This window comes from Paenibacillus phyllosphaerae, from assembly GCF_014192105.1.
GTDB lineage: Bacteria > Bacillota > Bacilli > Paenibacillales > Paenibacillaceae > Paenibacillus_Z > Paenibacillus_Z phyllosphaerae.
Genome location: NZ_JACHXK010000033.1, coordinates 1 through 41,372 on the forward strand (window position 1 = coordinate 1; position 41,372 = coordinate 41,372).

At 53.8% G+C, this 41,372-nt stretch carries 26 protein-coding genes; 5 read left to right on the forward strand and 21 right to left on the reverse strand.

The genetic code is table 11. From position 1 onward, the window contains the following. Positions 1-301: 301 nt before the first annotated feature. Positions 302-1,627, reverse strand: coding sequence for an ABC transporter substrate-binding protein (locus tag FHS18_RS32250; RefSeq protein WP_183604520.1), 1,326 nt, complete (start codon positions 1,625-1,627; stop codon positions 302-304). A gap of 293 nt (positions 1,628-1,920) precedes the next feature. Here FHS18_RS32250 and FHS18_RS32255 point away from each other — a divergent pair, with 293 nt between their 5' ends. The 3 genes from FHS18_RS32255 to FHS18_RS34730 all read left to right on the forward strand — a co-directional run bounded on the left by FHS18_RS32255 (position 1,921) and on the right by FHS18_RS34730 (position 4,506). Then, complete coding sequence (locus FHS18_RS32255; protein ID WP_183604521.1) at positions 1,921-2,400, forward strand: DUF6530 family protein; 480 nt, start codon at positions 1,921-1,923, stop codon at positions 2,398-2,400. A 31-nt stretch (positions 2,401-2,431) separates the two neighbouring features. After that, positions 2,432-3,412 (forward strand): AAA family ATPase, encoded by a 981-nt coding sequence (locus FHS18_RS34725; protein WP_183604522.1) that lies wholly within the window; start codon positions 2,432-2,434, stop codon positions 3,410-3,412. Positions 3,413-3,576: 164 nt separating this feature from the next. Further along, positions 3,577-4,506, forward strand: coding sequence for a vWA domain-containing protein (locus FHS18_RS34730; RefSeq protein WP_246428041.1), 930 nt, complete (start codon positions 3,577-3,579; stop codon positions 4,504-4,506). A 99-nt stretch (positions 4,507-4,605) separates the two neighbouring features. Here the strand turns inward: FHS18_RS34730 and FHS18_RS32270 are convergent, their stop codons facing one another. Beyond that, complete coding sequence (locus tag FHS18_RS32270) at positions 4,606-5,475, reverse strand: helix-turn-helix transcriptional regulator (RefSeq protein ID WP_183604523.1); 870 nt, start codon at positions 5,473-5,475, stop codon at positions 4,606-4,608. A gap of 145 nt (positions 5,476-5,620) precedes the next feature. On the opposite strand from FHS18_RS32270, the gene FHS18_RS32275 reads away from it, so the two are divergent. Beyond that, a complete protein-coding gene (locus FHS18_RS32275; RefSeq protein ID WP_183604524.1) occupies positions 5,621-7,339 on the forward strand; it encodes a glycoside hydrolase family 2 protein in 1,719 nt (572 codons plus the stop codon). A 104-nt stretch (positions 7,340-7,443) separates the two neighbouring features. On the opposite strand, the gene FHS18_RS32280 is transcribed toward FHS18_RS32275, so the two are convergent. The 9 genes from FHS18_RS32280 to FHS18_RS32320 form a co-directional block, all read right to left on the reverse strand. Continuing rightward, positions 7,444-8,277, reverse strand: coding sequence for a sugar phosphate isomerase/epimerase family protein (locus FHS18_RS32280; RefSeq protein WP_183604525.1), 834 nt, complete (start codon positions 8,275-8,277; stop codon positions 7,444-7,446). Between the two features lie 118 nt (positions 8,278-8,395). Next, positions 8,396-9,454: an oxidoreductase gene (locus tag FHS18_RS32285; RefSeq protein WP_183604526.1), complete on the reverse strand. Its 1,059-nt coding sequence runs from the start codon at positions 9,452-9,454 to the stop codon at positions 8,396-8,398. Further along, positions 9,447-10,205 carry a sugar phosphate isomerase/epimerase family protein gene (locus FHS18_RS32290; protein ID WP_183604527.1) on the reverse strand — a complete coding sequence of 253 codons (759 nt, stop codon included), beginning with the start codon at positions 10,203-10,205 and terminating at the stop codon, positions 9,447-9,449. Before FHS18_RS32290 ends, FHS18_RS32285 begins: the two co-directional genes overlap by 8 nt. A 22-nt stretch (positions 10,206-10,227) precedes the next feature. Continuing rightward, positions 10,228-11,337: a Gfo/Idh/MocA family protein gene (locus tag FHS18_RS32295; RefSeq protein WP_183604528.1), complete on the reverse strand. Its 1,110-nt coding sequence runs from the start codon at positions 11,335-11,337 to the stop codon at positions 10,228-10,230. 28 nt (positions 11,338-11,365) lie between these two features. After that, positions 11,366-12,250, reverse strand: coding sequence for a carbohydrate ABC transporter permease (locus tag FHS18_RS32300; RefSeq protein WP_343060776.1), 885 nt, complete (start codon positions 12,248-12,250; stop codon positions 11,366-11,368). A gap of 18 nt (positions 12,251-12,268) precedes the next feature. After that, a complete protein-coding gene (locus FHS18_RS32305; protein ID WP_183604544.1) occupies positions 12,269-13,192 on the reverse strand; it encodes an ABC transporter permease in 924 nt (307 codons plus the stop codon). Positions 13,193-13,301: 109 nt separating this feature from the next. Continuing rightward, entirely contained in the window at positions 13,302-15,029 is a 1,728-nt protein-coding gene (locus tag FHS18_RS32310; RefSeq protein WP_183604529.1) for an extracellular solute-binding protein, read from the reverse strand. 311 nt (positions 15,030-15,340) lie between these two features. After that, a complete protein-coding gene (locus FHS18_RS32315; RefSeq protein WP_183604530.1) occupies positions 15,341-16,972 on the reverse strand; it encodes a response regulator transcription factor in 1,632 nt (543 codons plus the stop codon). Then, entirely contained in the window at positions 16,969-18,714 is a 1,746-nt protein-coding gene (locus FHS18_RS32320) for a sensor histidine kinase (RefSeq protein ID WP_183604531.1), read from the reverse strand. The genes FHS18_RS32315 and FHS18_RS32320 overlap by 4 nt, the downstream gene beginning before the upstream one ends. 187 nt (positions 18,715-18,901) lie before the next feature. On the opposite strand from FHS18_RS32320, the gene FHS18_RS32325 reads away from it, so the two are divergent. Next, a complete protein-coding gene (locus FHS18_RS32325) occupies positions 18,902-22,129 on the forward strand; it encodes a discoidin domain-containing protein (RefSeq protein WP_183604532.1) in 3,228 nt (1,075 codons plus the stop codon). Between the two features lie 74 nt (positions 22,130-22,203). Here the strand turns inward: FHS18_RS32325 and FHS18_RS32330 are convergent, their stop codons facing one another. The 10 genes from FHS18_RS32330 to FHS18_RS32375 all read right to left on the reverse strand — a co-directional run bounded on the left by FHS18_RS32330 (position 22,204) and on the right by FHS18_RS32375 (position 41,230). Continuing rightward, positions 22,204-24,309, reverse strand: a complete 2,106-nt coding sequence (locus tag FHS18_RS32330; RefSeq protein WP_183604533.1) for a glycoside hydrolase family 36 protein — start codon at positions 24,307-24,309, stop codon at positions 22,204-22,206. 11 nt (positions 24,310-24,320) lie between these two features. Beyond that, complete coding sequence (locus FHS18_RS32335; protein WP_183604534.1) at positions 24,321-25,166, reverse strand: carbohydrate ABC transporter permease; 846 nt, start codon at positions 25,164-25,166, stop codon at positions 24,321-24,323. Between the two features lie 4 nt (positions 25,167-25,170). Continuing rightward, positions 25,171-26,061, reverse strand: coding sequence for a carbohydrate ABC transporter permease (locus FHS18_RS32340; protein WP_183604535.1), 891 nt, complete (start codon positions 26,059-26,061; stop codon positions 25,171-25,173). Between the two features lie 319 nt (positions 26,062-26,380). Further along, positions 26,381-27,715: an ABC transporter substrate-binding protein gene (locus tag FHS18_RS32345; protein WP_246428042.1), complete on the reverse strand. Its 1,335-nt coding sequence runs from the start codon at positions 27,713-27,715 to the stop codon at positions 26,381-26,383. Between the two features lie 105 nt (positions 27,716-27,820). Further along, positions 27,821-29,443, reverse strand: a complete 1,623-nt coding sequence (locus FHS18_RS32350; RefSeq protein WP_183604536.1) for a response regulator transcription factor — start codon at positions 29,441-29,443, stop codon at positions 27,821-27,823. Positions 29,444-29,448: 5 nt separating this feature from the next. Beyond that, positions 29,449-31,155: a sensor histidine kinase gene (locus tag FHS18_RS32355; protein WP_183604537.1), complete on the reverse strand. Its 1,707-nt coding sequence runs from the start codon at positions 31,153-31,155 to the stop codon at positions 29,449-29,451. 202 nt (positions 31,156-31,357) lie between these two features. Then, positions 31,358-36,628, reverse strand: a complete 5,271-nt coding sequence (locus tag FHS18_RS32360; protein WP_183604538.1) for a LamG-like jellyroll fold domain-containing protein — start codon at positions 36,626-36,628, stop codon at positions 31,358-31,360. Between the two features lie 212 nt (positions 36,629-36,840). After that, a complete protein-coding gene (locus tag FHS18_RS32365) occupies positions 36,841-37,671 on the reverse strand; it encodes a hypothetical protein (protein ID WP_183604539.1) in 831 nt (276 codons plus the stop codon). 71 nt (positions 37,672-37,742) lie between these two features. After that, on the reverse strand, positions 37,743-39,623 hold the full coding sequence (locus FHS18_RS32370) for a UvrD-helicase domain-containing protein (RefSeq protein WP_183604540.1): 1,881 nt from the start codon (positions 39,621-39,623) through the stop codon (positions 37,743-37,745). Next, positions 39,605-41,230, reverse strand: coding sequence for an ATP-dependent nuclease (locus FHS18_RS32375; RefSeq protein ID WP_183604541.1), 1,626 nt, complete (start codon positions 41,228-41,230; stop codon positions 39,605-39,607). Before FHS18_RS32375 ends, FHS18_RS32370 begins: the two co-directional genes overlap by 19 nt. Positions 41,231-41,372 lie beyond the last annotated feature (142 nt).

Here is a 41,372-nt window from a genome sequence, read left to right on the forward strand (position 1 = left end):
CTTGTACGCCTTTTTCACCAACATGCCTAAACCTCCTTGCTAAGGATGGATAGGAATATTATAGCACATACGTTCGTATTATGAACAAAAAAGAACGCGATTCATCCCCCGCTTAGCAAGTGCTTGAATTGGGGGTATTCTCGCTAGGGCTAGATAAATTCTTGCATTTCAAACAAAATTCCCTCTTCCTGCACAAGGATCGATCTCGAGCAGAATAGGGAATGGTGTGTGTACAATATACCAGATGGTTTGGAAGCGTGAACAGCGCCATATTTTTCAGGTCAATACCGCATTTTTCTGGTTATGGAACGGCGATATGGTTCGCATCGATCAACGCCTGCAGCTCTCGCATGTATTCCTCCGGCTTATATTGCTTGTTCGTCACTAATAACAAAGCGTTATCCCAGGCCGCCAGCTGCTCCTCGGTTGAGAATCTGGCTTCGAACCATAAGGCGCCTTTCTGTAACGTCGCGATCTGCTGCTGAACGAGCTGAGTTAAAGCAGGAACATGATCAGGCATATGCTCGACCTTGAATCCGGTGATCATTCCCCGGCTGGCCATAGCATGATCGCCATATCGCGCGAACACGAACTTCATCCATTCGCCTACGTCCGCATTGTAGCTTTCCTTGGCGAACGAAGCCGTAAGCCCCGCATTCACCGGGTACTCTTCCAGCGTTCCGGCTCCGCCTTCGACCAGCGGAACGGAGAAGAATCCGATCTGATCCGATGGGAGCTCCCCGTCCCTCGGATTATTGAATTGACGGAGCGACCAGCTGCCGGAATAGAACATCGCCGCTCTCCCTTGCATGAAAGCCTGCATCGAACCTCGGAAGTCGACTTTGCTGACATTCACGCCGTAATAGCCCTGAAGCGCCATATCCTGAACGACCTTCGCCGCTTCGATGAACCCCGGATCGGTCAACCTCCGCTCTCCCCGGTCGACCTGCAGCATGGCATCGGCGCCATAGGCGCGTATGATGTAGGCGTTGATCATCCTCGTGATCGGCCATTTCTCTTTACCGGCGAGCGCAAAAGGCTGAACCCCTTCACGCTGGAGCGCTGCCGCAGCATCGAGCATCTCGTCCCATGTGCGAGGCACGTCCAATCCGAATCTTGCGAAGATGGCTTTGTTATACCAGAATCCCTCGATATTCAGCTCGAGCGGCAGCGCGTAAAGTCCTTTGCCGTCCACATGGCTCTTCAGCAGCTCCACTGCCGTCGGCAGCAGCGAGTCGTAGATGCCCAACTGACGGAATGTCTCCTCCATATCGAGCACGGCGTGGCTATCGATCAGATCGAGCAGCGGCTTCCCCGACGGATAGCTGAACACGGCGGGCAGATCGTTGCTCGCTGCCAGCAGCTGAATTTTGCGGGACAAATCCGCCCCGCCGAGCGACTCATACTTGAAGCTCATCGTCGGGTTCGTCTCCTCATACAAGGCCGTCAGCTCATCGATGATGGCCGTGCTCTGGGAATTCCCGTCGGCTGTCATATACAGAATCGGCGAGGGTTCATCTCCGGATTGGGCTTGGGGAGCTTCAGGAGAACTGCAAGAAGTTAGACTGAACGAGAGGGCCAGTAACGCCGCCAATAAGCTGAACTGCCGAGAATGAATCGCCTTCATAGTTATCCTCTTCTCCGATCGGGGCATAGGTTCACGAATCGAAAGTCCTTGTCGCAAAGGTATCACCACCGGGACTTAATTACAATCCGGATTGGAACTTTTTCTGAAGAGGTGTCGAAGTACGGACCGTAGGATGAGCAACAAGACTCGCGGACGTCACAAACAAACGTTACGGAGGATAAAATAGACAAAATTATATTTTGTTTGAAAATTACCAGACATTTATCTATACTATCTAAGAAATCGGCTTTTATCTCGCTAACTATAACCTTGAATATTACGGAGGAAAAACAATGAAAATACCCGACGCCTTTAACCATAAGCCCGTGATCGTCGCCGATCATTATGACCAGATCGATGGCCGTTACGCAGGGCGATCTGATGCCAAATGCCTATCTTTGGGAATTACGCCGGGAAGCGATAACCGCAGATCGGAACTATCCGCCCAAGTATGGCGTTCTACCGGCGACACGTTGTCCGCGCAATCCGAAGAGCTGCCGCTCCATCGCGCGCTTGATCTGGCGATTCTGATCTGCCGCTCCTTGGAGCATTTTAACGAAGCTTATATCTATGAACATCTCTATGATCCCGAGCAGCCTGTCCTGGATCGGATCGGCCTGCAAGGAAGCGCGATGAACGTGGCTATCTGCACGGACAATGCGAACATTAGGGAAGACATTCAGACGTTCAACCAAGCAATTAGCGACAATGGCGAGATGATCGGCGAGCGCTTGCGTACGCTGTCCCGAGTCTTGAAAGAACTGGGCTATTAATGAAATTTGAGGTGTGAAGGCGGTGAACGCGATGAATGAAGAACAACCTTATCTCCTATCCCCGGACCGGCAATTGACGGAGATCGAGCGAGCGCTGATCTGGCAAAAACCCGCTTCGCATAAAGTAAGCGCGGCCGAGCGGCGAATCTGCGACGAGGTGAAGCGGAACTGGAACCGGGGCGAGATGAAGATCTCGACCATTTTGCTCGAAGGCGATGCGGGCTCGGGCAAGACCCAATTAGCCAAGGCGTTATCCGCGGCGTTCGGGTTGCCTTATACGAAGGTCACTTGTTTTGCGGATATGGATAAATCGGATATTATCGGGGCGATCCTTCCCGTCATGGCTCCGCCAGAGAACCAGCGGTCCGATGAGGCGGCGACTCCGCCGGTCGAGTACCGGTTCTATCCGTCCGAGATCGTCAGAGCTTACCAGAACGGATACCTGCTGGAGATTCAGGAGCCGAACGTGATCCGTGACGCATCGGTACTCATGGCGCTCAATTCTGCGTTAGAGCCTTATGGCAGCATCAACCTGCCGACGGAGATTATCAGACGCCATCCCGATTTCATGGTCGTCATTACGACGAACCGGAGCTACGCCGGAACCAAGCCGCTGAACGAAGCGCTGCGGGACCGCGTACAGCATTCGGAACGGATGGATATGCCGACGAAGGAAGTGATGATCGAGCGCGCCGTGGCGATGGTAGGTTTCGAGGATCAAGAGGTGCTGGGAATATTGGCGGAAGCCATCATGGCTTTGGATCAAGCGGCCAAAGCCAATGCGATCAAAGGCGTGGCCGGAATGCGGTCATACTTCTATTGGACCGATGCCGTCTCGGCCGGGATTCCCGTCGCCGAAGCGATGTATCATAAGGTGATCTACAAAATGACGACCGACCCGGATGAAATCAAGCTGTTGGAAGAAGCCCTCCGATCCCGCGGGCTGATGGCACAGTTGGAACAACTGGAGATCGCGGTAAAAAAAAACGAATTCTCGGGAAGCTTGAATTAACCGCTGCAGGCGAATTCGATCATCTAGATGTCTCTTCCGCCGCCGATGCCGATGAGACTGGACTTGCGCTGATCAAGTCGGCCGAGAGCGACGATAGCTCCGTCCATCAGCCGATCGCGTTCGAGAAGTCCGACGAAGGGACGCGCAGCGAACTGGGCGATAATTTGTCCTATGCGATTGCGGTAGAACCACCCGAGCAAGACGAAGAGCAGAAGCAGCTAGAAAAGGCCTTCCGCAAGAAACTGAATCAGGAAGCGCGGGCCATCGTCTCCGATTCGATGCATAAGAGCGTCAAGCTGATCGTGCACCGGCCGGAGTATACGCGGGAGGATCGGGAAGCCTATGCGCGTACAGTCAAGGATCTGCTGCCTGTCGTGCAGGAGATCGCCCGTCGCGCGATGCCGATCCTTACGCACGATATCTCGGTGGATTACGCCGGACGCCACTATTACGGGAGCAGGTTCCGGGCAGATCGTCTGGCTTACGTGGACTTTCGGCATTTTGCCAAGAAACGCCCGCCTACGGAAGCGCCTTCCCTGGTTGTGGGCTTACGGATCGATGAGTCCAAATCGATGAATGCCGCAGGAAGGTTGGAAGCGGCGCGGCTGGCCGCAATCGCGATCTATGAATTCTGCCTGCTATGCGACATTCCCGTGCTGATCGCCGGAGATACCGCGGATGTTTCCCGGTTGGAACAGATGTCGATCTACTCGTACGCCGATTACGCGAAGCCCGATCCGAATGATCGTTACCGGTTATTGAGCATCCGTGCCAGAGGCAACAATCGGGACGGTATGGCGCTGCGGATTATGGCCGACAAGTTGGCCGAAGCTCCCGGGCAGAGCAAGCTGCTCATCAGCATTAGCGACGGCCAGCCCAAAGCGATGGAAGCCTATACCGGCGAGGCCGCGCTTCAGGACATCCAGCAGACGATCTCGGAATACGAACGACGCGGCGTCCGTTTCCTGGCGGCGGCCATCGGCGACGATAAGGACGTCATTAACCGGATCTACGGCGATGGGCGCTATCTGGATATGTCGGATCTGTCGCGATTCCCTGCGGAGATGGTCCGTTGCATTGCTCGTTATTTGTGATTACAATTCAACATTCTCACGTAGTCAAACAACCCGCAAGAGCGTTCTCGAACGCCACTTGCGGGTTGTTGCTGTCGCAGCGCTGCCCCGTGCTGGAAGTTATTCTTGACCGGTTCGACCGTCCGCGCCATCCCCGCCCCGCTGGCTGCTTCTATACGCGCTCGGCGAGACGCCGTTCAGCTGCTTGAACATTTTGCTGAAATGATATTCTTCGTCATACCCGCATAACCGGCCCACTTCCCGGATCGGATAATCCGTATAGGCGAGATAGCCGCACGCCTGCTGGTTGCGCAGATGCAGGTGATATTCCTTCGGCCCCATCCCCGTATACTTCAGGAACAGCTTCCGCAGGTAAGAGGCCGAGATGCGGTGTTCCTCCGCCAGCTGCTCGATTCGCAGATTCTCCTTATAGCCTTCCTCCAACTGTTTCTTAATCCGCTCGAAGGCGGCATGCGCGCCGGATTCCGTTAAGCTCCAATCGGATCGCTCCATCCGGTGCAGCTTGTGCAGCAGAATCTGCAATTGCGCTTGGGACATGGCAGCGCCCGCGCCAAGTCCAGGCAGCCACGCCTGATGGATCTCCCGGAACAGCTCGCCCAATTCCTGAGCTTGCTTCACGCTATACCGGCTTAAGAAGGGCAGCTCCAGCCTCTCGATCGGAATGATGTCCTTCCACACCGCATCGTAGACGAGCTCCGCGCAATCGAAGAGCACCATCGTCATGCGGAGCGGCGCGTGCGGCTCGGAGCGCATGGACAGCTTCAGACCCGGCTTCAGGTAAGCGAGCGTGCCGGCTTGAACCTTGTGCTCGGCATTCGTCAGGAAAGTCCCCTCTCCCGCATGAATCCAATATAGGCTATGCACATTCACCAGATTGCGAATATCCGACCATCCCGGATAGGTCGCTTTATCGATCACAAAATGGATATGTACCGCAAGATGATTGAGATCATAACGTCGTTCTTCCAAGCGCGTCTCTCCCCTATCCCTGCTGACGAGGCTCGTTTTTTACAACCGGAACTTCGTTTTTTCCATTCCGAACCTAATCCCGTTCCTGTAACATCCATAGTATCAGAGCGTAAGCAATTCCACTATGACATGAGGAGGAACAGCCTTGTTAAGGACATTCCAAGAGCATCGGATTCGCGCGACGCAGCTGCTCGACGGCCCATGGGACTTGGCGTTGGATCCGGACGATACAGGGGTTCGGGAGCAATGGTTTGAGCGATTTCCACATGCCGAGCGCTCCATCTACGTCCCATCCTGCTGGAACAATGAACTGAACGTATTCGACTATGAAGGCGTTGCCTGGTATCGGAGGAAGATTCATATTCAAGACGCGCAGCATGTCCGGCTCATCTTCCATGCCGTGCTGGGCCATGCCGACGTGTATCTGGACGGGCAGCATCTCGGTTACCACTACGGCGGTTATACGCCCTTCGAGTTCGTCGTCCCCTCCCTCACCGCGGGCGAGCATGAGCTTATCGTTCGCACGGACAGCACGCTGGACCGGCTGACGATCCCGACGGAGCACGTCGACTGGTTCCATTACGGCGGCATCATCCGTAGCGTCGAGCTGCAGCGTCTGCCGGATCTTTATATCGGGCAGCTGAAAATCGACTACGATCTGCATGATCGAGAGGCCGAAGTAGGGTTCTACGTGCAGATCCATTCCCTGTCGAAGACGGCCCAGACAGCGGTACTGACATTGGTTGAAGGCGGACAGGAACTTCATACGGAATCGGTGCAGGTAGCCGCAGGTCAGAAGGTGTTCTCTACAGTAAAGCTACGCATGGAAGACATTCGGTTATGGAATGTCGGCCAGCCCGAACTGTATACGTTCCAAGCCCTCATCGAGATGGACGACAAGATCGATCGCATCGGCTTCCGCCGGATTGAGGTACGCGATCATCGCATTACCATCAACGGCGCTCCTGTCTATCTCAAAGGTGTGAACCGACACGAGGAGCATCCCGAGTGGGGCTTTGCCTTCCCGCCGAAACTGATGCAGAAGGATCTGGCGATCATTCAGGAGCTCGGCTGCAATACGGTGCGCGGTTCGCATTATCCGCAAAGCCCTTATTGGCTGGACCTGTTGGACGAGCACGGTCTCGTATTCTGGAGCGAGATTCCGATGTGGGGCGCCTTCCTGCCGAACGCAACGGTCAGCGAGCCGCTGTTCCAGGAGCGGGCGCTTACGATGGTGGGCGAGATGGTTGACTTACATTATCATCACCCCTCCGTTATCTTCTGGTCGGTGCACAACGAGATTGACTCCCGTACGCCGGAAGCCTATCAGATGACGGAGCGATTGGTTGCCTGCGTCAGGAATCGGGACACCTCCAGGCTGGTAACCTACGCCACCATGCATCCATTAGAGGATATTCTCCTTCCTTTGTTCGACGTCATCGGCATCAACAAATATTATGGATGGTATGAAGGCGATGTAGATGGCTTCAAGGAGATGCTGAGACAGTTCCACGAACGGGCAGAGCATATGGGGGCCGGCGATAAACCGGTGCTCATGACCGAATTCGGCGGCGCCGGGCTGTTCGGGGACGTAGGCTGGGAGCCAAGGCTGTTCAGCGAGGATTATCAGGCGGAGCTTGTTACGAAGGCGCTGACGATCTTCCGGAACGATCCCAAGATCGGCGGTACCTACATCTGGCAGTTCTCGGATATTCGAGGCGATCTGAAGAGCAGCGGCCAGCATTTCCGCGACCGGGCGCGCAGCTTTAACAATAAGGGCTTGGTGAACGAATACCGCAAACCCAAACAATCCTTCCGCGAGGTTCGGCGAATCTATCGGTCGTGGGACGAGGGTGCGTTTTAAGACTGACGGTTTCATTGCGATACGATTCCATGGAAGAAGGCCAGCCCGGTCACCGGATTGGCCTTCTTCGCGTTTCCCTATCCAACCGCGTTCTTCAATTGTCGCTATTCTTCCTCAATCGCGTACGTTTCCTTCATCGCTGCAAGCCCTTTGCGAGCAACCTCCAACGCGCTTAACCCTTCATAATGCTCAAGGAATAATTCCAGCGACAGATAACCCTCGTAGCCGATGCGATGCAGCGTGCTTGCGATCTCGCGGGACGGGGCAATGCCTTTTCCAGGGAAGACGCGATGATTGTCGGCAATGACCGTGACATCCGGCTCTGACGGGTAGTCATTGACATGGAAGATGCCGATTCGATCCCCATTCAGACGCTCAATCTCCGGAATCGCGCTGCCGCCCGTGTACATGTGAAAAGGGTCAAGTAACAGCTTAATCCCGGTCTCCCCGCACAGGGACGAGATTTCGACGGCCTCGGACAACGTGGATAGCTTAGGTGCCCGCCCCCAGAACTCGAGGTAAGGCTCGATGCCGATCCGCCTTCCGAGCTGGACTAACCGGTCCAGGCTGGCTGCGAATTCTTCCGGCGAACAAGCGGCCACATCGCCGTACGGAGGTGCCGCGATCGCAAGGCAACCGAGCTCCTGCAGCAGCTTCATCTCCTGCTCCGCCTGCAAGAAGGCCGCCTCCCGTACTGCCGGATCCTTATCCGCCCAACGGAAGAAGGCGATCGCATTGGCGAACGTAAGGCCGGCTTCGTCCAAGCAGGCTCGCAAAGCCTCTGCCGTACCTCCATCTGCCAGATAACGCTCAATATCCGATACCCATAGTTCAACGCCATCGTAACCGGCATCGGCGGCCACCCGAATGAATTCGGGGACCGTCAGTCGGAACGGGAACAAGGTTGAAGCATTAAGGGCTGCCTTAAACGGAAACATGCCATTGCCTCCTTCACCAAAGTGTATTGCTCTGCTCCCAAAGCGTGGTGCTAGGCTCCTTGTAGCCTAAGCCTAGCATCTCGCAGCGACTAAACAGCAGCGAGTGATCACGCGATTGTCATTCGTCTACCCGAATGATACGCCCTTCTTCGTTACTCCGGAAGGCAAGCTCGATCAAACGGATCGAGGCTCGAGCCTCATCCGCGGTCACCGCAAGCTCCGCCTCCCCCATAATATGCTTGTATACATTCCGATAGTAGGCCCGGTAATCGCCGGGCAGCGTCTCGACGAATCCTTCGACGTGCAGGCTTCCTACGGAGGTGTTTAACTTCCCCCAGCTCTCGGGCTTCTCTTGGCCCCAACCAGGCTGCGTTGCCGGCGTCTCTCCCCGGATCAACGCGGATTCCTGCGGATCGGTGCCGTATTTGATGAACGAGCCTTGCGTACCGTACAACCGGTAGCGAGGCCCGGGTTCACGCACGTAGCGCGAAGATTTCAGGCTTACCTTAAGGCCGCCCGGATAGCCCAACACGACATCGAAGTAATCGTGCGCGAGCGCGTTCTCCCGTTGTACGCGAATATCGGCGGCAATCGTCTCGGGCATACCGAATAGACTGAGCGCCTGATCGAGAAAATGGACGCCCAGGTCGTAGAATACGCCTGTCCCCGGACCTCCATGCTCCCGCCAATTGCCGGACGCCATGACGGGATCGTAGCCGTCCCAGTGAAACTCGGCCTCCATGACCGTGCCCAGCAGATTCTGCTGCAGCAGCTGCTTCATGGTCAGGAAGTCGCCGTCCCAGCGCCTGTTATGGAACACGCTGAGCACTTTGCCTGACTCGCGCGCAAGCGTGGTCAGCTCATCCGCTTCGGCCGACGTGACGGTGAACGGCTTCTCGACGACGACATGCTTGCCTGCGGACAAGGCGTCGCGCACGAAGGTATAGTGATCGGTGCTGGGCGTTGTCACGACAATCAGGTCGATCTCGTCATCTTCGTATAGCGCATTCACGTTGTCGACGATCTTAACCCAAGGGTATCTGTCCTTAGCCGCCGAACTGCTCCGCTCCACCACCTTCGTCAGCTTAAGCTCCGGCACGGCGGTGATAATCGGCGCATGAAAGGTGCGTCCCGCATACCCATACCCAATAAGTCCGACCCGCAGCGGCTCACTCATCGCCGATAACCCCCAGCTTCTTCAGATTGCGATAGCTGATCGCGATACTGTCGAATGGCGAGCGCCGGCATTCGTCCTGCTCCACGATTAACCATTCGGTTCCGACCTCGGATGCCATCTTCACAATCTCCCCCATCGGCAGAATTCCCTCGCCCACTTCCGCGAAGAACTGTTCTTCGCCCGGTTCCATGTCCTTCATATGCAGCAGCGGACAGCGATTGCGGAGCTTACCGAGGTAGGCGACGGGATCTTCCCCGCCCTTCTGGACCCAATACACGTCCAGCTCCATCTGCACGAGCTCCGGGTCCGTCGCTTCGAGCAGCAGATCCAGGGCATAACGGCCCTCGAACCGGGTGAATTCCCAATCGTGGTTATGGTACAGCAGTTGGACGCCTGCCTCTTTGCACTTACGGCCGACATCGTTTAACGCTGACGCGACCTCGAGCACCTCTTCATGCGAAGAGAAACGATAATAAGAGAGAACCACATACTTGGCTCTGATCTCCTTCACATATTCGAGCAAGCCCGCTAAGTTCGTCGTCAGTTGCCCGAAGTCCGTATGGCAGCTCAATGCTTGCAGTCCGATGCGATCAAAATGGTCCTTGACCTCCTTCGGCGTGATCCCCTCCGGCGGCAGTCCCACCTCTGCCGCTTGGTAGCCGATCGTGGCTGCCCGCGAAAAGGCGCCCAAATAATCTTGCTCAAGCTCGCGTCTAATCGTCCAAGGCTGTAACCCGATGCCAAATGCCATGCGCTTCATCCTCCCGATCGTTCTAGTTATCAAGCAGATTATATTGCAAACCTAGCGGCAGCGCTGCCGGCCTGTCTACGGCGGCGCTTACATCCACATGCACCCCGGCATTCGACGACTCCATGATTCCGATCGTAATGTCGATGACATGGCGAGCCAATTGTCCGCTTGCGCGGTGCGGCCGACCGCTGCGAATGGCTTGCGCCAAATCCGCCACGCCGATGCCCCGGCTGTTGGCCGTGAAGCCATGCGTATACGGGATTGTGGCAAGCTCTCCGCTGCGCTGCAGAATCCGGATCTCGCCGTCGAAGTTATTCGGGTCCGGGACGAAGAGGGTACCTTCCGTACCATAGATAACTAGCTGCGGCGCATAGCCGAAGCTTTCTTTGGCCGCTTGCATCGTCGCGATGACGCCGCTCTCGAACTGAAGGACGGCAGCCGTGTTCATCGGCGCTTCGACCGGTATGGTATCTCCGTAACGCGGGGCCCGCGGATTCGTAATCGCAAGCTCGCTCCTTACGCTGCCCGTATAACCGGCGACGCGTCTGACCGGTCCGAGCAGGTTCACCATGGCGGTGAAGTAATAAGGAGCCATGTCGAACAGGGGATCCCAGCCGAGCTTCATGAGCGCCGCAATGTTCGGGTGGCTGCCATCCCACGCATGTCCCATGATGATGGAGCCGCTCGCCGCGTATGGCGTTCCGATCCAGCCGTCGTCAATCAGCTTGCGGCAGGTTTGCAAGCTCCCGCCGAGGAACGTATCCGGCGCGCTGCCGACTCGCAGACCTTTGGCCTCCGCCAGCGCTAATACATCATCCGCATCCTCCCGCGTAAGGGCAAACGGCTTCTCCGTATAGACATGCTTGCCCGCCTCGAGAATTTGCTTATTCACCGCTGCGTGAACATGCGGCGCGGTCAAATTCACGATGATCTCGATCTCCGGGTCAGACAGCATCTCTTCCGCCGTATAGACGTAAGGGACGTTGAATTCCGCCGCCCGCTTGGCGGCAAGCTCCGGAACCAGATCCGCAACTGCCTTCACCTCGAGATTGTCGAATACGGCCGTACAATTGTGAAGATAGATGCCGCTAATCATCCCGCAGCCCATTATTCCGATTTTCACTGGTTGCATCCGAATCACCTTTCTTATCCGAGTGTCGTTATTCTTTCACGCTGCCGAGGACGATCCCGCTGACGAAGAAACGCTGCAGGAACGGATAGACGATCAGGATCGGCAGGGCGCCGAGGAAGATCTGCGCCGCCTTGGCCGTCCGGTCGCTAATCTGTGTAAGCGAATCCAAATCCGCCGACGCCATGGCCGAGAAATCCTGCCGGATGATGATCGTCTGCAGATAGCTCTGCAGCGGGTAATGATCCGGCGTGTTCATGAAGATGAGGCCGTCGAACCAGGCGTTCCAGTGGCCGACGATCGCGAACAGCGTCACCGTGGCCAGCGAAGGCATCGAGAGCGGAATATAGACGCGCCATAGGGTCGTCCATTGCCCGGCGCCGTCGATGAACGCCGCTTCCTCCAGCTCCTTCGGCAGATTGCGGAAGAAGTTCAGCATCAGGATGACATTGAACACCGGCACGGCCGTGGGCAAGACGAGCGCCCAGATCGTATCCATGATTCCGGTATATTTTACGATCATATAGGTAGGAATTAGTCCACCATTGAACAAAATCGTGATGACGAATATCCAGGCATAGAAGGTTCGCGGACGGAACACGCTGGTTTCTTTGGATAACGGATAGGCAATAAGCACCGTGATCAGCATATTAATGGTCACGCCTAAGGCAACCCGCTGCACGGTCACCAGCATCGACTTCAGAAATGCTGCCTGGCCTGCGACATACTCGTAGCTGCTGAGCGTCCAATCGACCGGCCACAGCTTGACATACCCGGCCGCCGCCGCTTCGCTGGAGCTGAAGGAGATGGCGAGCACATGAACAAGCGGGATGATGCACATAAGCGATACAATCGTAAGGAACGTATAGTTAAAGGCGATGAACGCCTTTCTGCTCCAAGTCAGCCTCTCTACCACCTAGGATCGCTCCTTTCTCTAGAATATCCGGTAGTTGGCAAGGCGGTAAGCCAAGTAATACGACACAGAGATAAAGGTTAAGGACACGATGGACTTGAACAATCCGACGGCCGTCGCCACGCCGTATTGCGCATCTTCGAGGCCGATCCGATAGACGAAGGTATCGATAATATCGCCCGTCTCATAGACCTGCGGGCTGTACAAGTTGAACACTTGATCGAATCCCGCGTTGAGCACATTGCCCAGACTCAATACCGAGAGCAGAATAATAATCGAGGCCATGCCCGGCAGCGTCACGTGCAGCGTCTGCTTCCAGCGTCCCGCCCCATCCACGATAGCGGCCTCGTACAAGGTCGGGTTAATGCCGGTTAACGCCGCCAAGTAGACGATCGTATTAAAGCCGAACTCCTTCCATGTGTCGGACGCGACGAGCACAAATCGGAACCAATGATTGTCGCCGAGGAAATAAATCGGTTCGATCCCCAGCCAGCTAAGCCCGGCGTTGAGGATCCCCTCCGATGGGGATAGGATATCGACCAATATCCCCCCGAGTATGATCCAGGACAGGAAGTGCGGCAGATAGATCATCGTCTGCATGCTTCGCTTGAACCATTGCTTGCGCACTTCATTCAGCAGCAGCGCCACGATAATGGGCACGACCAACTGCGCGATCATCTTCATGAACGCGATGACGATGGTATTCCGCAAGATCTGCATCGTATCCGGCAAGGCCATCACGTAGCGGAAGTTCTCGAGTCCGACCCAGGCGGAATCCCAGATTCCCCTCGCCGGGACGAACTTCTGGAAGGCGATGACGAGTCCTAGCATAGGGCCATAATTGTAGATGAGGACGAGCAGCAAGCCGGGCAAGATCATCAGGTGCAGCGGAATCTGAGGGATGCGGCTGCGCCTCTGGTTCTTCCCGCTGCTCAGGCTCGCCATCCGCGCATCTGCTTCGGCCGGGGCAGCTTGATGGCTCATAGGTTGTTCCCTCCTTCTTGCCTGAAATAAGCGGGAGGGCCGGGTGATCCCTTGCCCTCCCGTTGACGTTCTATTTCGTCGCATTCCACGAATTGACTTCGTCCGTGATTTGGTCGCCGCCGAGCTTCTTCCAGTCGCTGACGAATTTGTCGAACTCGTCGACCGAAGCGCCCATAATAATCTTCGTGAACGTCTCCAGCTCCATCTTCAGCAAGGTGGCGTTCTTATCGGTCATCGTGGCGGTCGGGGCGGCATAATATTCGCTCGATTTGATCAGCTTCTCCGTCACGTACTTGTCGATGACGCTGAAGGAGCCTGCCTTACCGAACACTTTGTCGTAAGACCAATTGGTCGCATCGCCCGTACCCTCTTGCATCGCAAGCGAGTTATTGTAGGCGTCCAACTCCTCCGGATTGAGGGCCGAAGCATCTTTGTTCTCAAGCGCGGCGACGACATTATGATGGATGGTGAGGTTCTTATCCGGGCGGCCGACCGCGAACGGGAAGTACTGCCACACTTCGATGCCATCCACTTTGGAGTGCTGCTGCCAGACCTCCTTCGGCGTCTTCGGATCGAATTGCAGCTCGCCGAAGAGATTGAGCATTTTGAACAGCGCTTCCGGATGTTCGGCGTCCTTGCGGACAACGTAATAATTCGAGATCGAGCTCGCCGGCGTCTGCGGGCTCGCCGAAGTGCTATCGACGGAGACGATCGGATATGCCTGCCAATCTGCCGCCGGGTCGTTCTTCCGGCTGTCGGTCAGCGGGAACAGCGTGTTCCACATCTGACCGTAGCCCATGCCGAGTCTGCCTGCGGATGCAAGCTCCGCTTCCTTCACTTCGTCCTTGACCCCGAATTCCTTATCGATGAGGCCGTTCTTGTACATCTCCTGCAATTTGGCGAGCGCCGTCTTCATCTCCGGTTGTATGCTGCCGTAGACGAGATTGCCGCCGGGATCTTTAATCCAGCTTTGCGGATAGGCGTGATAACCGTTCATGAAGCCTTCGAGGATGCCGAAGCTTCCGCCGCCGTTGGTCCAGAATAGCGTCTTGTTCAGCGCCAGACCGTAGCTGTCCTTCTTGCCGTTGCCATCCGGGTCCTGATTGGTAAAGGCGTCCGCGATCCGGATCACGTCGTCCATCGTCTTCGGTTCCGGCAGACTTAGCTTGGTCAACCAATCCTTGCGGATCCATAGAATCGGGGCGTTATCGATCGTCGCATTGCCCGCGGGGAACGCCATTAGCTTGCCGTCGAAGGTCGAAGCCGCAAGGCCGTTCGTCGTCGCTTCGGCGAATTCCTTGACGAGCGGAGAAGCATACTTCTCGTACAGCTCCGTCAGATCATAGATCTCTCCGGCTTCCGCCAACTGCTTGAGCTGCGTGGCATTGACGCCGAAAATATCCGGAAGGTCGCCCGATGCAAGCGTGACGTTCATCTTCTCTTGGCCTTGATCCTTCTTCACGACCCAGTTGTTCTTCACCTTAATGCCGAGGCGTTCCTCGAGCGTTCGGGTCCACTGGTTGCTGTCGATGGTTTCGCCGCTGGCGAATTTCAGCTCGTCGATGACGCGCACGGTCGTTAGTTCGATGCCGGGCTCGTATTTCCCGAACTGCGGATCCGCTTCGCTCGTGGCATTGCCTGCGCTTGTATTCGCTTCATCGCCTGTCGTCTGGCTATTGGCCGCCTTGTCATTGGACGGATTCGCTTGGTTGCCGTCGCCGTTATTGCTGCAAGCGGATACGACAAGCGATAAACATAATAGCGATGCTGCGGCCACGTTCTTCTTTGGTTTCAACATCTGTTAACCTCCCCTTTTCTCCTATAGACATCGCTCTGGCTGGTTACAGGTTTAGTATAGAATTTCGCAGGGGCTGCCGTATATTTCACTTCTTTTAGAAGCTTTATCTTTCTTTTGTATATTTGGAAGTTCGGTGAACAAGTAGCCGGAGAGTCGGTATGGAGCTTGAACAGCGTCAGCGGTCGCCTTTGTAAACGGATTTCGTCCAATTTGATAATGAAGATAAGAGAAATCCGTTAACAACAGCGAGTGAAAGCCCATACCGACCGTAGGCTAAGTTTAGTTCACCGAACTTCCAAGCTTAACACCTGTCATTCATGCAGCGCGCGGTACTCCTGCGGCGTCATGCCGGTATGCTTCTTGAAGAAGCGGGTGAAGTAACCGGCCGTTCCGTAGCCGACCTGCGCGCCGACCTCATGGATTTTCATCATGGAACCCGCGAGCAGCTCCTTCGCTTTCTGAATGCGAAGGTCCGCCATATATTCCGTTACATTCATGCCGGTGCACAGTTTATAGAGGCTCGATAGATAGGAGGAGTTCAGATAGACGATCGCGGACAGGGCGTCGAGCGACAAATCCTGGTCCAGATTCGCCCGGATATGCTGGTTCAGCTTCTGAATAATCCGGTGCGTCCGTTCGTCGACCGACCGCCGCCTCTGCTCGATAAGCGACCATGCGCAGGCCTTAAGCACGGCCACGGCGGACTCTTTGGAAGGATGGGCATGCAGGTCCATCAGCCGCTTCGCCTGCTCGCCATCCGGCGCCGTTCCTTCTCCGGAAGCGTTCAGTTGTCGTAGCAGCATTAAAGCCACGCAGTAGTACGCTTGCGAATAAATCGCGTAATTGCGGAACCGCGCCGAGCCGAAACGCGCATCGATCAGCGTATTCCACTGCTCCAGATCGCCGGAATCGAGCACCTGCTCAAGCTCGAGAAGCCATCGGTCCGACAGGTCGGAAACCGTCTCCTGCTCCTCAATATCGCAATACGTGATCAGCATTTCGCAGCCATCTCCAAGTCCGAGCACCAGCATCTGCTTCAGCCTTGCATAGGTCGCGCCTAGTTCTTCCCAGCTCACGGGGCTTCCGTTCGTCACGATCGAGACGGGGATGCGAAGCAGCTGCTTGATCGTCGCCTGGATGCTCTCCAGCGTCCCAATGATGAATCGGATGTCCGCCTCCCACTGCTCGCTGCCGACCGGTTCATCCGCCTGCTCCGTAACCCTCGGTTGCAGCAGCCATACGAAATGGGAGCCGTCAAGGATGAGCGGAACGATAGCTGCGCGCTGCTGCAGATACTCTTCGGCAATATTCTGGATCGCGTAGAGCAGCAGCATCTGCGCGGAGCCGCTCTCGTCCTCCTGCCAGCGGTCCGCTCTGCCGGCGACCATCAGGATCGGATTCCCCGTGATGAAGGGAATATGCAGTTCCGCAAGCCTCGCCGGGCTTATGCTCATACGATACGTCCGCGCATCGATTACGCTGTAGAACCAATCTTTGCGCAGGAGCGGGAGCGCTTGCCATAGTTGGTCTTTGGCTCGCTTCAAGAAGGCTTCATTGACTGCCTCTTCCGTAATCTGCTTCATCGCCTGTCTGACGGCGGCTTCGATCGCCTCGTCGCCTTCCGTCTTGAGGATATAATCGACGCCGCCATGTCGGATCGCCTGCTGCACATAATGAAAATCGCCCATACCGCTGAGGAAAATCACCTTGCAGCGAGGCCAATGCGCCTCCACCCAGCGCTGCAGCGCAAGGCCGTCCATGCCCGGCATGCGAATATCGCTCAGCACGATGTCCATCTTAGTCCGCTTCATCCGTTCGATCGCTTCCTCCGAGGAGTAGGCGGTGAACAGCTCAAGCTCCAGATCCTCCAGCTCGACCAGCATTTCCTTCAACCCGTCTACGATGTAGGGTTCGTCATCGACAATCAACAATCTCATCCTCATTCGCTTGCCTCCTCGATCGGTATCTCGATATCTACCCGCAGTCCGCCCCGCTCCCCGAGGGCAAGCGAGATTCCGGCTTGTTCCCCGTATTTGATCCGCAATCGACGGTGGACGTTAATCATTCCCGTACGCTCGCCATGCCCGTCATCCGCGCGCAGCGTAAGGCGCAGCGACTCTAGTTTCTCCGCCGTCCAATCGTCCCCGTTATCTTCGACGGAGATTACGACGCGCTGCGGGCTATACGCGAACGAGACATGGAGCCAACCTTCTTTCGTTTTCTTTTCCAATGCGTGGTGATAGGCGTTCTCTATGATCGGCTGCAAAATGAGACGCGGCACCCCCAGCTGGACCGCTTCAGGGGGAACGTCGTCGAACCGGGTCTCGATCCGATGTCCGAACCGGATCGTCTGAATATCCGTGTACGTCCTCGCATGGTGGGCTTCCTTCTCGAGCGGCACCTCGTCCGATCCGTCGCGCGTGATGTATTGAAAATATTCGCCCAGATGCTTCGTAAGCCGCACGACGTTCTCCGTATCCTCCCGCTTGGCCATCCGGTACAGGATGAAATACGTGTTGTACAGAAAATGCGGGTTAATCTGCGACTGCAGATGCCGCAGTTCCGACAGCTTGGCGCGGTACTGCTGTTCGTACACTTCATGAACGAGCACATTAAGCTGCTTGACCATGCTGTTGAACCGATCGTACAGGTAACCGAATTCGTCCTTGAACGGATACTCCACCGTCTGATTCAATTGGCCCTGCTCGATTCGCCGGAACGAATGCATGAGCGAGCGCAGCGGCCGATGAATAATTTGATAGATGCTGAACGAAAAGAAAAGGACGATCGCGATCGACGCCGCAGACAAAGCCAGCATCCACTTGCGGTATGTCGTAACGGGCGCATTGATTTTCTCCGTCGGAACGAGCATCGTCAGCGTCATGCCGAACCGCTCGGACTGCTGCCTGACGGCCATATAGGAGGTATTGCTAACGGAAAGATATTGCGTCTCTCCATTGCGGTCGAACTGGACCTGCCCTAGCCCGGCCATCGTTGGAGGACCGTCAGGCGATCCGGCCTCGCTGGCAATGGACCAATCCCCATTCATGCCAGCCAACAGCGCCTCGCCGCCTTCATTGGTGAACTGCGCGAGCGCCGCCTGAAGTTCAGGCTTGGATATCTCGATAAGGAGCAAGAATACGGGAGGTCTGTTCGTGCCTTCCGGATAAGGCATGCTCATGAACAGGCGGTCATCCCACATCATGAAGGGGGAAACGAGCCGGCTCGGGGGTTGCCGCAAGGCTTCGAATTGAGGCCTGTCCAGCTCCAGGATGGAATTGTCATTCGAAGAGAGGGATCGGTTCATGAGCGGGATCATCGCGGTGACATTCGCCACGAAGCCGCTCGATTGCTTCAGCAGATCGAGCCTTCGCTTCAGGCGCAGCGCGGCCTGGGTACGTTCGAAATCGGACATGATCTCCGCTTTGACGCTTAAGTTCTGCAGGTCCTCGTCATTGACGTATTGACGCAGCAGCTGATGAACCCGGTATAGGTCGTTGTCGACGATCTCCATGTACAGATTCGATCTGGAGGATAAGGAGCTCGCGATCTCCTGCTTGATATTGCGGGAACCGGATTCGTTCATTAACAGCCCGATCGCATATAGGGGGATCAGGACGAGCAGGAAGGTGAGGACTAACTTGGGGATGATTCTCATGGAGGCGAACAATTCTTTCGGTTTCATGGGATCACTTCCTACTTCCAAAGGATGGGACAGAAATCCAAACAGAGTGAAATATACAGCGCAGCGGGCCGAAACTATGATTAGTATTGTAATCTGTAAGCGCTTTATCGCACAACAGGGAAAGGAGGTATCCACGAATTAATTTACCGGACCAAGATTGCGGAACCATTCCAAGGGAGGTTGGACAATGAAAAAATCGTTTGCCGTTCTGATGGTGATCGCCATGCTGTGCTTACCATCCGGAATCCTGCCGTTCGCCGAACAGGCTTCCGCCGCCGGAACCAGCGCCGTGCAGGCCGTATACAGCTCCTACAATAACACGGATACCAACAATCGTCTCACGGCGCAGCCGAACAAATCGTTATCGCCTGTCACGAACGCCGCTGCCGACGCGGTTATTACGATCGACCCTTCGATTACGTACCAATCGTGGGTCGGCTTCGGCGGCTCGATCGAGCACGACAGCATATGGGAGCTTAACCGGCTCAGCAGCGCCGATAAGGCAAGTGCCTTGCAAGCGCTGTTCGATCCCGCTGCCGGGAATAACTACAACTTGATGCGCTTGTCCATCGCATGCCCGGACTTCTGCCCCGATTACGACGCAAGTATCTCGCCTGACAAAGGCTACTGGACCTACGACGATATGCCGGCTGGCCAGACAGATCCGAACCTGACGAATTTCTCCATTCAGAAAGATATCGATCTCGGAGTCATCTCGACGCTGCAGCAGATTCTCCAGATCAATCCGAATGTCCGCTTCTATGCGTCGATGTGGTCGCCGCCAGCCTGGATGAAGGATAACGGCACCATCGTGAATGGCGGTCACGTCCTCCCCCAGTACTATCAGGCGCTGGCGAATTACTATGTGAAGTTTATTCAAGCCTACCAGTCGTATGGCATTCCGATCTACGCGGTGACGCTGCAAAATGAACCCGATATCTCGGTCGGTTACCCGAGCACGCTATGGACGACCGACGAACAGATGAATTTCGCGCAAGTTCTGGGCCAGACGTTCGCGGCGGGCGATATCAAGGCGAAGATCTGGGGACTCGACGCGAATGAACACGTCACGTTCGACTACGCCAAGGAGCTCGTCAATCCGGCCAGCTCGCCATACGTCGACGGTTTCGGGTTCCATAACTATACCGGGCAGCCGATTACGCAATCGACGGCGCTGCATGCCCAGTACCCCGACAAGACGATGCACCTGACGGAAATAACGAACGGCGCCGCGAAGCTGGTGGATTACTTCCGCAACTGGATGAGCAGCTATACTTACTGGCTCACGTTCATCGAATTCGTGCCGAAAACATTCGACGCGAACGGGAACCGGATCGCCGGCGGCGGACCTGGCCCCGGATTCTGGCAAGATACGTACCGCGATCCGGCTCAAGATCCCGACTTCTGGGTGGATTCGCAAGTCTCATGGGCCGGCACGCCCGGCAACAGCACCTACAAGCTGAATGCCTGGTATTACACGTTCGGGCAATTCTCACGATTTATTCAGCCCGGCGCGATCCGGATCGACAGCACGGGCGCCATCGGCACGGATGTGACGAACGTGGCGTTCAAGAATCCCGACGGGACCATCGTCGCCATCGTCGTCAACCGAACGCCGGGTCCTAACGGCAGCAATGCGACGGACAGCAACACTTCGGCTAAGACGCTCAAGATCGTGACGCCGGACGGGCAATTTACCGATACGATCCCGGGCGATACGGTCGCGACGTACAAATGGACGCCGGTAACCGGCGATGCCTTATCGAAGAGCGGATGGTCCGCTTCCGCCTCGCATACGAGCGGGTCCTATACGGCAACGCAAGCCATCGACGGCAATACGGACACGGTATGGACGAGCGGCGCGAATGAAGCGGCAGGCCAGAGCTTCACGCTGAATCTTGGGGCGGCGCAAACTTTTGACCAAGTCAGCCTGAATCTCGGCTCCTTGTCGAGCGACGCCCCCGTCTCCTACCAGCTACATGTCTCTGATGACGGAACCAATTGGGGCAGCCCGGTTGCATCGGGGACCGGAACCAATCATATGACGAACATCGCTTTCGCTTCTCAGACCAGATCGTATATCCGGATTACGTTAACGGGCAGCGCCAGTCATTGGTGGTCCATCGCGGATCTCTCCTTGTACAACAGCCAGAGCGGCCTGCTTCCGCGGAACGGATGGACAGCGACCGCGTCTTCGACGAACGGGTCGGATACCGCAAGCCAAGCACTGGACGGATCCTCTTCGACGAGATGGGCGAACGGAACGGCGCAAACAGCCGACCAGTGGTTCCAAGTCGATATGGGATCGGCGCATACCTTCAACAAAATCTCGCTCGATGCAGGACCGAACAGCGGGGACCAGCTTCGCCAATACAGCGTCTATGCATCCAATGACGGCGTGAATTGGGGCACTCCGATTGCCAGCGGAACGGGGATCGGCCAAGACGTTCAGATCTACGTGCCATCTCGCACGGCTCGCTACCTTAAAGTGACTCAGAACGGCAGCGACTCGAATTGGTGGTCGATCGCGGAGTTCCGCGTCTATCAAGCCGCGCCAACGCTTATCGACCGGTCCGGTTGGCAGGTATCGGCTTCTGCATCAGGCAGTGGAACGACGCCAGACGGCGCGCTGGACGGCAATCTTGCGACACGTTGGGCGAACGGGGCCGCGCAGGCTAACGGTCAGTGGTTCCAGGTGGATATGGGTACGATCAACACCATCTCCGGTATGGCGCTGAACGCGGGCAGCTTTACCGGCGACTATCCGCAAGGCTACGCGGTAGACGCTTCACTCGATGGGGTCAATTGGCAGCGGGTCGCGGAAGGCTCGGTTGCCGCGCAAGACGTCATGATCGCTTTCCCCGCTACCTTCGCCAGATATCTGAAGGTTACGCAGACGGGGACTGCCGCCTCCAACTGGTGGAGTATCGCGGAGATTAACGCCTTCGGAGTAGAGAAGTCTCCTTCCATGGGGACACGAATCAGCCATGCCGGATGGACGGCTACGGCTTCCCACACCGAAGCAGGCGGCAACCCTGGCGTCGCCATCGATGAATGGCTGCAATCGCCGCGCGTCGCGCCTTATTCGGATCCGCTGGACCACTCGGCTTCCCGTTGGTCGTCGGGCAAATCGCAATCCGGCGATGAGTGGTACCAAGTAGACATGGGATCATCGCGGACTTTTAACACGCTGGAAATCAACGGAGGCGGCTCCCCGTCCGACTATGCGCGGAGCTTCACGCTCTATGTCTCGAACGACGGAACGAATTGGACGCCGGTGGCTAGCAGCGCAGGTCCCGGCCCCGTGCAGCGCGTCAAATTCGATACGGTGAACGCAAGGTACTTCAACATCAATCAGACCGGTACGGCAGGCAATTGGTGGTCGATCGCGGAGATTAACCTGTATCTGCAGTGATCCTGCAACGCAAACAACCCGCAAGCGCGCATAATGCGTCCTCTTGCGGGTTCTTTGTGTCACCATTTATCGTCTCATTGCACCTGAAACTCGAACAGTCTAGCCATTCGGGTCTTCGGCAAAGTAACCGTCAATGCTCCTTGCGAGGCGTCCCAGGACCAGGCCTCGTCTGCGTTAGACGGATAGGCCATTCGTGCCTGAATCGGCAGATGTCTGAGCGCCGGGATCGGAATCTTGCACGTCTCCTCCGAATCGTCCATGCGCCAGACGGCCAGCAGCCACGTGCTGTTATTGCGAATGCCGAAGCTAAGCCAGGGGCTCTCGAAATTCGGCAGTCCAAGCGGCCAGAACGGCAGCCCTTCGCGGATATGGCCGCGAATCTCCTTGTAGTAGGCGATCGCCTCTTGCACCAGCGCTAACCGTTCGCTGCTGATCTCGGCCAGATGTCCGCTCTGATGGATGCGCAGCAGCAGCGAATTGACCATATTCACGATGACTTCTTCCTCGTCGCCTTCCCGCAGCGGATACGACCAGACCGCGGCTTGTTCCGGCGTCACGAGGGAAGCGCTGGCAGCCGCGATGACGGCATTCTTCGCGTAATCCGTCTGATCGCTCGTCGATTGAATGCTGTGCCTGCTTAGCAACGCGTAATCGATGCGCATGCCGCCGCTGCCGCAATTCTCGATGACGAGATCGGGATAACGCGCGAATACGCCGTCCAGCCAGCCGAGATAAGCGCGATTATGGTCGAGCAGGCCGTCTCCGGCGCTGTCCGCTTCATGATCGGTGCCGATCCCGGCGTTAATGTTGTAGTCCATCTTGATATAACCGGCGCCGTACTCGCCTACGACCCGGTCGATAACCTTGTCCGCATACGCCCTCACGTCCGGATTGCGGAAGTCGAGCTGATAACGGGCATGGTCGATGACCCGTTTGCCGTGGCGGAGAAAAAACCAGTCGTCCGGCACCTCCGAGGCCAGCTTGCACTGCGTGCCCATCACTTCAATCTCCAGCCACAGTCCGCCGATCATGCCCTTATCCCGGATATATTGCATGACTTCGCCGATCCCGCCCGGAAAACGGGCCTCCGACGGCAGCCATTCGCCGACTCCGTCCCACCACTCGCCATCGGAATACCAGCCGCAATCGACGCAATAATACTCGCAGCCGGCTGCGGCGGCCGCATCGATCAGCGGCAGCAGCTTCTCCGTCGTCGGGTCGCCGAACAAGCAATTCATGTAGTCGTTGAAAATAACGGGCAGCCGGACATTGTCCGCATTGGGACGGCGAATGGCTCTGCGATACCGCGTCATCTCGGCGATGGCCTTCTCGACCCCGCCCTTCACGACGCCGATCGCCGCCGGAACCGTCACGAACGTCTCGCCCGGGGCGAGCGTTTTCCACCAATGATTCTCGGCTTCCGTCGGCCCGCTCAGCTGCAGGTACAGCTGGTCGGCCATATCGCTGATTTCCCAGTGCCATGAGCCGTTGTGCTCGATCTGCCAGACAAGTCCGGTACCCGCTTCGGCATTCTCCAGGAATCCCATCGGCGCGTATTGCGAACTGGACCATGTGCCCGTGCTCGCATACGATAACCGCTTCATGGAGAAGGCATTGACCTGCTCCAGTCCAAGCTCGGGCAGGCTGTACTGCCGCCACTGGGCTTCGCCATACCACGTATTGTGCGGGATATGCAGCCGCATCTTCTCACCGCGATCCCCCATACCCTCGCGGTCGATGCCATACAGGGCGAAGGTCGATACATACTCGAGGCCGATCGTCTCCGTGCTCGAATTGGCCAGCTCCGTCCATGTCCGGACGACCTGGATCCGGTCATAGAATTGAAGATGATAATGCGCCGTCAAGCCTGTCTGGCGATCCTCCAACTGCCAGGTGATCCACCGGCCGCTCGCATTGCGCCGATCCTCCGTGCCGATCAGCTTCAGCCGCCCGCCCGGCAGCGTGCCGGTATGCTTCGACCCGTGATGGTCGTTATGGTTCTCGCCGCTGGCGTGAACCTCGATAAGGCGGTATTTCGCCCGTATTTTATCCGGCCATTGCGCTACGTCTTCCGGCTCTCCCGTCCCGAAGTGCAGCAGCCGGACATCGCCGTCTGCCGTAATCTCGAGCAAGAGCTCAATGCCGTTCTCGGAGATGCGCTGCCATGTGGATTCAATCATGTTGCCTCACCTTAGCCTTTCACCGCGCCTGCCGTCATGCCTTCCACCAAGAAGCGCTGCAGGAATACGAAGATAATGACGATCGGGAGCACGCTGAGCACGGAGGCGGCCATCATGCTGCCCCAATCCGTCTGGTACAACCCTTTGAACAGGCTCACGCCTGGCGTTAACGTCCGGTGCGACTCGTCGTTGATGAACACGAAACCGAACATGAACTCATTCCATGCATTGAGGAAGGCGAACAAGGACGTCGATACGAGCGACGGCAGCGAGACCGGCAGCAGAATGCGGAAGATGATTCCGACGCGGCTGCAGCCGTCGATCTCCGCCGATTCCTCCATCTCGTACGGAATCGTATCGAAGAAGCCTTTCATCATGAACGTGCACAGCGGAACGGTGAACGTGGTGTACGCCAGGATGAGCGAGGCGTACGTGTTGATGAGCGAGACGTTCTTCATCAGGAGATAGAGCGGAATGAGCAGCAGAACTCCCGGGATCATCTGCGACAGCATCATCGCGACGCCGAATAGCTTGACGCCTTTGAACCGGACGAATCGGCTCAGCGCGTATCCTGCGAAGATCGAGATCAGGAGCGCGGCGACGGTTGTTACCGAGGCGATGAACAAGCTGTTTTTGAAAAAGGTCAAGAATGCCGAGTTGTTCAGCACGTTGTCAAAGTGGCCGAACGTCATCTTTTTCACCAGGAAGCTCGGGTTCAGCGTGCGGATCTGGTCATCCGGCTTGATCGAGGTGACGAACATCCACAGGAATGGCATGAGGCAATAAAACGTGAACCCCGCCAGCACCAAATATGTCGCAATAGTCAGAATTCTTTGCTTCCGACGGCTGATTAACATGTGATCACCCCCTGTTTTTCCGCGTGGCGTAGAAGTAGTAGAGTACGAATCCGGCGACCATGAAACCGAGCATCATCGAGGCAAGCGCCGAAGCCTGGCCGAAATTGTATTCCTGCATCGCGTAACGGTAGATCATGATCGGGAGCGTCTCGGACGAATGGAGCGGTCCTCCTTCGGTCATCACCCAGATGAAGTCGAAGTTCACGGCCGTCCAGATGATGTGGATGAACACAATCGTCAGCGACACCGTCTTCAGCTGCGGCAGCACGATGTGCCAGAACCGGCGGCGTACGCCCGCTCCATCGATGGCGGCGGCTTCGATCATATCCCGGGACACCGATTGCAGTCCGGCCAGCAGGCTGATCGTGAAGAACGGGAAGCTCCGCCAGATGTTGACGAAGACAACCGTGAGCAGCGCCGTGTTCAGTTCGCCCAGCCAATAGTAAGGCTGATCGATGATGCCAAGCTTAACCATCCATATATTGAGAATGCCGTAGTCCGGCGTCAGCATCCATGTCCATGTCATCCCCGCGATCACGATCGGTACGACCCAAGGGATGATAATAACGCCTCGGAATAACGTTCTGCCAATGACTTTCTGATTAAGCGCAATCGCCGATACAAGGCCCAGCACATATTCGCCGGCCACGGATAACACGGTCCAGATGACGGTATTCCTAAGCGCCGTCATGAAATATTCAGCCTTCACAACCTCTGCGTAATTCGCTAATCCCGCGAATCCGTTCTCCGCTTTATTCAGCAGATTCTTCAATTGAAAGCTGTCCCATAGCACCTGCCCGAGCGGGAAGGCATTCAGCAGGAGGAAGAACAGCAACGCCGGTACGATGAATGCAACCGCGATTCGTCTTGCTCGCTTCTCTCTTAACGTCAGCATGTTCGTTCACCACTTTATCCAGAATGAAAAAGCAAGCATTCGCGAGGTAACGCAAGTGTCCGCGCCTCCCAGGCGATACTTGCTTTTTATACAGAAATTTCAACCAGGTGTTGCTGCGCAAGAGTGATGATCTTCCGATCGCTGTTGTTCGCGGATTACTTGAATGTATGAGTTAAGGGGGTAATCCTCTCACAAAGGCGAACGTTACAGGTGATTGTCTTGCGATTATCGGAATGCATCGCAACATCCACCTTACTTCTTCAGATTCATCTCTCTTTCTCCGCTCTTTGGTTGATTTTCATAAGTTCAACTTATAGACTTAGCTCCCGCTCAGCTCGCCGTTCTTCTTCAAGCTGTCGTTGATCGCGTCGGCTAGCTTCTTGGCCACATCCTCCGGCTTCTCTTTCTTGAGCAGCGCGAGCGCCAAGGAATCTTCCATCGCCTTCGTGATGCCGCCCAGCGAGACGGCCGGATACGCGATGCCCTGCTCGGCAAGCGCCATGAATTCTTTGCCCCAGCCTTCGCTCACGACGTCGGTGCGCGGCGCGCTGGACGGGTTAACCGCCTTTTGGTAATCGGCGCCCATCAGGAACGTGGCGAACTCGAATGTTTCTTCCGGATGCTTCGACTTGTAGATGAACAGCGGCGCGATCTCCATGAACGTCGCAGGCTTGCTGCCGTAGATCGGAGGCGCAACCTTCACGTCCTTCATCCCTTCCGGATTCTCGGAAGCGCGGCCCTCGATCCATGTGCCGTTCACGACCATCGCATATTGGCCGAGCACGAAGTTCTGGTCTTCTTCTTCCCAGCCCCAAGTGCGCGCGTCAGCTTTCACCGCGTTCTTCGCCACGAGGTCTTGATAGAATTGGAACACTTCCGCAGCTTTGGCCAATTGATCCGGGTTATCCTGCCAGGTATTCTTGAACTTGCCGTCGGCTTGTTTCTCGGCGAGCGCCACGTCGTTCTGCGCCAGGTACATGATGAGCTCTTGCGGCGAGCGTACGCCAGCGCCGGCAATGCCGAAGATTTCTTTGCCCGTCTTGTCCTTGAACGCCTGCGCCGCGTTCAGCAGCTCATCCCACGTCTTCGGCGGCTCGGTTAGACCGCCTTGCTTGAGCAGGTCTTCATGATACAGGAGCGCGCGGATGCCGAGGTAGTTCGGCAGGGCTTTCAATTTGCCGTCGACTTGCATCGCCTCGAGCACGTTCGGGTAGATCTTATCTTTCTCCGGCCAGGCATTGAACGAATCCGTCAGATCGGCCAACGCATCCAGCTTGTTGAACTCGCCGAACCATTCGCCGAGGCCCCAGCTGATATCCGGCGCGTCGCCCGCGTTGATCGCGGCCACCAACTTGTCGTGCAGGACGTCGTAGGAGATGACCTGCAGGTCGACGTTGATATTGTCATGGCTGTCGTCGAATTCTTTGACCTTCTGTTGAATCGTCTTGCCTTGATCCGAGCTCGGGTCGAGCGCCGACCAGAATTTCAGCGTGACCGCTTCCGTCTTCGTCTCTGGCTCGGTTGCCGAGGTATTCGTACCGGAAGTCTCATTCGAAGGTGCCGGCGTTTCATTATTGCTGTTACCGCATGCCGACAGCGCGGATGCGAGCATCATGCTGCTAATCAAGACCATAGACCATTTCGCCATTTTCATGGAGGAGCCCCTCTCTCTCGATCGTATCGTTTTGTTTACGCTTTAATTGTATCGCGGAAGAATCAAGGGGGTAATGACTCGATATTCACAGCAATGTTTAAAATATTACGACTCGCCGCGCTCCCCGCCGGCCATTTGCCGGAATTCGGTCGGCTTCACCCCGGTCGCCTTGCGGAACACTTGGCTGAAATACCGCTGGTCCGTGTAACCGACCGCGTCCGCCACTTCATACGCCCGAAGCGTGCTGTTGCTGAGCAGCTTCTTGGCCTGTTCGATCCGCAGCCCCGTCACATACTCGAGAAAGCTGACGCCTACGATATTTTTGAACAGCGTGCAGAAGTAATTCTTGTTGATATAGTAGCGCTCGGCAATCTGATCCAGCGACACGGTACGGTATTGCTCGTCGATATAGGTGCGGATCACCTCGATCAGCTGCTTGCCGCTCTTGGCCTTGTACTCCGTCGAATTCTGGGCGATGAGGCTGCCCGTCAGCCTGAGCAACGATTCCTTCGTATGCAGAAAATGCAGCGCCTGCACAGATGACTTCACCTCGCCTAGCAAGAGGCTCATGTCCTCGTTCATCGGATAGAGCGACAGCTTGCGCATCAGCTCGGTGACCGACTTCTTCCAGTCGGAGACGCTCATCGCGCCCAGCATATTCTCGTGGAAGGCTTCCTCCAGCAACTCGATCAGCTTGTCGTTGTCGCGCAGGGAGCCGGTCTCGATCAGCAGATCGAAGAGCAGACCGATGTCTTTCCACAACACCTCGGCCTTCGAGATTTCTCGTTTCGCCCCGCGCGCTTCCCCGCTGTAGCAGATGACGGGCTGGTCGCCTGCCAGCTTCAACGTCTCCAACGCCTGCTGGGCTTCGGCATAGGCGGTCGCCATCTTCGAGATGCGCGTCTTATAGCCGCTGACGCCGATGATCGCGCGCATCTTAAGCCCGTTCGTGAGTCCGGCTTGAAGCTGGCCGAGCTTCGGCAACAAGGCGCTGACCTGCTTATCGGCCATCGGCACGAACAGGACGAATTCGTTGATGTGGTACAGGTTCCGGAAGACGAGCGACGATGGGCCAGCCACTTCACGAATGACGTTGCGAGCGGCGTAATAAAAGGCCGGCCGGTCGCCTTCGTACCTAGCTTGAATCTGCTCTTCGAAGTCCGTGAACCGGACAATCGCCGCCGCGTAACCCGTCTCCGGCAGCTGCAGCAGCAGACGCTGCGCCTGCACGGCGATCTCGTTCTCATCGGTGATGGACGAGCCGACGATCTGCGTCAAGAACTCGTCTTGCATAAGCACCAGCCCTTCGCCGAGCACCGCTTTCTCATGGATGCGTTCCGCCTGGGAGCGTGAATCCTTCTGAATCTGCTCCACCGCCTTGCCGAGCGCCCGTAGCAGCTCTCCCTCTTGGACCGGCTTCAATAAGTAATCGTAGGCGCCGAGCTTGAATGCGGATCGCGAGTATTCGAACTCTCCGTAACCGCTGAGCACGATGACCTTCGCGCTGACGTCCGAATGCTCCAGCCAAGCCATGAACCCCAGCCCGTCCGTTAACGGCATTCGGATATCGGTCAGGATGAGATGAGGGCGGCTTGCCTCCGCCAGCCGTTTGGCCTCCTCTCCGTTATAGGCGTGCCCGGCGATCTCCCAGCCAAGCTTCTCCCAAGGGATTAGACTGTCCAATTGCTCGTGTACGGCAGATTCGTCGTCGACGATTAAGATACGCATCGTATTTACTCCTTTCTAAGTGGCAGACGGTAGATGACCCATGTGCCTCGGCCTTTGCGGCTCTTTAATTGAAAGCCAAAGTCGTCTCCGCAGATGAGACGTATGCGGGAATGGACGTTATGCAGCCCGATGGAACCTTTCTCCTTGTCCTCGCTTCGGCGGTCATGGAAAAGCATTTTCCGGAGCGCATCAAGCTCCTTCTCGTCCAAGCCGATGCCGTTATCGACGACGCCGAGGTACAAGCAATCTTCGGACGGGCTGATGCGCGCCGTAATCTTGATCAGCTTGCGGTCGCCCGGATGCGGGATCAGCCCATGTTCGACCGCGTTTTCCACGATCGGCTGGAGGATTAGCTTCGGGATGCGGGCTTCCATCGTGCCGGGGTCTAAGTCGAAGCGGACGCGGATGACGCCCGGGAAACGTTTGTTAATGATAACGAGATAATTGCGGATATGCATCACTTCGTCGCGCAGGTTCACCCATTCGTTCTCGATGTACATATTGTAGCGGTACATGTTGCTGAGCGACTGGCAGATGAGCTTCAGCTCGGGAACTCGGTTGACCTCGGCGATGCCGGCCATCATCTGCAGCGTGTTGAACAAGAAGTGCGGCGAGATTTGCGCCTGCAGTGCTTTGATCTGCGTTTCCTGGTTCACGAGGCGCAGCTTCAGGTCGTGCTCGATGAGCTGCTCCATTTTCTCCGTCATCGCATTGAACTGATTGCCGAGGAATCCGATCTCGTCCTTCGTCTTCACCTCGACCCGGCCGCTGTAGTCCCCGATCTGGATCCGGATCATCTGCCGGTGCATCTGGATGATCGGCTTCGTAATATTGAAGCTGAGCCACAGCGAGAAGACGATGGCAAGCAGGAATGCAATCGCTATCATAATCAGAGCGATCCGTTGGTAGAAAAGCTGCTCGGGATGGATCTCGTATGTATAGTTCAGCTTCCACGAGGAGGACGCGAGTTCGGTCTGAATCGATACCATATGCGGGCCCTTCTGTCCTGTATATTGCTGTCCCGTCTGCAGGGGTTCGGTCCCATATACGATCGTGCCATCCGGGTTCATGATCGAGATTTGCCCGCGGTAGAACGTATTGTACGATTCGGTCATCTCGCGGAACACCTTCTCCGACAGATCGATCACGAGCAGCCCGGCCGGCTCCCCGCGATAGCGTACCGTATAGAGGAATTGGACGATCGGCTCACGGTAAGGCGACGAATAGATGACCTTCATCGAAGGTGCGTAATCTTGCCTCTTGATCTCCCGTTGAAGCGCCGTTAGATCGGATGCTTCGAAATGCGGATAGATATTCGGGAAGAAGTTGCCTAATAGGTCGGTCTGGCCTAGGCGAAATAAGTACATGCCGAGGATATTCTTCACCCTCGACTGGTTATAGACGTTGAGGAAGAATTCGTGAATGTCCCGGTGCGTATCGTACGTTCGGCTGTCGCTCAAGAATTCCTTGCCGAGCGCGATGCTCTCGATCAAGTCCGGGTTCGAGTAGATCTGATAAGCCGTCTCGCTCAGCGTTACCGAGAACTCCTCGATCTTCGCCTTCAGATCGTGCGTAATCCGGTTCTCCGCGAACTCCTGGTCCCGCTCGATCTGTTGGTCCACCTGGTACAGAATGATGCTGGCCGTGATCGCCAGAGGCAGGGCCGTGGTCAGGAGCATGGCGAGAAATATTTTCATCCGAATTCGTTTCATGGCAAACAAACGCATCCCACCAATTCTATGAAAGTGACAAATAACGGCGGCATGCGCTGTCTACACGTTCGCTCGCCTCTACCATCATAAACCAAGCATGATTCGATGGCGTCAACATTTTGTATAAGCAAAAACAGACGATTCGCAACTTCCAATCGCCTGCTCCGCTATTCCTATTCGCCGGTGGCCGGCCTCTCCCGCGTTATTGCAGGATCAAGCTCGCCACATGCGCGATATCGATAATGTCGATCACGCCATCCTGGTTGAAATCCGCTCTAGCGTAAGTCGACTGCCAAGCCGGGTCGTCTGATGTCTTGCCGTAGTACGAAGCCACCATCGCCAGATCGCCGATCGAGTATCTCGCATCCCCGTTCAGATCGCCGTTCGGCTGCTCGTTGCCCTGAATCTGGATGCCGAGACTGCTGCCTTGCAGCACCGTCTCAATGCCCGCGGCATTCGCAAGCACGACATTCCCCAGCGCCACCGTCGTGAAGGTGGTCTGCGTCCCTTTCACCTTCCAGGTCAGCTTGAACATCACGCCGGAAGCTTCCGGCTTACCGCCGATGTTGGCCGCGATGAGGCGTACTTGGCCAGCTGTCTCGGTCGATTGAGCCACCAGCTCCCAAGCCTTCTGGACCGGCTCCGCCTTCACGAATTCCAGTTGCTCCGCATCATACGTGACCGTCACATCCTGGGCGAAGACGTCTGCTTGCTTCTGCTTCAGCACGTAGTTGAGGTCGAAGGACTTGCCTGGCTGCACGGCTTGCGGTCCTTCCAATGCGGTTTGACGGTTATCCGTCGAACCTTCCACGGATGCCTTCGCGACCTCGAATTTATCGAAATATGGCGCGTACTGCACGACATTGCTGAACCGGTACGAGTTGTCGTTATAGATCGTGATCGTATTGTTGCCTTCCGTCAGCGTCACGTCGACCACCGTATTGCGAATGGCCTCCCAAGACAGCGTGTTGATAAAATAAACCGTCTGCGGCGTTCCGCCGTTCACGACGACCTGCGCATAACGCTCGACCAGGTCTGTGTTGTACGGGTGAATGTAGCCGGTCGGATGCGCGTCCGTGACGATCGGCGGCGCCGGCTCGTTATTGACGTAATCGACCGACAGCTTATAAGCTCCCGCTTCCGATACGGTCACGTCGAACGTAAGACCGTTGTCCTTGCTCTCGCCGATATCGGTAACCCACTGACCGCCGGACGCATTCACGTTGTCCGTGGCTGTTGCGGTTCCGAACAAGGTCGCGCTCTCCGCTTCGATGACGGTCGTGTGCTGCTCGGTTGCTGCCGGAGCTGGTGCGATCTTCAGCGAGTCGATCGCGATCGGCTTCGATGCCGCTACCTTGAGCGTATTAACGCCTGCCGTCAGATACAACTTTGGTCCGTCAGCGGTAGCGAATCCGCTCGAAGGCGTGTATTTGACACTGCCGACCGGACTCCATTCCGCCTTGATCGATTGGTCGCTCGCGGCCGTTGCCGGGTGGACGGCGATCTGCTTGAACAGGTCTGCCGTACCCGCGGAATCCGCGGCGTAGTCGAGCGTCACGTCGTAATACCCATTTTCGGGCACGACTGCCGTGAAGACGATCTCTCCGCTGCCGGTTACATAGCCGCTTGAGCTAAAGTTCGGCTTGTCATTTGCTCGGTTGTAGCCATTGCCCGCTTGCGCCTCTTCCGCTTCCAATACGAGCGGAGCAGATACCTTCAATCCACGCGCACCGTTATACGTCACATCCACTTTGTCGAGCGAAGCATCCATCCCGCCGCTCTTGCTGAATTGCAGCGTATGCTCGCCTGCCGTCAGATCGACGTACAGCACCTTGCTCTTGAAGTAGTCATCGAAGATTGTGGAATCATAGTCGAGATTCCCGTACTCCTCACCGTCAATGGTCAGAAGTTGCTGGGCTAGCAGACCTTGCGCACGGTTCTTGCCATCCGTCAGCGGCGCCTGATTGCCGTAGAACATTTCTAGCTTATAGCTGCCATCGACCGGCGCATTAACCGCGAAGGCCACGGTATCGGCGGAAGACAATCCCTTCACATACTGGCCATTGGAAGCCGGGCTTCCGTCCATGTAGCCGATCTGAACGCCGGAGCTCAGCGTTGCGCGTTCGGCTTCATACGTCTGCGTCCATAAGCGGTCGTAGGCTGCAGGCTGAGTCACAGGCTCATCGGTAGCTGGCGTGACGATGGCAAAATACCCATCCAGCGCATTCGCGTCCGGAACCGTAATCGCCAGATTGCCCTGCTCGAGCGCGACATTGCCGTCGAACTCGACGCGCGGCGCTTCCAGCGTACCGTAGTAACCGGTGAATTTGGTCCGGTACAGCTTCACGTGTACTTTGCTTGCGTCCTTGAACGCTGCCGTATCGGCCAAGTTATGCATCGTGCTCGTGAGCGCGCCGTCCTGCCCGCCGAACAGCGCGTAAGCCGTATCCGTAGCTTCGTCGATCGAGGAGAGTCCGTACAGCCCGTCGAATTTGGCGTTCGTCGTCTCGATCGGAACGGTATTGCCGGACATCTGCGCATACCATTTGTACAGCCACCAAGCGCCATTCGGCTTATTCGCGTCCGCCGCCAATTCATTGAGCGAGTTGGCCAAATGCCAGTACGCGATCGCGCCATAGACCTTCTTCTCTTCGAAACGCGACAGCCACAGGATCATGCTGCCTGCTGCGCCCGGGTCTTCGAACCAGGAATACTCGTTAATGACGATCGGCAGCTCGGCGATGCCGTATTTGGCCTCAAGCCCGCGGTAATGATCATAATGATCGTCCCATCTGCTCTCGAAGCTGTCGCTTGCGCCATTGCCCAGCTCATGCCATGTCATCACATCCGGCACGCAGCCGTTCGCTTTGCAGTAGTTCATGAAGCCGTCCATCACGTTGTAGTTATAACCGGACAGATTCGGACCGGCGATTCTAGCGTTCGGGTCCTCTTTCTTCACGGCATCGTAGATGCGTTTGAAAGCCGCGAAGAAACCGTCTTCGTCCATATTGCCGCCGAACCAAATGCCGTCCGGCTCGTTGAAGATGACGTACACATATTTGTCGCTGTTGCGGTCGTTCTTCAGCTTACGAACCGTCTCGATCGCGAGCTGCTCGTACTGATCCAAGCCTTTGTACTCGTAAGGCCATTGGTAGTACATATCTTGGATGTAGATCTGGATCTGCTCGACGCCGGCGGTCACCACGGCATCGGATACGCGCATCCCGTCGCCTGATGGATGCTGCAGGCCGTCCGGGGCTTTCTGCACGATGACCTTCGGCTTGAGCGCTTGCAGCATGTCGATCGTCGGCACGTTCGGCTCGCTGTTGCCATAGAGGAAACCGGTAGCGCCGTGCATGATCGGACCGGTAGATTGATCCATGAAGAAGTTCGCAATCGCACCTTTGGCAGGGTCAGTGAAGAACAGCTGGTACGTCTGCTTGCCTTTGCCATTGGCTGAAGTTACGGTAATCGCGTAGCTGAAAGTGCCGGACTTCTCGACCGTGTACGTCGACTTGGCGTTCGTCGGCTGCGGCATGATGGCCTCTACTGCCGGAATCTGGGCTACGCCAGCGACCGGATAGTTATAAGCCGTTTTGTTCGCGGTAACCGGGAGCACATCGTCCTGGATCTTAATGCTCGCGAGCGTGGCATCGTAAGCGGGACCAACCAGCTGCACGAGCTGTTCCTGGCTGAGCGCATGCTTGAAGAACATGACGTCGTCCACCTTGCCCTTAAGGTCCGGATCCGCGCTGAACCGGGAGCGGCCCACCGCATTTTTCACGAAGGAAGGCGCCTGGTCGAAAATCTTCTTGTTCGCCTCCATCGACTTCACCGGCGAACCGTTGATGTAGGCGGTCTGCTGTCCGTTCTGCACCGTATAGGCGACATGCGCCCACTCGTTCTTCGGCGTGGAGAAGCCGCTCATGTATTGCTTGCCGTCCCCGGTGTTGACTTCGGCGCCGTTAAGCGTAGACACGTAGAAGAATGGGGCCGCATTGGATCCATAGTTCTGCGAGCTCGCATCGAACAACCGAGACCAGGCGTGTACGTCATTCGGCAGCTTCGTCCACATCGCGATCGTGAACCCAGTCTCATCCGTTACCTGTTCGAACAGGTTAGCTGGCAGGCTAAGCGAACCGCCTGCGCCGTTGTTGCCGCCAGGCAGATTAAGCACCGAGCCGCGCTCCGGATCGACGACCGTACCAGCGCCGCCTTCCAGCTTGGCATCGTACGTGCCGCCGTTCTTCTCGTTCAGCAGCTCCCGATTCGCATTCGGAGCCACGTCGAAGGAGTAATAATAATCCGGCGCGATCTCGCCTGGGAGCGGCGCTTTCAAATTATCGATGGCACTCCGGAGCTTGTCGAGCGCGGCGTCGATCTCCCCTTGCGACAGACTTTCGTCGGCAAGTAAAGCTTCGGTCTCGCCAATAATCGTCTGCAAGTATTGGAAGGAAGTGCTCGTGTAGTTCTCCTGCGTAATCGCCTTCGCTTCGGAGAGGAGTGCCACCAACGCATCTGTGTTGCCCACTCCGCTTAGTTCGGCGACATCCTGCTCCGTCAGGTAACGGTTATAGAACGTAAAGTCGTCGATCGAACCCTTAAAGTTCTCGTCCGACGTATACAGCGAGCGCCCGATCGCGCTATGTACCACCTTGCTTAAGTAAGCGCTATCGAAGAACTTCGGCAAGACTTGTGCAATCGAAGTAGAGCTGAATCGCTTCACGATGCTGCTATCCAGGTCAGCGATGAGTTTACCGTCCAGGTAGACGGAATAAGCATCGTTCTTCATCGTCAGGACGAGCTGTTGCCACTTATCCACCTTGAACGGATCGTCGAACTGCACATCCACGCCGTCGGTTGCGGATTTATTCGCCGCGATGCCCGTGAACAAGCGCATGTTGTAATCCCCGCCGCCGCGCACGATCGCTAACTCTGGATCGGTCCAATAATTTGCCCCGGCGTTCGTCGCGCCGAGCGCATTCGGACTCGCCGAGAACAGCCGCGTGTAGCTGTCGTTCTGCCCGACCGGCACCTTCAGCCACATCGAGATCGCGAACCCATCCGTGCCGCTCACGCCGCTGAACAAATTATCCGGCAGCGTCAGCCAGCTGCCCGCCCCCGCATTGCCGCCCGGCAGCTGCAGCACCTTGCCGCCGCGCTCCGCATCGTTCACGATCGTCGCCGCCGCACCCATGACCGCCGCGGAACCGCTCGCCACCACGTTCGTCACATTCGTGCCGTCGACCTGCTCGAACGAATATTGCGTCGTAATACTGTCTGCATACCCCGTACTTGCTGCATCTGTCTCACCTGATGGAGTTGTTGAAGGCTCTCCCGATGCCGCCGTCGTCGAAGCCAGCCCGACCTGCGCGTCCGTCGCCGCTTCCGCCTGCACCGCCGCAGGCAAGGTGTTCACCACTAACCCCAAGGCGAGCAGCTGAGAGATGAATCTTTTCGATGTGCCCTTCATCGTGTAACCCCTTTCATAACGATTCGAACTCGATTGCATTTACATTTCCATTGTATCGGATCGCCTGAAGGGGCAACATGCTTTGATGTTCAGGGGAATGTTGAAAATATTCGGGGGAGGGGACTTATTAAAAAGAAATAAACCGATTACAGTCAATGGACAGTAATCGGTTCAATGTTGATTATTATTGTTTTGTAGGTGGTAGAGATTAATTATAAATTTATCTCCAACATTTCCCGCAGTGTATCTATAGCCTCCCGCTTATTTACTGGAAGATTCATTGAACATCCCGAGTATATTACGATTGGGAGTCCTTTTGAATTCATTTTCGGCTTGAACTTAAAAAAGCGATGAGCAATACGACCTTTGCTTCCAAATAGAAAGACAGGATCTCCATCAAGGTAAAATTTATTAGGATAACTCTTTAAGATATCAGCCCATGGTAACCCTACTCCTAATATGTGCTTAACGAGCCTTAAAGCTGCTATTTCTTCAATTGATTCTATTGCTAGCTGTGTTGAAGGCATATCTCTAAACCACTTTTCTTGAGAAACCATGCCAGCTTTCCAACGGTCCGAATGAAATGGAAATAATTCAACCGTATGTAAAAATGAAACACCTCCAATAACCCGCTGAACTTGTTCGAGTTTTTTCCGTCTCCAATGACTTGGCCCTAATAAGAGGTCATATTCCTTCTCCCTATCTAGGAATTTTTCCTTTGTCCAACCTTTTGTATGACGTTCAATAATGACTTTATTCCATTGACGTTTGGCTTCGTCGTAATCAAGCCCTTTAAAAAGTTCTTTGACTTGTTTCTCAGACACTGGACCAGGGTTAAGTAAAGGCATAAATATATCTTCACTCATATCATCATTAAGATAACCATAGAAAGGTTGAGGAAATAGTTCGTAACGAAATAGATTTTGAATGTTAGAAGGTACCAACGAATAATCAGGACCGGAAGTATATTGGGTTAGTTCTGTTTGTTCTAAGAACTTATTCTCCCAATGTGATATTAAAGAAGTTATAGCCGAACGCTTCAAAGACAACCACTCCCTCAATTGTGAGCACTCAATCTGATCCAATGAATACTTGCCGTTTCAAAAGTCAAAAACTATATTTCTTTAACATTCTCGGCTCCAAACCACTGTGTGGCCTGCTCTAGAACATCAGCATTTGGGTTTTGATAGAATACACACAAATTCTCTCTAGCCCTTGTACAACAAACGTAGAACATTTTCTTGGTCCTCTTGTAAATAGACTCTTTATCTGTCCGATCACAAAATAAATACTCAAAGTTAAAATTGTTCCATCCTCCATTATTTAAAATAACTAGAACGTTATTAAATTCTGCACCTTTGATTTTATGTTGGGTCGAAAATGGGGAATGACCCTCTAGGTAATTATATAAATTTATAAACTCCACGTACTTCACTTTTTTCACTCTATTATAAAGATATTCATTATCCTTAACGAATCTCTTGAAACTGTCATCTTGTATACAGAATCTTTGATCATCAACATATTGAATTACTTGTTCGATAGTTGAATCTCTCATATTTTCAATTTGAGTTACTATTTTATTAACTCTCTCTTTATCTTCAAGAGAAATAATGCTATATTCTGTCTTTCTAATAAAGTCATTATATAGTCTCTGTCTGTATAACCAAACGATTGAATGTATTTTGAAGAGATGTTGTATTAAAGGGTCTCTCTTCGTCCCCCTACTATCTCTATCATCTGGATCTAGTTTTTTATCATCTATCAACATATCTTTTGTAATATAAAACTTTCTTACTATAGAGTACGGGAGATCTTTAACTTGTTTATAAAGCGCATTATGATCAGGATTATCAGTAATAATGTCTTTCCTTAGCTTCTTTTTATTTGTTAATTGGAGCAGATCTACTATCTCATCGAATGTAAGATTATCATCAAGTTCTAATTGAGCCTCTTTAATTTTCGTTTTTAACTTACCAATTAAGTCAATTATAGGATCTTTATCATATACTTCCATTAAATCTGAAAAACCAGCAGATGGTGCAATAAGATTGTGGGTAAGATATAATTCTTTAGTTTTTTTAGGATCAGAAAAGTCCCACCCAGAAAAGTCCTCACCATTCTTTAAGCTATTCAGATCGAGGGAATCACTAAGAGAATATAAAAACTTAACATTCCCTTCTTTTAATTTCCCCTCTTTCATATTCGGTGCTAACATATCATTTGAAGGTTCTTGTGATAAACCATCATCCCTTAATGTATTTGCCAAATCCATGACCTTTTTTGGATTTCTACGATTTTGCTTCTTTCTAACTTCAAAAAGCTCCTGAGTTTCTAAATACTTATTAAGGTCACCTATGCCATCATCGTAAATAGATTGCATTGCGTCTCCAAAAAAACCTATAATATTTACTTTATTACTTTGTTTTAGATGCTCTATGAATATCTCAATAACCTGAGAATGTGTATCTTGATATTCATCTATAAAGATAAATTGATACTTATCTTTTAATATGTCGCAAAGCAAAGGGTATGTCTTGTACATATAATTGGCTAATATTAATACTTCATTATGAGAAATAATTCCGTCACTAATTCTTGTGTAGTCTTTATACTGAATATTATTCTTAAAATAACTCACATTATTTATGATTTCGGTACCTTCGATTTTGGATTGTTTATCTTTTATTAAAGCCAATAAACTCTTCTTCAGATCCTTTTGAAATACTTTAATATTGTCCCACAAGAAATCGTGTATTGTTGAAACTTGTAAGTTTTGATGATTCACTCTTTCATTTATTTCTTTCACAGCAGCATTAGTATAAGTAATACATGCTACTTTCGACGTAGGATTTTCAGTGAGAACTTCATTTATAATTTGGACTAGAGAGTATGTCTTACCGCTTCCTGCACCTCCGCTTAAAAGAAAGTTTTTTTGTTTTCTAATAAGTTCACCTATATGTATCACTTCAGTTTCTAACTGTTTTTCAGCCATAATAATCCCTCCATGATATATCCTGGGATATGCCAATTACAGTATTTCTTATTATCCTCTTCCTGGCTGTTTAATAATATTTCCATAGCAAAAGAAGGTTTCTTATCAACACAACCCTCAGCTAAAGCATATGGATCTTTACTGTCATCTTCAAAAAAAGATATGTTTTTTAAACTCTTAAACTTTGTCTTATTGTTTACTATAAATTGTCTATTTAAATGAAAAAACGCATCTTCAAAGCTTCTGGCATGGTATTCAATTTCTGTTGAATTCACTTCTTTAGTTTGATAAATTACAAGTAAATTCCCTTGTTTGCTCGGTAACCATGTCTTAGTATTTTCATCTCTTTGAAGAAGCTTATTTTCTAGGGATAACTCTTTATAAAATAGTAAATCGTTTATTATTCCATTAGCAGATTGTGCAACTCCTGCTTCTAGGCCAACTGCTGCCGCTGTATCAAGAAAATATTGTACATATTTAGATGGATTAATAAAATGTTTTAAAGAAGCATTTGTGGTAATAGATGCATCATCATCGGCTACCTTGCACTTCCCAGTTTTTTCGCCATCTTTTGTTTTTATTTTCTTTGCGGAGTCAATATCAGTAATAATTAAAGATTTTATGCCTATAAATGCAATGAATTTTTCAAATATATGAGAATATGCTCCCACTTCAATAATAGAGATATTTTGAGAACCCAAAGGGTTTAAACTTTCCTCTTGATCAATTTTCTTCATCATTGCAGGTAATAATATTCGTTCAGTGTCTCCTTCAATAAATATAGCTTTATCGGCAAAGAAGAGCTCTGCTCGATGTAATGTTAGGTATTGTTTAAGAAATTTATAATTGTTAATTTCGCCATCTTTTTCATACTCTTTATGTAAGTCCTTAAGGTTTTTCGCTATAACCCTGTTTCTCTCCGTCTTGTAGAAGTATTTAATATCGTCGAATTCGCATTCTGAAGTTATATGACAGGAGTGCGTTGAAATAATAGTTTGTAACTGAAATGCAACTCCATCCTCACCGTTACTGGCGTGTCTTAAAATATCTTTAATATTTTTTATGAATATATATTGCATTTGTGGATGGGTATGAGCTTCTGGCTCTTCAATAAAAAGTAAATTGATGTCTGCAGGTTTTATATTTGGCATATTGTTGTTTCTAAAATCATTTAGTAACAACTCTATTTCAAAGATCATACTAATTAAATTTAGATACCCTAAACCATTAAAATTCTCTGGTAATGAATGTTCTCCCGAATGGTCATACATCACAGTTGTGTTACCTTTTAATAGTTCTTTGTGATTTAACGTAGACTCTATTTTTATCATTGAATCTCCCCGATTTATTCCACCGAAGCGTGCCACCTTGTCGATAATTCCTTTGAACATTCCCTTATAGATTTCGTTTAAGTTAATGTCCGTTTTACTAAGAGCTGACTTAAAATCATTTATAAAATGTAGCTCACTTTCTTTCTCTTCATTCTTCTCGTAATATTTTGACGAAAGATATGATAGAGTTTTGTCTGAGTCAACATTTGAAACATTTCTTTTTGCGCTGATGACTTTAAAGTTAATAATTTTATCTATATAGGACGCAATTAACAAACGAACAAAAACTCACCCGCCACCAAATCGGGTAATCAATAGTAAATAGCACCCGGTGGTGATAAAAATGAGTACTACAAAAATCGAACAACTCAATATGGCCATGAGAGAGACATCAGACAAGCGACTTTACGAAAGGTAT

Bases quoted from the DNA above. Each gene is read 5' to 3' on its own strand.
- FHS18_RS32250 (WP_183604520.1), bottom strand. From the start codon at position 1,627: ATGAAGGCGATTCATTCTCGGCAGTTCAGCTTATTGGCGGCGTTACTG.
- FHS18_RS32255 (WP_183604521.1), top strand. From the start codon at position 1,921: ATGAAAATACCCGACGCCTTTAACCATAAGCCCGTGATCGTCGCCGAT.
- FHS18_RS34725 (WP_183604522.1), top strand. From the start codon at position 2,432: ATGAATGAAGAACAACCTTATCTCCTATCCCCGGACCGGCAATTGACG.
- FHS18_RS32280 (WP_183604525.1), bottom strand. From the start codon at position 8,277: ATGTTTCCGTTTAAGGCAGCCCTTAATGCTTCAACCTTGTTCCCGTTC.
- FHS18_RS32285 (WP_183604526.1), bottom strand. From the start codon at position 9,454: ATGAGTGAGCCGCTGCGGGTCGGACTTATTGGGTATGGGTATGCGGGA.
- FHS18_RS32290 (WP_183604527.1), bottom strand. From the start codon at position 10,205: ATGGCATTTGGCATCGGGTTACAGCCTTGGACGATTAGACGCGAGCTT.
- FHS18_RS32295 (WP_183604528.1), bottom strand. From the start codon at position 11,337: ATGCAACCAGTGAAAATCGGAATAATGGGCTGCGGGATGATTAGCGGC.
- FHS18_RS32305 (WP_183604544.1), bottom strand. From the start codon at position 13,192: ATGGCGAGCCTGAGCAGCGGGAAGAACCAGAGGCGCAGCCGCATCCCT.
- FHS18_RS32310 (WP_183604529.1), bottom strand. From the start codon at position 15,029: ATGTTGAAACCAAAGAAGAACGTGGCCGCAGCATCGCTATTATGTTTA.
- FHS18_RS32315 (WP_183604530.1), bottom strand. From the start codon at position 16,972: ATGAGGATGAGATTGTTGATTGTCGATGACGAACCCTACATCGTAGAC.
- FHS18_RS32320 (WP_183604531.1), bottom strand. From the start codon at position 18,714: ATGAAACCGAAAGAATTGTTCGCCTCCATGAGAATCATCCCCAAGTTA.
- FHS18_RS32325 (WP_183604532.1), top strand. From the start codon at position 18,902: ATGAAAAAATCGTTTGCCGTTCTGATGGTGATCGCCATGCTGTGCTTA.
- FHS18_RS32330 (WP_183604533.1), bottom strand. From the start codon at position 24,309: ATGATTGAATCCACATGGCAGCGCATCTCCGAGAACGGCATTGAGCTC.
- FHS18_RS32335 (WP_183604534.1), bottom strand. From the start codon at position 25,166: ATGTTAATCAGCCGTCGGAAGCAAAGAATTCTGACTATTGCGACATAT.
- FHS18_RS32340 (WP_183604535.1), bottom strand. From the start codon at position 26,061: ATGCTGACGTTAAGAGAGAAGCGAGCAAGACGAATCGCGGTTGCATTC.
- FHS18_RS32345 (WP_246428042.1), bottom strand. From the start codon at position 27,715: ATGAAAATGGCGAAATGGTCTATGGTCTTGATTAGCAGCATGATGCTC.
- FHS18_RS32350 (WP_183604536.1), bottom strand. From the start codon at position 29,443: ATGCGTATCTTAATCGTCGACGACGAATCTGCCGTACACGAGCAATTG.
- FHS18_RS32355 (WP_183604537.1), bottom strand. From the start codon at position 31,155: ATGAAACGAATTCGGATGAAAATATTTCTCGCCATGCTCCTGACCACG.
- FHS18_RS32360 (WP_183604538.1), bottom strand. From the start codon at position 36,628: ATGAAGGGCACATCGAAAAGATTCATCTCTCAGCTGCTCGCCTTGGGG.
- FHS18_RS32370 (WP_183604540.1), bottom strand. From the start codon at position 39,623: ATGGCTGAAAAACAGTTAGAAACTGAAGTGATACATATAGGTGAACTT.